Below are 43,458 nucleotides of genomic sequence, written 5' to 3' on the forward strand. Positions count from 1 at the left end.
CACATCATTGCAATGCCCAAATCTCTCCGCTTTTGTGACTCAGTAAGACTATTCGTGTGGCAGCTCAATTGGCTCCGCAGTCGAAGCTGATAAACTGTACTTTACTCAACACACCTTCGTTGCAGCACGCGCGGAATTGTGGGCAGCGTGGATGATTTTTGCCGACTGCAGATCACGTGCATCTCTACGCACTCCGGATAGTGACACCGATGGACTCCAGCGCCGGAATGAGGTCGGGATGCCGGATGAGGTTTACAGCAGGCGATGCTTGAAGCTTGGTGCCGACGGCGCGGTCATAAACCGCCAAACATTCAGCCGATGTTAGCCGGGACGAGTAAAGCAAACCATCGACGGCGAAAGAGCTGTAGAGAGTTTCGCTGAACTTCTGGCCTTCCCGATGTTCCTTGGCGCGCGCCGCATCTGTGCTAACGCCGAGCCTCAGCAACCCTGTGGAGCGCAAGTCGATCACCACCAGGGGCGTTGGAGCCGTCACCTCGGCAACCGCCCATTCCTCAATTTCCGTCTGGTCAAGAACCCGCTCGCTCGCGTCCTCAAAACGGTCCCTGACAATCGTTTCAGCGATGGCCGTCGCAACATCGTGTGCGATATAAACGAGTTGAAATGCCATGCTCGGGCTCGAAAATCGCGTCTGCCCAAAGCCCATACCGAGGGGAGTCGCCATGTGAGAAACGGCCATCACGCGGAGATAGGAGCGGGGCTGGAAATCAAGCGCGAGTTCCGAGAGTGTTTTTGAATCAAGCTTCACGATTCAGCCGAAGTCCCGGTAGGCTGCCGCGATAACCTCGTCAACGTTCCCGGCCTTGAGCTGATCAAGGGGAGCCCCGCCGATGCTCGACTTCGGCTGGATCAACCATTGCCATGCCGCACGCGGATTGCGTATGATCCGGGTCACATCCGACATGCCCTTGACGGGACGACCGTCCACGAACTGCGCCAACGGGAAGACATGCTTACGCTCCCCTTTCAACAGGCCGATAACCGCCCCGCGTGTCTGCCAGTCGTGCAGTGTCGATCTTTTCGTGCCGAACGTCTTCTCGATCTCGGCGGGACCAGCAACGGGACCCGCCCAATCCTCAATCCGCACCGGCGTCCCATAGGCCGTCAGTCGTCGTCGCCCTTCGTCCATGTCCAATAGGTTATTGAGTCCGGCTCCATTACTGACTTCGACCGGCTGCTCGACCTTTAGAAGGGTTAAGGGGCGCCCGTCTCTAGACGCGATGTCAGCGACCACGGCCCCCAGTGCTTCCGCTAGCTTGTCCTCATGGGATACGATCTTCCGTTGCTGCTCGGTCGTGAGCTGCGCCGTCGCCGCCGAAATGGCGGCCACAACCTTTCCCGTCGCCTTGAGCGCCGTCTTGGATAATCCAGGATTGTGGCGGGCGAGCACCTCTAGAATATCATGCATCGCAGCTGGCTTTAACGCAAACCCGCTGTCACTATCCGATTTTGGAGCAGTCAATGCCATAATCGCCTCCTTGTTCTTCGAAACAAAGATAGTGCGGATTGTCCGAGATGTCCAGATTGCTTGTCCGGATTCACAAATACAGTGCGCTCGCCCTCGGCATGGGGCCGAAAGCTATGGAATGCGAGCATGCCAAAACAAGACGTTTCCTCACGCCATTTTCAACCAAAAATCTCAGACTTCTGCGAACTGCGCATTGCGCCGATCGCATCGAAACGGGTTCTGGAGAACATCCGGCCTTACCTCATCAGCCTGATCATCTACCGCAAGTCACCACCGCGAACGGCCGCATCGACTGGACAACGATCGCCGAAGCCTGTGGGATCGCTGAGGACATGACTCCGGAGCTGAAAAACCACCTGCGCCCGGGTCTCGACGCCCCACGGCAGTTTTGGCGGCGTTGGTCTGATGAGTTCAAAGAGCGGGCAGTGGCTGAAGCGATGGAGCCCGGCGCAAGCGTGTCGGCGATTGCGCATCGCCTCGGGATACAACATCCGTCACAGCTATTTAGTTAGCGTCGTGATGCTCGGGACGGGCAACGCCGTTGGTCGCGAGATCCGGCTGGAACGCTGTAATGGTTGATAAGAGGTCGGTTGGCACAATTGAGGTGGTGGTTGGCGACGTTGTTATCCGTGCTGGTAGCGACTTCGATGCGGCCCATCTGCAGCGGGTGATCCGAGCGGTACGGTCGGCATGATCCCGTCGGGCGTGAAGGTCTTTCTCGCGAGCCATCCGATCGACTTCCGCAAGGGGCCAGACAGTTTGTTGTCGCTGGTGCGGGACGCCGGCAGTGACCCGTTCAACGGTGCGCTTTATGTCTTCCGAGCCAAGTGAGCTGACCGGATCAAGATTGTCTGGTGGGATGGCTCGGGAGTTTGCCTTTATGCCAACGATCGGCGTTCATACTACACCTCTTTCCTCGCCAGTTGATATTCTTGGCTCAGTTTGCGTTTGTCGGCGCGCAGCAGCGCGAGCACCCGCGGTCAGGGTCTCGGCAATGTCGTTGCGGCGCTCGACGTCGATGTGACCACCTTCGGTTCCTCCCGGGCCGGCCTCGGAGGATGTCCCTATGCACCGGGCGCCACCGGCAATATCGTGACGGAAGATCTCGTGATCATGCTCGAGGCCATGGGTCTCAAAACCGGCATCGACATCGACAAGCTAATTGCGGCGCGTCCGATCATCCTGTCCGGACTGCCGGGCGAGGCGCTGTATGGCCATGTCCAGGATGCGGGACTCCCAGAGGGCTTCCACCACGCCTGAGTGGTGCTTGCACTTTTGATCTGACAAAAAATCGATCCGACCGTTCGAGGCGATGGAGAAGGCTGGCTGGGTTCAGGCCAAGGCGGCTCATATCCTCGGCCTCACGGCGCGCCAGGTCGGCTATGCTCTGCGCCGGCATCGTATCGAGGTGAAGAAGCTGTAAGCGTGGTGGTGACATTTTGCCCTTCTGTAGGCGGCTCCTTTGCGGAAGTCGACCGGCTGGCATGACACATAGACCACCACACCCGAAGCGATCATGCCTTGCGAACCGCCCGCAGAACCTTCACCAGGTGATCAGGATCGAACGCGCCGCAGACGCGCACCACCATATCGGCAATGGCAATATCGACCGAGCCGCTGCTTACCGTTTCAACGCGCGCGAACTTCTGCGTTCCCGTTTCCTCCGTCAGGGGCGCAACAGCGCCCGATGCCAGTGCCGTGCGATGCCATCCATAAAGCTGTGACGGATCTAAGCCTTCAGACCGGGCAACCGCCGAGATGTTCGCCCCAGGCTGCAGCGCCATGGCCAGGATCCGCGCCTTTTCGTCGTCCGACCACTCACGCGACTTGCGTCTTCTTCGCACCGGCTCCGCGGTCAAAACCTCAAAGGTTCGAGGGTGATTCACACTGTCGCTCATAAGATTCTCCACATGACTCATGCAGAAAATCGCCATGGCCTACGCGCTTACGCCCTTCTTGCATTTTGTATGCTTGATGTCGCTGGCTTTCACGACCAATTCGCTTGTCCCTTGTCGAGAGCCTGACAAAGCTGTGTCCGAGCAAACGGACGGAATCGGACAAGAAAACCCAAAGATGTTGAAGTATACCGGCGGGCATTAACGCCGACTCGTTATGGTATTCGCAAATCAGCTGATTTCTGACTCATTGTGCCAAACGGTCGAGAACCTCTGGCAGTTCATGAGAGACAACTCGCTGTCGAACCGCGTCTTGACTAAGACGATATCGTCGATCACTGCTGCCGCGCTTGGAGCAGGCTCATTGATCAGCCGTTGAAGATCATGTCAATCGGAATGCGCGATTGGGGCGCATCGGTCATGATCAGCGCACGTTGGTAAAAAACCATTGTTTAAGTTGGCATCGCTTTTGCGATTTGAAATGCGACGTTACCTACCAACGGAGTCTTCAATGTCCACACCGATGATTTCGCTTGAGAGCCTGGCCAGCAGGACATCCTTGGATCAATTGCTGGCGACCTCGAAATCCGGTGGTTGCACATCCTCATCCTGCGGCGCCTCCACAAATCCGGACGACTTCGACCAGGCCATCTGGGCGAAGATCAAGAATCATCCCTGCTATTCGGAAGAAGCCCACCACTATTTCGCGCGCATGCACGTCGCGGTCGCACCAGCCTGCAATATTCAGTGCAACTACTGCAACCGTAAATATGATTGCGCCAACGAAAGCCGGCCTGGAGTGGTCTCGGAAAAGCTGACGCCAGACCAGGCGGTACGCAAAGTCATTGCCGTCGCCAACGAAGTGCCGCAGCTTTCCGTGCTCGGCATCGCCGGACCGGGCGATGCCTGTTACGACTGGACGAAGACAAAGGCAACGTTCGAACGAATTGCCATGGAGATCCACGACATCAAGCTGTGCATCTCCACCAACGGGCTTGCGCTGCCGGATCACGTCGCCGAGCTTGTCGAGATGAATATCGATCACGTGACAATCACTATCAATATGGTCGACCCGGAAATCGGCGCAAGGATCTATCCCTGGATCTATTACGACAACCGCCGCTACACCGGCATCGAAGCAGCCAGAATCCTGCACGAGCGGCAGATGTTGGGCCTGGAAATGCTGACCGCGCACGGCATCCTCACCAAGGTTAATTCGGTGATGATTCCAGGCGTCAACGACGAGCACCTGATAGAGGTGAACAAATGGGTCAAGGAGCGGGGCGCGTTTCTGCACAACGTTATGCCGCTGATTTCCGATCCGGCCCACGGCACCTTCTACGGCCTGACCGGGCAGCGTGGCCCACGGGCGCTGGAATTGAAGGCGCTTCAGGATCGCCTCGAAGGCGGCGCAAAGCTGATGCGCCATTGCCGGCAGTGCCGGGCCGATGCAGTCGGGCTGCTCGGCGATGATCGCGGCCAGGAATTCACCCTCGACCAGATCCCCGGCGAGATCACGTACGACGCCCGCAAGCGCGAGGCCTATCGGGAAGTGGTCGCGCGCGAACGAAGCGATCACGTGACGGCCAAGAACGGGGCAACCGAAATAGTCAAGGCAGCCCGCGGCGGGTCTCTCCAGGTCGCGGTCGCGACGAAGGGCGGCGGCCGCATCAACGAGCACTTCGGCCACGCGAAGGAATTCCAGGTATATGAAGCTTCGCCGAAAGGGATCACCTACGTCGCGCATCGCAAGGTCGAGCAGTATTGCCTTGGAGGCGAGGGCGAGGAAGCCACCCTCGACGGCATCATCGCCGCCCTCGAGGGCATTGACGTCGTGTTATGCGCCAAGATCGGGGAGTGCCCTAGGAATCAGCTCATGGAGGCTGGAGTCCGAGCAACGGACGCTTATGGCTATGACTACATCGAGACCGCCATCGGCGCCCTTTACGCCGCCGAGTTTGGGGTCGAACCGCTAGCGGGGACGGCGTGAGCGATCTTGTTCTAACATTCTCAGGAGTTGAAAACGGCCTTCAGGATCATCGTATCCCAATGCACCCAGTGCGGTGCTTGCGAGTTCGAATGCCCTCCGGCGCGATCAAGTTCAAGCGCGCGAGCTACGTGATCGATCCGGACAAGTGCACCGAATGCAAGGAAACCTTCGAAACCCAGCAATGCGCCGCGGTCTGTCCGGGGCGGCCGAAGACCTGCGGTGCCGGCGCACCCTCAATTTAATCGCCGGTATGGTCGAGGGCTCCTGCGGAGGAGACTTGAACGCCTTTATTGACATCCTGCAGCTCGCAAAAGGAGGAAGTGTGATGGGCCTTGGACGTGAACAGGAGGTCGAGATCCGCAAGCCTCCACAATTTATACCGGGCGAGCGGGTGCGGGCCATACTTCACGTCAAGAATGACGGGAGCTATGCTGGCAAAAATATCGGCGAAAATCTGGTGCGGAAGGGCGACGAAGGCTATGTGCGCGACATCGGCACCTTTCTGCAGCAGTTTTACATCTATGCCGTCGAATGGGTCGGTCGCGGCACTGTCGTCGGCATGCGCGCGCGCGAACTGATGAGCCTCGACAAAGCCGCGGCTTCTGGTGCCGCTGAAACCGCCGCCCCCAATGACAAAATAGCGACATACACGTAATGATCCGCAGAACGAGCGCCGGCCTGCGGCTTTCGCAAGGCTAGCCTCGGCAGCCTGCGACGGCGCGAGCGTTTGACAAAACTTCATCAGGGACCGACGCGCCGTAAAATGTCTTCATCGAAGGTCTGCAACCTTTCGATAATAGCCAACAGCAGACCCTTTGTCGTGCACCATCGAGCCGTCTCGATTCACGGGCAGCCTCTCTCCTTCTTGCGACGCAAAAGTGTCTGACTATTGTGTGCCGCGCCGCGGCGCTATCGAGGAGCGTTGCGCACTGCTCCATTACACGGGTCAAAGGCATCCAATGGCCGGCGTAATGGAGGCCCGAGTTCGCGGCGCAGCCTGATGACAGAGCGAACGGAGAGCGCCCGGCTTGATGATGTCGACTGTCCTCACATGGTGCAGGGCGATCACCTTCCGCTCCTTCAATTCGGTCATGGCACGCGATACGCTCTCGGTTGTCAGGGCGAGATAGTCCGCAATGTCCTGTCGCGACATCGGCAATCTTACCTGACGAACACCACCCAGACGGTTCGAGAGATCCATCAGGAATGCCGCGACGCGTTCAACCGCACACTGCCGCCCGATAACCAACAGATGTTCCTGAGCACGCTTCATGCCGCCCAATGCGAGTGCAAGAAGTTCCGGCGAATGCTCCTGGATAGGATGCCGTGCAGACACGATTATTCTAGTATCGGCGATAGCCTCGGCAAAAAAGCGATGCTTTGAGGCCGCTTCAAAGCCGAATGTCTCCCCTGCGAGATGGAAGGAAACAACCTGCCGCCGTCCGTCCGAGATGAGGCCGTATACACGGACAGCTCCGGCACAAACCTGATAGCATTTATCCACGCTATCACCTTCGGCATATATCACTCGGCCGCGTTTATATGTCACAACGAGGTGCGCCCCCGGAAATTGTGGCCGCGCAACGTTCTCCGGCATTATGATATTCTGCGCTGCGGGTTTGAAAGTGGCATACATCTCGTATTCCCCATGGCCGGGGAAGATTGGCAGTTCTTGCCACGCCGCAAAATTCGGTTAGCTCACTAAGGGAAATTACTTAGACGGGATCCCGTGCGGTTTGCGCCAGCGAGTCCCCAGGCCTGCGGCACGACGGGGATTGCGCGAGATCAACACCGCGAAACTAAGGCGCGAAACCAGCCGCGAGAGCCATGCGCACGAGATGTGGGAGGTTTTTTGCTTTCATTTTTGACATGGCGCTGGCGCGATGCACCTCCACCGTACGGGCACTGATATCGAGATCATGGGCGATCGATTTGTTCGGAAAACCGGCCACCACGGCAGAGAGCACCTGGCGCTCTCTCTCGCTCAGGGTTTGGAGGCGCGTTTGAATGTCGGTGATTTCGTCGGCGTTGGCCCCTGGAACGATTAGATGTTCTGACGCTCGTTCGATTGCCTCTATGATCACGTCGTCCTCGAAAGGCTTTTCGATGAAGTCGACTGCGCCCGCTTTCATGGCCTCGACGGCCATCGGTACATCGCCATGGCCGGTAATCACGATGGAAGGGATGGGGATCTTTTTCACACCGAGTTGCCTGATGAGATCAAGACCCGAGATCTCCGGCATCCTGAGGTCAGTGACCAGAATTCCGTTATGGATGCTCGGGGCGAAGGAAAGAAACGAGGCAGCCGATTGATGCAGCTTCACGGCATAGCCGTTGATGGCCAGCATGAAGGCAAACGATTTCCGCACCGGCTCTTCGTCATCGACGATATGAACTGTGTAGTCAGTTATCCCCACCCGTTCGTCCTTCCCCATAGCCGGGCAGCGTGAACCGGAACGTAGCTCCGCCAGCCGCATTTTTCGAGACTGTCATTTCACCACCGTGGGCTTCGACAATACGTTTCGAGATCGAAAGGCCGATGCCCATTCCACTTACCTTGGTCGAGACGAACGGCTTGAAGAGCTCCGCGGCAATTTCGTCCGGAATGCCTCGGCCGGTGTCTTCCACAATGACGGCGACTTCGCCCGCATTGGTGGGCATCGTGCGGATCGTGAGCTCGCGATAGTCGACATGGCGCATCGCCTCGATGGCGTTTCGCATCAGATTGATGAGGACCTGTTGGACCTGAACACGATCGACCATTACCATCTCAGCACCGGGAAGGTATTCGAACACAGTTATGACGCCGTTCGCGCGGGAACCGACTAGCGCCAGAGCGCCCGCTTCCTCCACCAGTTTGCGAATGTCTTCGAGTCCCTTTTCCGTTTCGCCTTTCGTGACGAACTCCCTAAGACGCTTGATGATCTGCCCCGCCCGCAAAGACTGGCTCGCAATCTCTTCCAAGGCACCTCGCACTCTCGTTGCGAGGGTGTTGTCCATATCGCGCAATAGCCTCGTACACCCCTGAGCGTAATTTGCGATGGCAGACAAGGGTTGGTTCAGCTCGTGCGCGAGCGTCGACGCCATTTCGCCCATTTCGCTCAGGCGGGCCAATCTCGCCAATTCAGCCTGAATTTGTTCGAAGCGAGCGGCCGATTCTTCTCGCTCCGTAAGGTCTCTGATGAAGCCTGTGAAAAACAGTTCACCGCTCGATTTCATCTCGCCCACGGTTAGCTTCATGGGAAACGTCGATCCATCCTTCCTGCGCCCGACGACACCGCGATCGATGCCGACGACGCGCTTCTCGCCGGTTCTGAGGTACCGTTGAATATAGCCGTCGTGTTCGCCTCGATAAGGTTCAGGCATTAATACTCGCAGGTTCTCCCCGATGACTTCCTGTTCCTCATACCCGAACTGCCGGACGGCGGCGGCATTGAAGGAAACAATCGTGCCGTCGGCCGCAATGACCACCGTCGCGTCGGGCAATGTGTCCAAGATCGATCTCAGATGCGCATCGCGGGCTGCCACGAGAGTTTCTATCCTGACGATGGCGTGTCTCGTCGCCTGGAGTGACTCTCCCAGACAAGCAATCAGAAACACCGACGCGCCAAAGAAGACCAATTCAACGCCACTCGGATCGACTGCATCATGCAATCGCTGAACAAAGATAGCTGCGGCAAGCGACGCCACCGCGGTAAACACGACTGGCTTCAAGCCGCCGACTATTGCGACGATCAGAATAGCAGGGATAAACGAAAACAGAATAAGCCGGTCGCCAACAAGCTCCGTAAGTGCCAATCTCAGTGCAAGAATGACCAATGGAGACGTGGTAATGATAATATAGGTCGCGATCGGCATGCCTCTCCACTTGACGATCATCCTGCCGAATCGCGTTATCCCACCAACGCTTTGTGAACGCATTCCGTGATCCACCATAGGATTAGTAACGTGGCTACGCCACTGGCAGAGCGCAATTGAGCCGCATGCTTTTTCATGACCATACAGCTGCCATCAAGCATTTCGCCATTTGCCTATGTGTCCGCGCTCGACCGCGGAGCATAAATCACTGGAAGTCCGAAGCATTAAGTACGCAGATAGGTGTTGCCGCGCTTGGATTTCCCAAGCAGCCGAGCTTTGCCGCCTGTGCTGTGTTGTATCGGAACCAACAAACCGCAGGAATGTACAAACCACTTCGCAGCAGCCGATATGACTCCGATCAAAACGGACGTGCTCTAGCCGCCCAGAACTTCACCGGATTAAAAACGGTAAGTAACCCCGGCGCCGATTAGCCATGGATCGAGCTTGGCCTTGCCGCTGACGCCGGCGCCGCCGACATTGGCATCGAAATCGGGTCTCAGTAAGATTTTCTTCGCGTCAAAGTTCACGCCCCAATGGTCGTCGAGCATATAGTCGAAACCGGCCTGTAAGGCGACGCCAAAGGTGTTCTTTACATCAAGGCTGCGGGCACTCTTGCCGGACTGGTTGTAGAACAGCGTATAGTTGACGCCGGCGCCGACATAGGGCCGAAAAGCGCCGAAATCGGTGAAATGGTATTGTATGGTCAGGGTTGGCGGCAGCAGCCATGTCTTGCCGACCTCGTCGAGCGCTGAAATGGAGCCACCCCCATAAACCTTGGCGTAAGTTGTGGCGAGGATGAGTTCCGCAGCGATATTTTCGCTGAAGAAATACGAGATGTCGAATTCCGGTATGACCGTATTCGAAAAGGAAAGGTCCGAACCCGGCAATCCGTCGACGCGGCCAGAGTCGTTGGTGATCACGTCAAGTGCCCGCAAGCGTATCTGCCACGGACTCGGCTCTGCCCCCGCAGCAGCGGCAGGCGCTGCAGCTCGAGCGGTCCTAATATCCGCCGCTTCCGCGGTACAGGCGGCAACCAAAGCTGTGACGGTCATGATGGCGCGGACGATATTGCTGGATATCATTTTCCTCTCCTTTGATCCGAATTTCGTAACGGTCGAGAGAGATAGCACCGTTTGGCGCGTGGTGATTTGAGCTGGATCACATAAGAAAACTAGTCTTAGCCAAGCCTCGGATATCTCTCAATTGCTCGCTAATCGACGATCATCACCAAGCGTGATGATCGTGACGACTCATTGGAACCGTCTGAACCGACCCTTCGCCCGCTTCGGAAACACCTTCTTCCTGTGCCGGCTGCTGGCCTTTTCGACGTCGAACGGTTCGACGTTATCGTCAGGTGGGCCGGGAGCAACGTCGAGGTTCATCGCTTACCATCCTATTGATGATCCTCATCTCGCATTCGACGAGCCGAGCGTTCTTGACGTAAATCAAGGAGAGACGAACAAGCCGTCGGCTCAAACCGAAAAAGAGCCACACTCCCTCCGGGAGCGTGGCTCGGAGGAACTACGGGGAGAAACCGCAGGGAACGTCCTCCAGCTGCGGACAATATCGTCTTGTGATGCTGCGGTCTTTAATCGAAATCAAATTCGCGATGAAACTTTCTAGAGCGCATCCATTTTAATCGAGCTTTGGCTGCCGAAAACTGGCGGCCATGCCGTGCGTTCGCGATCCAGGCAATCGCCGACGAAACCCGATCCCGGACCCCGTCGCCGCAGACGCGCCGACATTCCATCTTAAGCAGCAGTTAAACGCGGCTGCGAAGATCAGCACTCAGTGCTCGTGCCATCCATACCTCCCAATTTGAAGGCAGGGAATCATCAAGCACGCCAGATGTCATCAGAATCCCGATCCGCGTTCAACGGACGCGCTCTAGCTTTTCGCGGTGGCCTTGTTGCCGCGCCAAAGGCAACTGCGTTGCTTGATCACAAATACGTTTGCGATCAACCGCACGGCGTCAAACATAGGAGGTGTAGAGGATTGTGATATGGTTGGCTGTTCTTCTTTCTTCCTACTTTCCCCCGCCCAGCGAATGAACAAACACTGTGACTTCCTTAACTACGGTGTCGCCCAACCGGGCCGACCACGCCGGCATGACGCCGTGCTTTGGCGCAGTTACCTGGCGGATTATCGCCTCCTCCCCTCGCCCTTTGAGCCAGATTCCGTCGGCGAGATTCGGTGCACCCATCTCCTGCTTGCCCTTTTTATCTTCACCGTGACAGACGGCGCAATTGTCGATGAAAACCTGCTTTCCAGCTTCCGCCAATGCCGGATTGGAAGGTGTGTTAGTCAGGCCCCATACATAAGCGGCAACCTGTCGTATCTGCGTGCGTTCGAGCACGTCACCGAAAGCGGACATCTCCGACACGCGCGTCTCTGGATCTTCGTCAAAGCGGATGCCATGAGCGACAGTCTGTTGAATGGCCGTAAGATCGCCGCCCCAGAGCCAATCATCGTCGTTCAGGTTAGGAAAACCCAACCCACCTGTCGCACCCGAACCATGGCACGGGGCACAGTTGACTTTGAAGGCAGACGCACCGCCTGCAATGGCCAATTCCCGCAGGGACGGATCCCCGTCGATTTCCACTACGGTCTTTGCGTTGATCTGCTGCTCGAACTGCGTCTGAACAGCCTTAGCGAGTTGCACTTGCTGCTGCAGCTCCGCGCGGCTGGAGAAGCCGAGCAAACCCTTAGTAGTTTCTTTGATCATCGGTATCGACGGGTACGCGAATGCATAACCGATCGCCCACAGAACGGTGACATAAAATGTCCAGATCCACCAACGCGGCATGGGATTGTTGAGTTCTCGAATTCCGTCCCATTCGTGACCCGTCGTCTCGACGCCGCTGATCTCGTCAACGTGTTTTTCCGGCATCTCATTCATCCTTCAGCGGTATGATCGCGGTGTCGTCGGCGATCTGTTTGCTGCCGGGCCGGAGGGTGAAAGAGAGCGCGCCCACAAAGAACACCGCCATCGCCCGAAGTCCCCAACTGTCGGCGAAGTGTCGCATTGCGTTGTAAGTTTCCATAGTGACCCTCATCGATATCCCTTCGCGTCATCGTACGTCGAAAAATCAACCAGAGTGCCGAGCATCTGGAGGTACGAGACCAATGCATCCATCTCCGTAAGTCTTGAGGGATCGCCGTCGAAGTTACCCACCTTTGCTTCCGGGTAGCGCGCAAGCAAACCGGCCGTGTTGGCGTTTGGAACGGCCTGGGCGCGCATGTCGGCTTCGGCCTGCGCCAGCATGTCGTCGGTATAGGGCACACCCACGTTTTCGTTGGCCTTCAGATCCATGCCGATGTTGTTAACCGTCACCTCCCTTTCTTTGAGGAAGGCGTAACTTGGCATGATCGATTCCGGGACGACGCCGCGCGGATCGGCCAGATGCTGCACATGCCATTCATTGGAATAACGCCCTCCCACCCTGGCGAGGTCAGGCCCCGTGCGCTTCGAACCCCATTGGAATGGATGATCATACATCGATTCAGCCGCGAGGGAGTAGTGGCCGTACCGCTCAACCTCGTCGCGGAATGGCCTGATCATTTGGCTGTGGCACAAATAGCATCCTTCGCGGATATAGATGTTTCGTCCGGCGAGCTCGAGCGGCGTATAGGGGCGCATGCCCTCCACTTTCTCAATCGTGTTCTGGAGATAGAACAGCGGTGCAATCTCCACGATGCCGCCAATACTCACAACCAGGAGGGACCCTACGAGAAGCAGCGTGGCATTTTTCTCAAGGATCTGATGTTTTTCCAGGATGGACATCTTGTTTACCTCATTCGCCGGCGTGGGCCTTGAACGCTCCGGGGATGGCGGCTTCTTCGCGCTGGTTTCCGCGGATGGTCATGGCGACGTTGAAGGCCATGACCACGACGCCGGCCAGATAAAGGCCACCGCCGAGCGCACGCAGGAGGTAGTAAGGGAACATCGCTGCGACAGTTTCCGCGAACGAATAGACCAGGAACCCTTGGGTATTGTACTCGCGCCACATGAGACCCTGCTGGATACCGGCGACCCACAGAACGGCGGCGTAAATGGCGATGCCGAGGGTGGCGAGCCAGAAGTGCCAGTTGACCATGCGAAGGCTGTAAAGTCGCTCGCGACCCCAGAGCTTCGGCGTCAGATAGTAGATCGCACCGAAAGTGATCATGCCGACCCAGCCAAGCGCCCCGGAATGAACATGGCCAATCGTCCATTCCGTGTAGTGGCTGAGGGAATTGACTGTCTTAACCGCCATCATCGGACCCTCGAAGGTCGACATCCCATAAAAGGCGACTGCCATGATCATCATGCGGATGATCGGGTCTGTGCGGATCTTGTCCCATGCGCCCGATAAAGTCATTATACCGTTGATCATGCCGCCCCATGAGGGCATCCAGAGCATAACCGAAAACACCATGCCGAGCGTCTGAGCCCAATCCGGCAGCGCGGTAAAGTGCAGGTGATGCGGGCCGGCCCAGATATACATGAAGATCAGGGCCCAGAAGTGGATGATCGACAGGCGGTAGGAATAGATCGGACGGTTGGCCTGCTTCGGCACGAAATAATACATCATGCCCAGGAAGCCGGAAGTCAGGAAGAAGCCAACTGCGTTATGGCCGTACCACCACTGGGTTAGAGCGTCCTGCACGCCCGAAAAAAGCGAATAGCTCTTCGAACCGAGGAAAGAGACCGGCACGGCCAGATTGTTTACGACATGCAACATAGCGATCGTGACGATGAAGCTCAGATAGAACCAGTTCGCAACGTAGATATGCGGTTCCTTGCGCTTCAGGATCGTTCCGAGGAATGCAAGGAGATAGGCGACCCAGATGATCGTCAGCCAGATGTCGACATACCATTCGGGCTCCGCATATTCTCGTCCCTCAGTGATCCCAAGGAGGTACCCGGTCGCGGCCATGACAATGAAGAGCTGGTAGCCCCAAAATATGAACCAGCCGAGATTGCCGCCGAAGAGGCGGACCCGACAGGTACGCTGCACGCTGTAGAAGGAAGTCATTATTAAAGCATTGCCGCCAAACGCGAAAATGACGGCGGAGGTATGAACGGGGCGGAGCCGACCAAAGTTAAAATGTGGCGCGATATTCAAACCAGGAAAGGCCAGTTGGAGGGCGATGACGACACCTACCAGGAAGCCGATCACGCCCCAAAAGACGGTGGCGATCAATCCATACCGGACAACCTCGTCAAAATAGGCCCCCGATCGTGCCTTGGCGAGAGCCCCCCTTGGCGAATCAACCCGCACCAGCAGCACCGTGCCTGCCAGGAGGCAGAAGAACAGGACCCCCATGTGGGCCGCAAAAAGCTGATCACGAGCGGCCCCGGCACCAACCAGTGCCAAGAAAGCGCCGACCGCAACTAACACAGTTTCAGCAGGGTAATTCATGTCATGGCCTCCAAGCCGCAGATGACTGCGCCATGGACAGCCGTCTTTCTTGCCGCTTTGAGGAACGGTTCCCACGAGAGGGGAAACAAGTCCTTGATCTGTATCACAAACGCTATAGTTTTTCCCGTTTTGTTGGCTTGGTTCAAGACAGTTGCGCTTTTCAAGCCGATGGCTGTTGCGTGAGGGTCGCCATTCCGAGCGTGCTCATCCACTATCGAGCCGGTACAGGTGGATACGCAGGGAGACCGCGTTCGAGAGGAGAGAGTAGCCGCGAGCTCACTTGCTGTCCGCCCTCAAAAATATCAATCGGAATTTGCTCAATCTCAAAGATATCTGCTGATCTCCGCCTAAAGTCGGGGGCTGACGGCTATTCGGCGTCCAAACGGAGATAAGAAATGCGTTTTAAAATCGGTCCGATCATTGCAACGGCAGCCTTGGCCTTTTCGGCGATGCCACTCGTGGCGGCGGATTACCAGATCCGGATGCTCAACAAAGGCGCCGACGGCGCAATGGTCTTCGAACCGGGGTTCGTGAAGATTGCACCCGGCGACAACGTCACCTTCATTCCCGTTGACAAGGGCCACAATGTCGAAACATTCCATGACCTAATCCCCAAGGGGGCGGCCGAATTCAAGTCTAAAGCAAACGAAGAATATCGGGCAAAATTCGACATTCCGGGCGCCTACGTCGTGAAATGCACGCCGCATGCAGGTATGGGAATGGTGGCCCTCATTGAGGTTGGCGATAACCCGGCCAATCTCGACGCCATTAAGACTGCTAAACTTCCAAATCTGGTGCGTAAGCGCCTTGATGCCCTCCTCATGCGTGCAGATAAGAAAGCGCCGAGCGAATGATAGATTGCTGGCAACAAACCTTGTAAAGCCATTAGCAATGGGCAGCTTGAGACGTATGTATATAGCTGACACGGCACTGCCTCGCTGCACTCGCGCGCGGCCGGTTGAGCTAAAAACCGGAGGCACCAGAGTTAGAGCTTGCAGCTTCCGCTGACAAGAGATCGGTCTGAAGTCGCTGAACCCTCTCGAAAACAGCTGCCCCCTCTGTCGGGGAACTTGACGGCTGTTTTCTAGTGTCGTTTTTTCGCTGGCACCGCAAGGTTGTAGCGGCACTTGCGCTTCTGCCGGGGAGCTTGGTCGCGGGTGCGCTGGGCGTATTAGGCGTTTCCTTGTTCCTGGATCTTCCCATCCCGTCTTCTCCAACCTCGCGGCAGCTTTCACGCACAAGCCCGGCGAGGAAGCCGCGATCGCCGGGGTGGACCCTAGGGGTTGCTGCCATCCACCCTCGGATACTGGGCTTACGAGGGATCACTAACCACAGCCGCCCTGCAGCGAAGTCGTCGATTGGATGGTGACCTTCGTTCTCGCGACGATCAGAGGGCGTTCGAATTACGAAAGAGCGGCAAAGATCGCGAACACTAGCCGGCCGTTGGCGGTCGTGGTGTCGATCGACGCGTCTTCACCGGCGAGCACCTTGATACCGATCTTCCGCTTGCTCAGGTCATCGATAAGATTGAGGCAGATCACGCCCGAGACGGTCGGGTTTTCAGAGCACTACCGCATCGCCGCCACGCAAAGCTTTGAGGCAGGCTTCGGGGCCGGGCCGATTATCTCGGCGGCAACGGCCTGGGTCATCGCATGAGGAGAGGCAAAGCCGGCAGTCGGCTCCAGCGGCACAATCACGCTAGGGCGTATAGAAAGCATTGCTGTAGCTATTGATCGCCGGCCCCCCGCCAAGATGTACGAACAGCACCTTTGATCGGTCGGGAAAGTATCCCGTCTGTACGAGATCTATTAGCCCCTGCATCGACTTGCCCTCATATACGGGATCCGTCACAATACCTTCCAGCTGCGCGCAAAGGCGGATCGCCCTGACCGTATCGGCTGACGGCACCCCATAGTGGGGATAGGCATAGTCATCGAACAAGACAACATCGCCAGCTTGAATGCTGATGCTGGGATCGACCAACCTCTGCGTACGCTTGGCGATCTTTAAGACTTCTGCCCGGGCTTTCTCTGGGATGCCGGAAGCGTCGATCCCGATCACATTGCGCTGCCGCCCATCCTTTGAAAGGCCGACCACCATACCGGCTTGTGTCGATCCGGTAACAGTACACACGACGATGAAATCAAAAACGAAGCCCAGCTGCCTCTCCTGGTCGCGAAGTTCCGAGGCAAAGCCAACATAACCGAGGCCACCGAAGCGGTGTTCGGAAGCTCCCGCTGGAATTTTGTATGGCCTCCCGCCCTGTTGCTTAACATCCTCTACCGCCCTCTCAAGGCTCTCTGATGCTCCCATGTCGAATCCAGCGTCAACGAGACGCACCTCCGCGCCCATCAGTCGGCTTATGAGAATGTTACCGACACGATCATAATTGGCATCCACGCCCGGTACCCAACTTTCTTGGATGAGCAAGCATTTCATACCGATCTTTGCAGCAACTGCGGCTACCATTCGCGTGTGGTTCGACTGCACTCCACCAACCGACACCAGAGTGTCTGCACCGGAAGCAATGGCATCGGGGATAATGTATTCCAGTTTACGAAGCTTATTGCCGCCGAAAGAAAGGCCCGAATTACAATCCTCCCTTTTAACGTAGATTTCGACCCTATCTCCGAGATGCTCGGTCAGTCGATCAAGCTTCTCAATTGGGGTTGGACCAAAGGTTAGTGGATATCTGGGAAAATTTTTCAGCATGTTTCGCTCGAGAAAAAAGTGTAGACGACGCCCGTAGCGAGGGCGTCACGTGATAGCCCACCCTTAGAGACACTTAGGGATGGCGATGAAAGGCGCACGGCTCAATAGTTTGCGTTCGAGAGTACGTGATGTGGACAGCCCCTGCTGAACAACAGGACCGCGACTGAATGGCCGTCGCGAACCCTCTTAAGTCTGCAAGGAACCGAGAATCAGACCTGAAGCACCTTAGGGTTCCCGATTTTGGCGGAGGTGGAGAATGTTGGAAGCGTTGATACCTTCATGACCTCTTATTCGCAGCTTTTCAGCAGCCTTCACGTTTGCCGGATAAACCGGTCGCGGCTGGCAAAAATCAGCGTTGCGGGAACGATATACAGCATACACAAGGCTGATGAAGTAGGCGACCTGTGCGACCAAATATACTGGAAGCAGAACGAAAATGGTCCGAGTAATTGACAGTGAGGCAGCGTATGCTGAACCACCACTCACGATAACGATCAGCAGCAGGATTGGAATAAATATCCGGAAGGACACGATAAACTCTCCTAATCTCGCGTATTATCAATGATCGACATCTGAAGCGTCGACATGGTTTGACAGTTCTTTGGGCAAACACGCGCACAGATGCACCGCCGGTCGACGACCATGACCATACGATTTAGCCGATCATCTAATTCATCACCTTCGGACACCTCGAAGACCTCCCCCAGCTCATAGACGCCGTGAAGACGCACCCCTTGTCGCTAGCAGACCTTGAAGCAGCGGCCGCACCCGAATGCAGCTAATCGCATCGATGCTAGTTATTAAGGTTCCCAGCTTGAACCATCGTGCGTGTAAAATGGCCCAATCATCGCCCCTTCCCCGAGATTGACAGCTTCTTGCGAGCGGCGTCCAATTCTGCAAAAGCATCAAATGTCTTCTCGGCCACAAGTTTGATGTCGGTCCAGCGAACCGGGAGATCCTCAGCCAAATCATGCAGCTCCAGCTTCGCCGACGCGGCCCGGAACTGCAACTTGCGTACGATTTTGAGCTGTTCATCTAGGTTCAGCATGGTTCCCTCTTTTACGTCGAACGTTATGCCCGCGCCACATCCCGAAAGGTAAAGATGATCTTCATGGCATGGTCGAGTAACGTTTCACCACATCCAGATAACTCCTGCAGGAGCCAAAACTAAGCGATGGACATCCCGTAGTGTTTTCGACAAAGTCACGAGGCGCGCGGTCATTAAAAACGACACGCCCAACCCCTCGTGGTTGATTGTCATCAGCGAGGATGTTTGAAGGCCCGTACGTTCCTCCACTCCGAGCCCTATGCATGTGTAGAACAGCTGGATCCTGGAAAGCAGTTCGAGTCAGGATCGCCAATGATCGCCATTGAACGGCGCTGTTCCTTCGTAACAATATAGTCGGAAAGAAGCTCCTGTCGTTTTTTCCTTTTTCGACGACGAAGACTGAAGGGAGATCGCCATGACCTCCGACGCAGCCTTCAGGTCGCAACCGACGATGAGAATTTTCTGCCCAAGATCGACGAGGGCCGCTAGCGTGTTCTGGGAGGTCGTGCATTAGCCGATACCTCCTTTGCCGTAGAATGCGATTTGACGCGAATCTGCCATCTTGCCTTACTTCCCCTTCATTGGTTTTCGGCGTCCGGCTGGCACTCAGCCGCGCCGCTTGCAGTGTTTCAAAACCCGTGCCACGTGCAACATCAGCTTCAAGAGCGACCAACACGGTATTTCGGGGCGTTGAAGAGACAACTTCAGCCGTATTGCGAACAACCGATTGTCACAGGACGGACAAATTGATCATGGCCGTCCGGAGCAGGCCGGCCGATCAAAGCAGCCGCCTCGAGAGGTCGACCAGCGGGACCAAGGCTCTCTACTTTGCCGCTGGCCGCCAAGTCACGAAGTCAGCCAGAGCGACTGCCCGTTCGTGGTCGAGTTTACGCATCTCACACAGAAGCTGTTTCTGTCGTAAGCGAACGCACAGCGCCGCCTTCCAAAGCTGGTCGGGCGGCTGTGGTTTCTAGGGACACGAATTGGCGTGCCAGTGCCGGATACACCTGTTCAGAAGGCGCCATCCTTGCGGCCTCTTCAAGAAGCGTTTGGCGCATCCAAAGGCTGGCAGGATCGTTATCGTGAAGCATAGGCCACTGAACTGCCTCGGTCAGCTTCGGAATTGGCAGCGGTAAATCCAGAATGCGCAGTGGCGTACTCTGTGCACAATGCTGAGCAAGTCTCAAAGGCATCGTGCCAATACGACGCGTTCCAGAGAGCATCGCCGGTATCATGCTGAAAGACTGAACCACGATCTCTACGCGCCTCGAGTAACCGCGTTCGCGCAAATACAAGTCATCAACAGCAGGTTTCAAGGAACAGCCGAATTTGACGGCGACATGCCCCATCGACATGTACTGATCGAAGGAGAAGGATTCGCCGATGCAGTCGTTTCCTTCACAAGCCACGCATACGAAGACATCATCGAAAAGCCCCGTGTAAGGGTGCTTCGACATGAATGACCTCAGGCATGATCAGAAAGTCGACGTCGCCGCGCTGTAGGAGCTCGTCGAAATCTTCGGCGATCGGCATGAATTCAAAACTTACCCCTGGAGCCTCTCGCGCTACCCGCTCGACTACATTCTCGATAAATACCAGCGTGACGTAGTCGGACAGGATCACTCTGAAGCGACGTTCGCTTTGAGCGGAATCGAAAGGCTGCCACGAAATAACCGATAGCTGGATGTGCAACAACGCTTCACGCACCGATGCAGCGAGTCCTTCGGCTCGGGGCGTCGGGACGAGCTCGCGGCCCACCATCATAAACAGCTCGTCTCGAAAATATGTTCGCAGCCTGGCAACCGCCGCGCTCATCGCAGGCTGGCTAAGGTTGATGCTACGTGCAGCCGCGGTAAGATTTCGTTCCGTCATCAGCGCGTCAAGCGCGACGAGAAGGTTAAGATCTAGACCCTTAAATCTCATAGGTTTGTCTCTGCTTGGAACACTAGAACGCCTGCTGCTCAGCCCCCAATTAAAGTAATATAAATGGCAGAAATAAGTACAATGAGTTTCAAGTATTAGTAGACTTTTCCTCTTGTGGCAGTCACACAGTTGTATAAAACGTATTCGGCCAACCGGCTGGCAATCATGGCATTATTGTTCTTTCCCGCCTTCCCTAGGGCTTTCACGCCGACTTCAACCCAGTTCTGCGCACCCTTTCGGTTAGCAGAAGCTGCTTAGGGGCCGTATCGGCAGCTAGATATTCTCCGGGTAAGGTTGAACAAACCAAAAAACAGACATGTGGTTGCGTATCTCGAGGCATGCAGATGAGGATGAAGATTCCACATAAGACCACCGTCAGCGCTTGCCCGCCTGTGGACTACACTGGATTGTTCAAGAAGGATGGAAGGGTGTAGCTTTCTACCGGGATACCCACGTTGGGAATTGTTCCGGGTCTGGATAGCTGCAGACAACAGGTGAAATTCCTATCGCGGATGTGCCTGCCCCACAGAACCAAGGACGCAGATGCGTCGCGCTCGCCCTGAAGAATAGTAGGTCCTGGTCGAGCTTTCACTTGGACAACCGAAGCGGCCCCGGGCAACATTCTCTACCAATCTCTATCAGCCTCTATCAGCCTCTATCATCTCGCAGCAAGTCAGCCCCGACAGGCCGGTGCATCGATTCCGAAAAAACATTTGCTTCGATCGGGTTCTCTTCCGCCCGAGATAAGTCGATGTCGGGGAGCTGCTATCACTCCGCCGACATTCCGACTTTTTGCAAGGAACCTAACACTGCGGCGACTGTGGTGAGCTTTTAGGTCCTTGTGGATTCAACCCGGCATGCGATTTGCATTTGTCAGGTCAGCGAAAACCGATCGCAGTGCTACGGTCTTCGGGGCCGAAATAGCGTAAGTGTTCGCCTCTGACTCTGGCCTGTGCGCGGATCATTTTAGGCTGGCAATATGCGGAGAATGTTCGAATGAAGTCGAAAGTTTGCATTCCGCTCGCAGGGATTTTCGCGACGCTGTCGGGCGGCGCGACCAGGGCGGGAGGCCTTGAGGCTGAAGTAAGGCTCCCGTCAACGGTGTTGGAGCGGTGGGCAAGCTATAACAATGAATACATCGACGTTTCCGTAGTGACGAGCCGGCGCAAGTCCGCTCAGCGGACCTTGGTCGCTCTGTACTGCGGCAGCTAAGTTAGGATCATCAGGTGCTTCTCCCGCAGCATTCATGCGACGGAGAGGCACTCGGTCATTGCGAGAGGGACACGACGTCACCCGTGCAAAACAGGGATTGATTTTTAAAGAAAAGCCATCGCTTGGAAAGCGAAATACCATCATGCCAGAACACTCTCTGCCGACGCTACCGATGTGGCGCGTCGACCACATCGAGCCCTCGCCCGAAATGTTGGCGCTACGGGGAGAGGGACCAATCCATCGCGTCCGTTTCCCGTCCGGGCACGAAGGCTGGTGGGTGACAGGCTATGACGAAGCCAAAGCGGTGTTGTCCGACGCGGCTTTTCGACCTGCGGGGACGCCGACGGCGTTCACGCCAGATTCCGTGATGCTTGGTTCTCCCGGGTGGCTGGTTTCCCACGAGGGAGACGAGCATTCCCGCCTGCGCGCGATTATAGCGCCGGCCTTCAGCGACTTGCGGACAGACTTGCTTGCACAGCAGGTCGAGTCGATAGCCGAACAGTTATTCGCAACGCTTTCGATCCAACCGCAGCCGGCTGACCTGCGCAAGTACCTTTCCTTTCCGCTTCCGGCCATGGTCATCAGCGCACTAATGGGCGTGAGGTACGAGGACCATGCGTTTTTCGCGGGACTGTCCGATGAGGTGATGACCCATCAACACGAAACCGGCCCGCGCAGTGCGTCCCGCTTGGCCTGGGAAGAACTGCGGGTCTACATCCGCGACAGGATGCGAGAGAAGCGCCGAGATCCGGGCGATAATCTCCTGACAGATCTCCTGCTGGCGGTGGATCAGGGTAAGGCCAGTGAGGAAGAGGCAATCGGCCTAGCAGCGGGCATGCTGGTAGCGGGGCACGAGAGCACCGCCGCGCAAATCGAGTGCGGCCTACTGGCTATGTTTCGCCATTCGCAACAGCGCGAGCGATTGATCGCCGATCCATCGCTGTTGGACAAGGCGGTGGAGGAAATTCTGCGCATGTACCCGCCGGGGGCGGGCTGGGATGGCATCATGCGCTATCCAAGATGCGATGTGACCATAGCAGGCGTGCATATCCCAGCGGAGAGCAAGGTGCTTGTCGGTCTTCCGGCGACGTCCTTTGATTTGCGCCATTTCGACAAACCAGAAGTCTTTGACATCGCACGCGAGGGAAACCCGCACCTGGCGTTCTCCTACGGGCCGCACTACTGCATCGGCGGGGCGCTAGCCAGGCTGGAGCTGAAGGCAGTGTTCGGTTCGATCTTCCAGCGCTTCCCGGGGCTGCGCCTTGCCGTGGAGCCTGAAGAACTGGAGTTGCGCAAGGAGATCATCACTGGCGGCTTCGAAGAGATGCCGGTGCTCTGGTGATGCGGGGACGGGCTAGCGGCAGAGTTTCTGCACTTTGCGGCCGAGCTTCCATGGCGCCGGCGGATCAGCCAACCAAACGGGTAACGAAGATGGACGTGAAAGAAACAGTGGCGGTATGCCGGGATGCCTTCGCCGAACTGGCGTCGCCAGCGTGTATCCACGACCCGTATCCGTTCATGCGTTGGTTGCGCCAGCACGATCCGGTCCATCGCGCCACGTCCGGGCTCTTTCTGTTGAGCCGCCACGCCGACATCTACTGGGCGCTTAAGGCCACGGGGGATGCGTTTCGAGGACCGGCACCGGGCGATTTGGCGCGCTATTTCCCTCGTGCAGCGACCAGCCTGTCGCTGAGTTTGCTGGCTTCTACCTTAGCGATGCAGGATCCTCCGACACATACGCGCTTGCGCCGACTGGTCTCCCGTGATTTCACCAAACGCGAGATCGACAATATACGGCCGAACATCGCGCGAATAGTCGAAGAGCGCCTGGACGCTATTGCGCCGGCCTTGGGACGCCGGGAGATAGTGGATCTTCATCGCGAATTTGCGCTTGCCCTGCCAATGCTAGTCTTTGCAGAACTGTTCGGCATGCCCCAAGATGACATGTCCGGGCTCGCCGCCATCATTGGCGCCCTCCTGGAGGGGCTGAGCCCGCACGCCAACGATGCCCAACTCGCAGCGGCGGACGCAGCTAGCGCCAAAATTATGGCCTACTACGGCGACCTGATCCAGCGCAAGCGCACCGATCCCCGCCAGGACATCGTCTCGATGCTGGTGGGCGCTCACAGCGACGACGCCGACAAGCTGTCGGATGCAGAATTGATCAGCATGCTTTGGGGCATGCTGCTCGGCGGCTTCGCCACTACAGCTGCGACGATCGGCCATGCGGTCCTGGCGATGCTGGCATATCCGGAGCAGCGACACTGGCTACAGGAAGACGCCGGGGTCGAGGCATTCGTAGAAGAAGTATTGCGCTGCGACGCCCCCGCCATGTTCAGCTCCATTCCGCGGATCGCCCAGCGTGACATTGAGCTGTGTGGCGTGATGATACCCAAAGGTGCAGACGTGCGCGTGCTACTCGCGGCCGGCAATCGTGACCCGGACGCGTTTCCCGATCCTGACCGCTTCGATCCCGCACGATTCTACGGCAGCACCAGCCCCGGCATGTCGAACGACGGGAAAATCATGCTGAGTTTCGGGCACGGTATCCACTTCTGCCTCGGCGCGCAACTTGCCCGGGTGCAACTGGCTGAGAGCCTTCCCCGCATTGAGGCGCGCTTCCCGACGCTCGCACTGGCCGAGACGCCGATACGGGAGCCATCTGCGTTCCTCAGAACGTTTCGCACTTTACCCGTACGGATTCATGCCGGTGGAGAGGCGTGAGATGCGCGTCGTGATCGACCAAGAACTGTGCGGAACCACCTGGCAGTGCGTGCTGACCCTGCCTGGCATCTTTCGGCAGCGCGAAGCGGATGGCGTGGCCGAAGTTTACGTGGCGACCGTCGCTAAGGCGCAGCACGCCGCGGTTCGGCTTGCGGCCAGTCAGTGCCCGGTGGGCGCCATTCGGGTCATCGAAAGCGACGATTGCGGTGGCGAGCCAGGGAATGTCGGCCCCCTGCCCTCTCCGGCCGAGCTCGGGCGGCATGCCACGAGAGATGAACACAAACCGGGACGACACGATGGGACGGTTTGAGGGAAAGGTGGCCGTGGTGACCGGCGCTGGCGCTGGCATCGGCAAGGCATGCGCCCTCGCCATCGCGCGCGAGGGCGGCAGAGTGGTGGTGGCCGACATTGACGACTCAGCGGCAACCGCCTGCACGGCGCAGATCGCGGCCGAAACTGGTCACGCGCTGACCCTGGCCGTCGACATCGCCGACGCGCAAGCGGTGGCAGCGCTGTTCGAAACGGCGGAGCGCCACTTCGGCGGGATCGACCTGCTGGTGAACAACGCGAGCGCCATGCATCTGACCCCGCGCGACCGCGCGATCCTCGACCTGGACCTAGCGGTTTGGGATCAGACGATGGCGACTAATCTGCGCGGCACGCTGCTCTGCTGCCGGCAGGCCATCCCGCGAATGATCGCCCGTGGCGGTGGCGCGATCGTCAACATGTCCTCGTGCCAGGGGCTCAGCGGTGACACCGCGCTGACTTCCTACGCCGCGTCGAAGGCCGCAATGAACATGCTATCAACCTCCCTTGCCACGCAATACGGTCGCGCGCAGATACGCTGCAACGCCGTCGCGCCGGGTCTCATCATGACGGAACGTCTCCTCGCCAAGCTCGACGAGCGATTGCAACGGCAATTGCACCGGCACCAACTCCTGGCGCACGTTGGCCGCCCCGAGGACGTGGCCGCGCTGGTGGTTTTTCTGCTTTCCGACGACGCTGCGTTCATCACCGGGCAAGTTGTGTGCATCGACGGCGGCATGCTGGCGCACCTGCCGACATACGCAGATGGCGGCAATAATCCGGCCGAGCGCCCCGTCGATAGCGTGGACGAAGCGCCCTTTGCCCAGGAGAGGTAAGAGACATGCTGCTCAACCCGCTGAACCGCCGGCGCACGCTGCAATACAACATCCCGATCATGCCCGGCGCGTTCCCGATAGTGGGGCATCTTCCCGCCATCGTGAGCGACCTTCCCCGCCTGCTACGGCGCGCAAAAGGAATGCTAGGGAACCACTTCTGGCTGGATTTTGGCCCGGGGGGCAGCTGATGATTTGCCTCGATCCTGATACGCTCGCGGCGCTCCGGCACAAAAACGTCTCTTCGTCACTAATCGGCGAAATGGCGCCCGAGATTCTCGGTGGAACATTGGTCAGTTTGGACGGTAGCGCGCACCGCCGGGCGCGAGACGGCATCAAGGAGGCTTTTCTTCCCAAGGGGCTCACTGCGGCTGGCATTGGTGATCTATTTGCACCCATCATCCGGGCGCGGGTGCAGGCGTGGCGCGAGCGTGGGGGCGTCTCTATCTTACCTGAAACCGGCGACCTGATGCTCAAGCTTACCTTCTATCTCATGGGGATCCCGCCGCAAGATCTGCCCGTGTGGCATCGCAAGTACCGGCAACTATTACAGTTGATCGTCGCTCCCCCCGTGGACTTGCCTGGAACACCGCTGCGGCGCGGTCGCGCCGCCCGCGACTGGATCGACGCCCAGTCGCGACAATTCATCCGCGACGCCCGCGCGCGCTCCACTCGAACCGGCTTGATAAACGACATGGTGAGCGCCTTCGATTGCAGTGAAGATGCGCTGTCAGATGACGTCCTTGTTGCTAACGTCCGTTTGCTACTGCTAGCCGGTCACGAAACAACTGCCTCGACGATGGCCTGGATGGTAATCGAGTTGGCGCGCCAGCCCGATCTTTGGCACGCCCTGGTCGAGGAAGCGCGACACGCAGGGACGGTGCCTACACAGCACGAGCACCTGGCGCAGTTTCCTGTTGCCGAGGCCCTGTTTCGGGAAACCTTACGCCTGCATCCGGCATCATCGCTCGTACCGCGTCGCACGACGCGGGAATTGCATCTTGGCGGGCGCCACCTTCCTGCAGGCACCAGGCTTGGTATCCCGCTGCTGCACTTCTCGACCTCATCGTTACTGCACGACGCGCCAGATCAGTTCCGCATTGAGCGTTGGCTGGGACGCGTAGAGCCCGTAGGACCCCTTGATATGTTGCAGTTCGGTACCGGGCCGCACGTGTGCATCGGTTACCATCTGGTATGGCTTGAACTGGTCCAATTTGCCGTGGCGTTGGCGCTGACCATGCAAAAAACCGGCGTGAAGCCGCAGTTGCTTAACGACGCTGAGAAGGGACGACGTTTCTTCCCGACGGCGCAGCCGTCCATGAAGGTCCGAATCGGGTTCTCATGAACAAGCCTTGCCCAGTGGCCAGCTTGGCTACGGCACCAGCAACATTGCTCGTCGACGCAGTTCCGGGTGAGACATAGGACATGCACAATATGCAGACTGATCCCACGCTACACCAGCGCCGAATTCCCGAGCTTGGTCAACCCTCCGATCAGACTGGCGCAAAATCCGTCGGGCTGCACTCGGAGGCTTGGATGCAGGACGGAGTGAAACGGGTCGAACAGGCGCTGACGCGGCTTCTTGAGGCAGGAGACGACGGTGAGACCGAACTCACGGCGGCAATGCGCTACGCCACCTTGAATGGCGGGAAGCGCACCCGCGCTTTGCTGTGTATGGCCGCCGGTGCACTAGCCGAGGCCTCGGCGGCTACTCTCGACGACGTCGGAGCCGCCATAGAGATGATGCATGCCTGTACCCTTGTTCACGATGACCTACCTGCGATGGATGACGACGTGCTTCGCCGCGGCCATCCAACGGTGCACGTCAAGTTCAGCGAAGCCACTGCGATCCTGGTTGGAGACGCATTGCAAGCACACGCTTTTCTCACCCTTGCTGGCTTGGACGCTCCGGCCGACAGGCGCTCCGCACTCGTGCGCGAACTTGCCCAGGCAGTATCTACCGGGGGTGCCGCTGGAGGCCAGGCTATGGACTTGGCGCTCGTTGGAAAGACCGCCGAACTCGACACGATCCTGAAGATGCACCGAATGAAGACTGGTGCGCTTGTGCGTGCCTCCGTTCGAATGGGCGCGTTGTGTACGATCGCGGAAAATGACGAGCACGATGAGTTATACGAGGCGCTGGATCGCTATAGCGATTGTTTCGGGATGGCATTGCAGGTGGTCGACGATATTCTTGACGCAACAGCCGATAAGGCCACGCTCGGCAAAACCCCTGGAAAGGACGCGGCGGCGCAGAAGCCGACCTGCGCGTCGATCATGGGACTGAAGGCCGCCCGGCAGTTCGTGCTGGATCTTTTTGGCGAGGCCAGTGAGGCGATCGTGCCGCTAGGCCCGGATGCGCAGCGCCTGGGGCAGATGTTACAGCAGGCCTACGTGTATCTGGCTAAGGACGCATCATGTATATGAACCCGCACGTGCGCATAGTGTCTACCGGCACCGACCGCGTATGGCCCGCGTCGACAATATCTCCTGTTCTTTATCAGAGTCCGCGCCAGAGACAGGGCCGCCCGGTGATGGATTGGCACCACGTGCTCGGGCGTGGACAGCGGAGATGGCGGAGCAACAGTGGCGCGCCTAGCGGCCGGTTAAACACGGGTGTCATCACTTACGGAAGAAGGCAGCAGCGTGACCGCACCGTCTGACCAGATCCTCTCGGAGTTGCGCCACCTCCTCAGCAAGATGAGCGATGGTGGCTGCGTCGGCCCGTCAGTCTATGATACCGCACGGGCCCTCCATTTCAGTGGCGTCGTCGCTGGCAATCATGAGGCATGCGACTGGCTTATCGCGCAACAACAGCCCGACGGCGGTTGGGGAAGCTCGGACTTCCCGTTGTTCCGCCACGCGCCCACTTGGGCAGCCTTTTTAGCATTGCAGCGCGCCGGTTCTTTTCCCGGTGCTGCTGACGCGGTACAAGCCGCAGAACAGTTCCTCCGGCACCAACCCGATCCATATGAGCATGCGGTACCGGAAGACGCGCCTATCGGAGCAGAGCTGATCCTGCCGCAGCTTCTGGGCGAGGCGACGCGATCGAAAGGATTGAACCTTCCGCGCCACCGCGCGTTGGTACGGCTGCGGCAGTCTCGCCTCGCCAAAGTCCACACGTTAGCGGCTTTGCCGAGCGGGCATCCTCTGCTTCACTCGTGGGAGGCTTGGGGATCATCGCCGGCTATGGCTTCCCCAGATGAGCACGGCAGCATCGGTATTAGCCCAGCCGCAACCGCGGCGTGGCGTGCCCAAGCAAGTGCACAAGCGAGTTCACCAGAGCTGCTCAGGCGCGCCGACGCATACCTGCATGCTGCATCGCTGGCGACGGCCAGCGGCCTCGACAATATCCTTCCCAACGTGTGGCCAATCGATATATTCGAGCCGTGTTGGTCGCTGTTCAGCTTGCATTTGGGTGGCCTTTTAGCGCATCCCGCCCTCGCTCAGGCGGTGCGCCGGATCGTCGCGCGACTAGAGGCTTGCATGAGCACGAATGGCCTAGGCCCGGCATCACATTTTGCAGCCGATGCGGACGACACTGCTGTAGCGCTATGCGTCTTGAACCTCGTGGGTCGGGTGCCTGGGGCCCACGCGCTACGCCAATTCAAGATCGGTGAGGTTTTCGTCACCTTTCCGGGCGAGCGCAATGCTTCGGTGTCCACAAACATCCACGCTCTTCATGCCTTGCGATTGGCCGGCCAGACCGCCGCTGCCACAAGCGCTTTCGTCGACGCCAATCGAAATCCACAAGGTGTATGGGACAATGAAAAATGGCACGCCTCCTGGCTGTACCCGACTTCGCATGCGGTCGCTGCTTTGGCGCAAGGCGCTCCGAAGTGGCGGGACGAGCGGGTCTTGGTGGCGCTGCTAAAGGCGCAGCGCGACGATGGCGGCTGGGGCGCAGGGAGCGGATCCACATTCGAGGAGACCGCCTATGCGCTCTTTGCCTTGCGCGTGCTGGACGAGAGAGAGACGCCAACAGCCCGCGCGCGTGCTGGCCAAGCGGTGGCACGTGCTTTGGAATGGATGCTGGCCCATTATGTAGCGAACACTTCGCCTTACACTGCACTTTGGATCGGCAAAGAACTCTATTGCCCCACACGTGTCGTCCGCGTGGCAGAGCTCGTAGGCTTGTGGCTAGCGCTTTCCTGGGGGAGTAAGCCGGAGCACCGTAATGAAGACTGAGTTTGCCCTGAAACTGGTATTGGATTGGGGCCGAAGCCTGAGCGGGTTCGCCGCGGATCATGCCGTGGAAGCAGTCAGAGGCGGCCAGTACATCTTGGAGAGTATTCAACCTTGGTTGGACGAACTTAGCGCGCGCACGTTCCGCGATCCGCGGGACGAAACCCTGATACTGGCCTTCTATCGCGAACTGGCACTCCTGTTCTGGCTCGACGATTGCTACGATCACGACTTGATCGCGCCTGAGCAGCTTGCCGCAGTGGAACTCGCGCTAGCGCAAGAGGCACCCCGTGCTCCCAGCGGATTCGAGTCGTGTGCTGCGCAGCGCGCTTTACTCGCCCAGCTCGCCTACGATCGGCGCGACTATATCCAGCTTCTGGACGATACCCGTCGCTACTGCGGGGCGCTACGCGCCGGTCACACGCAAGCGGCAACGGGGAAGCAGTGGTCATACGCTGAATACCTTGACAACGGGGTAGCCTCGATCGCCTACACCAACGTGTTTTGCTGTCTCTCGTTACTTTGGGGATTGGACATGGCATGCTTGCGCCGCTGTCCAGCTTTCCGCCAGGCGATCTGGCTTATCTCAGCGATAGGCCGCTTGCAGAACGATCTGCATGGGTGCGATAGAGATAGTTCGATGGGCGAAACTGACAACTCAGTGATCCTTCTACTGCGGCGCTATCCGGCAATGCCTGCAGCGAAGTTTTTAAGCGACGAGCTGGCTGGACTTACGCGCATGCTGCGCCGGCTTTTAGTAGAAGAGCACCTTCCCCCCGCGTGGGATGCCCTCATAGACGCTATGACCGGCATCCGCACGCATTTTTATGAGACCTCTCGCAGTCGCTACCGTAGCGACGGCACGGGGAGCACAGCAAGGACTGAGCCTCAAGCGTAAGCCGGCCGGAGGCAGTTGCAGCGACGCTGCCCCGAGCGGATGCAAGCACCGGATTTGCTTGAAGGCCGCCCTCGGCTGAAGCAGCAGGCCAATCCGTCGCCCGAGCAGGGAGAGATCCCGCTATCTCGCAAGACAAAGGGCTGACTTGTCCAATATTCACGATCTTAATCGCTCTCATCCAAACAAATGATTTGTCAGACCCAAGGCGATTTGGAGTAACAATGGCGCCACGATCGGATTTCACGAAGAAGATGATGCGCAATAGCGAAGGGTGAAATGTGTCCAGTGTCCTTTACCGGGACAATCGGTATCCCGACAGGTACGAACTTTCACATGGGATTAGGAGGTTAGTCGCAGCGGTTGAAAGTTGATCAAAGCTTCGAAAGCGACGCGTGCGGGTCAACATGCCAAGCGACCCGTGCAACGTCCGAACAACACCACGGCAAAATTAGTCAGCACTGCGAGACGGGGTGTCGAGAAAACCGCCGCGACGCAAACGTTAGAAAGGCCGCTAAATGCAACGTTCATCGACTCCCGCGGGTCAGGACCTGGAAGCTATCTCGCGCAACGGCGGAGTGTTCCGCCGCATGGCGTCCCGAATCCCAACATACATGACGGATCTTCGAGAGAACCCCGCTTGGCTGCCGATGTTCCTTTTGGCACGCACCATCCCTTTTCGCAAAGCCCATTGGCTTACCGCCAAACCGGCTGCAATTGTGTCACGCACGCGTGACTCGATGTTCGGTGACCTAAAGGCAGACGCTATCGCGACAGAGCTAAAACGCTCAGGCATTTACCCAGGATTGAAGCTGCCAAATGCGATCATAGAAGGAATTGCTCGTTTTGCTCGTGAGACACCATGCTTCGGCAATTTCGACCGGAAGCTCGAATTTTTGCCGCAAGATCATCAAGAGGCCGAGCGCCTCTTCCGCCGGGCGATACTTAGCGGTCACCACTACGAAAGGGTATTGAAGTGCGATGCCGCCATCGCTGTCCAGCAAGATCCGCTGCTCCTCGAGGTTGCCCGCCACTACCTGGGCGACGGTGCGAAATTGATCACGACGAGGACTTGGTGGAGCTTTCCGACCAGCAGCCCATCAGATGCTGAACTGAGCAGGGCGTCGTTCAAGTTTCATTTTGATTTAGACGACTGGCGAATGCTGAAATTCTTCTTTTATCTTTCTGATGTTGATGAAGAGGCGGGTCCGCATGTTTATGTCCGCGGAAGTCACAACCGCCGACGCCTAAAGCATCAACTGACTCTCCTCGTAGGCCACCCGGCGCACGAAGTGGTGGGTTTCTATGGACAACAAAATGTGATGACCCTTACTGGAGGGGCGGGAACGGGCTTTGTAGAGGACCCATTTGGTTTCCACATGGGCACACCAGCTAAAACCAAGCCGAGACTAATGATGGAGGTAGGCTTCGGGGTTTCGAAGCCCTCAAGGCGGCGCTTCCATGGCGAACCAGTTGTGCGGTAGGAGCACGCCAGTGCTTGTCATGGAGCTCTAGTACAAGCCGACCAAGGACCGGGATGGAACCACGCGCGACGCCACTCATACTGCTGAACATTTTCCGTTAGCAGAGTGGCGCCATTGCCGATGCGATATGCCAAGGGCGTCGAGTTCGCTACCCTCGAATGGTCGATTCGTTCAAACACCGACGGATCTTGGAGCTCTTAATGACCGCGGCCGAAGTCGCGTGAAAAGGCTGCACTTGACCTCAACTGATCACATGCGGGATGTTGTCAAGCGAAGTGAAGATTTGACCCCGCATATTGCCTCACCGGGAGATGTTACCGAACGTAGCAAGCGTCAGGAAGCGGCGAAGCGCTGGAGATCGACAACAACGGGCTCCTCAAGTTTCTGATTCACACCACGTCGATCAACTCGTCTTCCAAGCTCTTCTTGTGCAGCACGCAGGCTGGCAAACAACAGAACGGGGTCGCTATTTTCCAGCATTGCCTGTAGCTGCTTCTTGTCAGCTTCGGCCACGCTAGAACGAGCGGCGGGTGGAGCCGGCGGATGATAGCGCTTGATCACGCGCGCCCCGATCCGCGTCTTATCCTGCAGCTTGAATGACGGCTGGCATAGATTGCCGTAAAGGCGAACAACCGCATAAAGTTGACTAAGGGTAACCGGTGTTCCGTCCCCACGTTGTCCTCGCCGCCCTGATCTGTGATCGCCTATCCATGGACGAGCAATGGGAGTTTCTCCATGGAGAGTACATTGGAGGTTCTCACGACCAGGAAGTCTGGTCGTGAGGTTAACCGGCACTGGCCGGACGAGGTAAAGGCGCAGATCGTTTACGAAAGTCTTCGGCCCGGAGCGATGGTGAATGAGGTTGCCGAGCGACATGGCTTGAAGCCGAACCACCTATCCACGTGGCGGACGATGGCACGGCAAGGCAAGTTGGTTCTGCCTGCACCCGAGGATGCGGTCGAGTTCGCAGCGGTCATCGTCGAACCACCTGTTTCGGAACCGCCGATCAAAAAGACCAGCCGTCCGGAGATCATCGTCGGGTCCGTCACCATTCGACTGGAAGAAGGCGCGTCTGCAGCCCGGATCGCCGCTGTTGCGCGTGCCTGCGCGGTTCCAGCATGATCTTTCCATCGAACCGTGTCCGGATCATGGTGGCGACCAAGCCCGTCGATTTTCGCAAGGGCCACGCTAGCTACGCCCTTCAATTCTCGTGCCGAGCAATGTTTATGTCGCGTGGAGCTGTCCCCTCCTGGCCGCATAGGCTCATTACCGCATCATTCGCAGCACTGATTAGCACTTCATCGATCCTTCGGGCGGGCGTTGGCATGACTTTCGCATAGCCCTTACGGCAGACTGGCGGGAATGATTTAAGGACACTGCTACGATGAATACTGAGGCCCACAAACAAGCACTTAACTGCGCCGGCAGACAAACCGATGGCCGATCCAACATCACGTGGATCGACGACGCGGATCACAGATCGTCGCTCACGTCGGACATCAAGACGGCGGCGTAACGCGCAGCGCGTTTTCCCTTAGCAAAAAAGTCTCTGCAACAGAAACATAGAAAGCGACTGGCACCACATGTCCAGCACGGGCTTTACACCATACGGGTTCTCACTAGTAGTTAAGTTCGGCGGCAGCCTAATGCGCGACATTCCGACATGCAGAGATGCGATAGCTGAGTTGGAGCGGCTCGTCGAGTTCGGGTACCGGATTTTGCTGGTGCCCGGTGGCGGCCTGCCGGATAAGGCGATAGAGGCGGTTGACGCGAGCTATCCGCTAGCGGCGTTCACAAGCCATCACGCCTGCGCCCTCGCTCAGGATCAAACCGGCTATTTGCTGACGGACCGGGCATTCTCGTCAAAACTCGTCGCAACCGCCGCTTTAGGCGAATGCCGCAAGATATCAGCGGCAGGCATGGTCCCAGTTCTGCTTCCCTCGCGTATTCTCTTCGCGATGGATCCAGTGGACTGGAGTTGGGACGTCACCTCGGACGCCGTTGCAACATGGGTCGCTTGGGTAACTGGCGCTGCTTCCGTCGCGTTTCTAACGGATGTTGACGGCGTGTACCGCAGCGGAGGCGCTAGCGAGCCCCCAGAGCTCATAGAGCATATAGATGCTGCTGACCTCGCCCGGCTTGGTCACACCTGCATCGATGCCTGCGCCGCCAAATTTATGGCCGCTCGGGGCCTCACGGGCGTCGTTGTCAACGGGTCGCACGCGAACCTCTTGAGGGACTGGCTAGATGGTAAGCAGGTTAAAGCAACCTGTATCACCGTATCGGGTAATCGGGATTAGAGGCATCATGACAGGCGCGGAAAGCGGGATGACAGCTTCTGTGGGCTTGACGGTTTACGGACCGGAGGTAGCGAGATCAGGGCTCACAGCCTCTCTCGACAATTTCATCCGACTCAAGAGCGGGCTGAAAATTGATGAACGATCCTTTTCCATTCACGGGCGAAACTCAATCGAACAATTTTATCGCCTAACAAAGTCTACATCTGGAGCCCATTGGCCAATCGTGGTCGATCTGTTCGATATGAGGCCGGTTTGCGTCACCATCTGGAAAGGTCACGACGCACTTCATCTTCTCCAGGATCTTAAGGGGAACTCCCATCCCGCGAAGGCAGCGGCCGGAACGGTTCGTAGTTTGTTTTACTGCGATAACGCCGCGAGTAATCTCATCCACGTTAGCGATAGTGCCGAGATAATGGAAGCGGAGTTGGCGATCCTTCGCAGCCGCTCCTCCCGCGAAATGGATACGGTGTGGAGTTCTCTCGATTGCGGTCGCGTGACCCACTCCTCGTTACGCATCCTACTTGAGATCCTCGGTGAACAACTACTCCCGACTCTCTTCAATGGTGACGCTTTAGCGAATGCCCGCTTCTGCGCTAACCGTGCGCAGCTGTTGGCGGCGAGGTCAACACTATTAGGGAGCGTGCAACAGTATCTGGCTGGGCAGTCCGAAGGGCTGGACGAGCTCCTTGAACACGCGGGGATGCTCTCTGGATGGGATCGGCTGATCCTGTCGGCTGGACTGCTTGCAATGCCGGCCTGGCAATATCACCTGGCCCCGCAGCCGCCTATTCATCAGATGGATCACTACGGTCCTTACCGCGTCTAGCCCAGCGGCTCTAAGGAGGACGGAATGGATACCCTCAATGAAGTACGAGCCAAACTGGCCCGCAGTCAGCAACAGTCATTTCCCATTCACATGGAAGAGTTCGGCCTGAACCTAGTCGTGAACGAGGGCGTCTTTCCGCCAGCGGAATTCCAAAGTTGGCGATGGCTTGGTGAAAATTTTCCTCCATTTCAAGGCAAGGCAATCCTAGAGATTGGCTGCGGCTTCGGACTTCCTGGACTTCACCTTGCGAAGAGTGGAGCAAAGTCAATCTTGACATGCGATATAAACCCGGCGGCAGTCGCTAACACGATCGAAAACGCGAGGCGCAATCGTATTAACAACATCCGCGTTGTCCAAAGCGACATCTTCAGTAATATTCAAACCGACCAGCTTTTTGATCTAATTTATTGGAATTATCCATCCTACTATGCCCCGGATCAGTACCAGTTTCGTGATCATCTCGAGCGGGGTGCGGTCGATCCCGGATATCGGTTGCTAGAGCGCTTCCTTTCAGAAGGGCCGTCGCGTTTGAATGGAGCCGGAAGAATCCTTCTCGGCTTCGGGAGCAACGCGAGGGACGATCTTTTCGAGGCTATTGCTAAGAGGAATTCGCTCAGTGCCACCCTTCTTAGATCATCCCCTTCATCCGATGTCGGAGTCACGTATAGGCTCTTCTCTATCCAAAAGACGGCTCCAGCGTTATGATGAACGCTACGACAAGATTGGCCATGTTGGCAATTTCAGGCAACCGTTCCAGTGATAGCTGGATTGCTGGAAGCATGATCCTCGCAGATTTCCTCGATCGTGTCCCGAACGACATCGATATTCATCACGCGAGCGGCAATGCTCTGTCGGACGCGTTCGACAGAGATCTTAGGTCGCTAATCCGAGCAGGCTTTAAAGTGTCGAGCTTCCGTCAGCTTGAAAATGAGCTAGAGGTAAAATTCAAGAAGCTTGGAACCGCGGTTGTATTAAATTGGGTCATCGGATGCGGAGAAACTCCACAACTCGTTGCCGATAGGGAGCTTGGCATGCGCCTAACGTTGGCGGAGGTCCTTGCCTATAAAGTGGCAAGGTTCAAGGAAGACCCTCTAAGCAAGCATGGGGAAGACCTTCGAGCGCTCTTTCCCCTCCGTCGGAAGAAGATCCCAGAATTCATGTCACTAGGCATTCTTGGTAGTAAGCCGGTTGAGCGCGAGCAGGAACCCTCCGAAACTAGCATTTCTCGGCCTGCACGTGAAGAACCGTCAGCCGACGCCAACGTGAAACTACTGCCGGATCGAACATGAGAGGCACAGTGCATCTCGATCCTCTTCTGCTCGATAGGATTCGCGCAGCTATTAGCGCATATCCTCCGGCGCTCGCACGTGTGGCCGCATCAATAATTGAGGATCCAGAGTTCGTCATAAATTCATCCATCGACGATTTCGCTCACCATGTAGACAGCGGGTCTGCGTCGATAGTGCGATTTTGCCGCAGATTGGGATACTCCGGCTTCCGCGAGTTCAAAATCGCTCTTAATGGAGAACTAGAAAAAGCGAAGTTTATCGGTTCACGCGGTGAGTGCTCGACAGAGAACCTGTATATCCCTAAGGAGCTCGCTCTTCTGAGCGAGACTCTGCAAAGCGCTGTCGCCGCCTCTGCTCGCTTGATCGATGAGCAACAGGTCATCAAGCTGGCCGGTCGCTTGCGATCTGCGAAGAGGATCGTCGTGCTCGGAGCCGGCGCGTCTTCCGTCTGCGCTGACATCCTCGCGTCCCGCCTTGCCTGGACCGGTCTCCCCATTGTCTGCGCGAGCTCACCTGAACTTGCTCGAACGCTCAATAAGTCTTGCGTCGCCGTCGGACTACTCTGGCCAGAGGCAACGAAAGAATTATGGCAATTCCTTTCATCGGCGAGCACTGCCGGCGCGCACTCCATTGCGATAACAGCCGACGAGGCGTGTCTTGTCGCAAAAACCGCCAATGAGATCATTACCATTGCGTCGGATCCCGCCATACGAAAACCCGGATCCTGCCTCCACATTTCGTCGATCCTCCTCCTGAGTGAATACATCTATCTTTGTCTACAGAGCCAATGAGCGCGTGCACGACACTGCTGCAATCGCGCCCACGCGCCAGGCTGGCTCATTTGTCCAAAAACTGTTGGGTTCCCGACAGACCGATGGCCGAAATCGTTCACTTGGCGGCAATCACCGTCGCACCAAGATACCAGCGCTTGTCTGCAATCGCCGCCAGTTGGCATAGTGTTTGCTTTGCTATGATTAGCAACGCCGAATGACAGACCGACGAGGATGCAGCGTGGCCGCTAGAATGAAAGTACCGTCCGTCGTATTCCACACTCGTGTACGCGATGAAGCTATGGACGGCTCAAATCCCTACCGATGGGAGAAAAAGTCATCTTCGGATTTCTTCGACCATAAGCGGGTATTACTTTTCGCCCTTCCCGGCGCGTTCACGCCAACATGTTCAACGTTTCAAGTCCCGGATTTCGAGAAATTCTATGACCGATTTCGGGAGATAGGCATCGACGAGATCTACTGTTTAGCCGTCAACGATGCCTTCGTGATGAATGCTTGGGGTAAGTCGTTGGGTTTGGAGAAAGTGAAGCTTATCCCAGATGGCTCTGGCGAATTCACCCGCAAGATGGGCATGCTGGTGGCAAAGGATAACATAGGATTTGGCATGCGCTCTTGGCGCTATGCGGCAGTGATCGATGACGGCACTATCGAGCAATTGTTCGAGGAAGAAGGGTGTTCCGACAACTGCGAAGAAGATCCATATGGGGCTTCCTCGCCGCAAAATATCTTCGAGCGGTTGAAGCGGGCCGCCGAAGCTTAATGTAGGAAATAGTCTACCTGCCCTAAGTCAATCAGGAGTCACTCTTAGGATGCAGTATTCAGCAAGCCTCACACAGCGGCAGTCCCAATCGCTGGTTTTCACGCCCCAGCTCATACAGTCGATCCGTCTCCTACAGTTTGCCCATGGTGAGTTACGCCAGTTCATCGAACAGGAACTGGAGAAAAATCCTTTCTTGGAACTTGCGCCCGACAGTGGGTCGTGTCGCCTGCCGCAGGGCAGCGCGGAGCCTGGCTCTCTTGAGAGCCAAGGTGCTATGTCGGCGAGTTCCGACGGATCGACGTCCCAAAGCGAATGGAAATCCACCCGTAGCAGCCCCGACGCATCGGCGGGCAATTCAATGCCGAGCTTTGAGGAGTATGCTGCCGCGCCCGAAACTCTTCACGAAAACGTAGACCGCCAGATCGCCCTTACCCCGTTTAGGTGCGATGAAAGACTGATCGCGCGTGCACTTGCAGATCATCTGGATGATACGGGCTATCTTCATGCCGACCTTCGCGAGATCGCTGCGGTGACCAACTTTCCGGAGAGCGAGCTAGAGCGAATACTCAGAATTTTGCAAGGCTTTGACCCAATCGGCATTTTCGCGAGAGATCTCAGAGAATGCCTTGAGATACAATTGCGTCAGCGAGACAGGTTAGATCCTGCCATGGAAGCGTTGGTTGCAAACCTGCCGCTGCTTGCGCAGCGAAACTTTCGTGCCTTGAAGCATCGTTGCGACGTCGATGAGGAAGATCTCCTGGAGATGCTGCAAGAGATAAGGTCCCTTGATCCCAAACCCGGCAACCGGTACCACTCGGGCGCACCTGAGGCAATCATCGCTGATGTCCGAGTACTGCCATCCCCTGCCGGCGGATGGCAGATCGAGCTCACGCCTGAGCTTTTACCGAGGGTGCTGCTGAACCAGAGTTATTTTGCGGAAGTCTCGCGATCTCGACACAATTCAAGTGAGCAAGCGTTCCTCAGCGAGTGTTTTCAAAGTGCGAACTGGCTTGTTCGCAGTCTAGATCAGCGTGCAAAAACCATCCTCAAGGTGGCGAGCGAAATCGTGCGCCAGCAGGGTGCCTTCTTGGAGCATGGCGTTGCTCACCTTCGCCCGCTAAACCTTAGAACGGTCGCTGAAGCTATTGAGATGCACGAGTCGACTGTTAGCCGTGTGACTGCGAATAAGTACATGCTCACGCCACGCGGTGTGTTCGAGCTGAAATATTTCTTCACATCGTCGATCGCGTCCTCAGAAGGAGGCGAGGCTCATTCTGCGGAGGCCATTCGCCACCGGATCAAGGCGATGATCGCGGCAGAGGATGAGAATAGCGTTCTTTCCGACGACGAAATGGTAGCCGAATTAAGACGCGTCGGAATCGATATCGCACGGCGGACGGTCGCGAAATACCGAGAGACGATGAATATACCCTCTTCCTTTCGCCGACTCCGGGAGTTCAAAACGCGATCGACCGTGTGATCAGGCCTATGCGGGAGGATCAGCTGGGATCATCAGGCTCAAAGCATGCTTCACGGTCCGCGCAGTCGCTGCAGCTTGGGGACTTGCACAAAGCAAAACCCTCTGACTCGCAAAGGGTTCGGTAGAGGTACTTTTTCCACCTCATGTTATCTTTATTGCCAGCAGCAAGGCGGGGGAAATGCGTAGCCATCAATCGATGGAGTTCGCCCCGCTCGGCGAGTCCAAGCTCTTGCCAAAGATGACCGTCTCTCATACAGCGTCTAGCGACTATTTTGGCGAAGCGCACGCTCGCTTGGCTATCGGGGCAGGCATGAGCCAGAAGAATGTCGCGAAGTAGTCCCTCCTCTACGCCGGGCTCCGAGTCCTTTATTTGGTCGATCGCGAGGGAGCCGATCAGCTTTAGAGGAAAGCAGCAGTATACGATGTTTTTGACTTCCTCTCGGGAAAGACCCGTCGCTTCTGTCACGGAAGCCTCTCCCGCTTCGACTTCCTCGAGTGCTCTCGAGAAGATCCTAGCGAGTACATAATCGTCAAAGTCCATCTCCACGTCCATTCTCGGCCAACCCCACGTGTCCGCGAGGCGGAATTTTCTGCGAGAACTGCGCTCTGTGATCGTCCGAACACCCCTGTTTCGAAATCGGGCGGTCACCACCGTATTCTCGCTGCCATCCGACATAGAAATGATACTCCTCAGGGTAAGTCGACCACAAATAGCCGGCTATCGGGAGGCATCAAAAACCGTGCCATTCCGTTCCGCGATCGCCAAACTTTTTGTCGACGCTCCGGCAACAGCCTTGAAATACACAAGACGCAATATCCCCTCACCCGCTTCCCTTGCGACCGCCGCTCCAGTTTCGCGCCTATTTCTCAACGGGGAGCCGGCGAGCAAGGTTGGCACGACAAATGCAGCAAACACAAAGACGAAGAAAGGAAGGACCCATGATCACTCTCACTGATAGCGCTATTGCGGCAATGAAAGCCGCCATTGAACAGAATGTGGAGCCTGCTAAAGGCCTGCGCATCAAAATTGAGGAAGGGGGCTGCGCGGGATTCAAGTATGTGATGGCGGTAGAGACCAGCCGAGCGCCGGGCGACGCCGTTGTGGAGACAGGAGGTTTGTGTTTGTTTATCGACAAAGGCTCGCAAGCATTTGTCAATGGCCTAAGAGTCGACTTCGTAACCACCTTGGAAGATTCCGGTTTCGTATTCCACAACCCGAACGCCACGGCCCCCTGCGACTGTGGCAAGTCATTTGCCTAGCGACCACGGTATCTGAATCTGCACTGTCGCCGGGCGTGCCAGGGTCATCGCGGTCTCCTAGGGCCCGACCAGATAGGGTGGAAGCGACTGCCTGGACACAGCAGGCTGTCGGGCGCCGCCTGGAGATCAGAATCAGTTCGACCAAGTCACGTTCTTTCAGCCGGGGCGTTAAAGAAGCCTCCGCAAGTGGGGCCATCCGCTTCTCCCTTCCGCGGGACAACTCTGATGAGGATATCGACCACGTGGTCGGCGTTTTACCAGAGATTGTGGCGCGTCTCCGGTCCATTGCTTGACACCTTGAGAATAAATTCAGCCTCTAGATGGTGAGGGTAGGCTCCAGCAATCCCACGAGCGAGAAGAATTTTCGCCGGCAGAAGAATACAATCGGAGAAAGCAATGAAAACTAATCCCGATAACAGCAGGCCCATAAGCGTTGTGGAAGTCCTTTCGCAGCTGAGAAATCTTTCGGCAGCGGAAGATTTCTTCGAAACACTCGGTGTCGCATATGAGCGCAGGGTGCTTGAGACGTCCCGTCTGCATATCATGAAGCGCATGGGCCAGTATCTTGCAGACGAGGATCTCGAAGATGCTCCTCAAGAACTTGTCGCCGCGCGCGCGCGCGCCACTCTCAAACGAGCCTACGAAGACTTCGTGACTTCGGCGCCGCTGCACCACCGCGTTTTTAAAGTCTTGCAGGATCATGACCCTCTTTCTGCTACTGAACACAAAATTGGCCGCAATTCCACGTTTGTGCCCTTCGAGAGCGTCCTCAAGCGCTTCGGCGAGGCACCGAGGTCGTAGCGGAACATCCTATTGTCGGAACGCCTACAAGGGTCCCGCCATATCCCACTGGCGTTCAAATCCCATCTAAGTCTTTGTGAGGCGTTTTGGGGTGCTGTCCGAGTTTGGATAGAAATTAGATGACGCGAGTCTGCCACATCCGCTCGTTGAGTCCTATTTGTCAAAGAAGCTTGTAATTTAAGGAATGGCCACTAAATTACATAACGCTGCTTATATACACATACATTGGTTGTATTTAATGCAGCAATCAACCTGAGGAGTAAGAGCGACCGCGTCTCGTGCTCGCATTGATGAAGTTGGTCCTTTGCGAAGATTTTCGAGCGAAACGCCAGAAGCGACGAAGGGCAGCGAGCTCCACGAAGTATCGAGGCTACTCGCTGCCCCTATGCGTCTGGATAGAAGATTGGCCAGTGTCGCTAAGGTGCTTCCATCTCTTCTACCGTTGCGCCGCGGGGCAATCACAGTAAGTGCTGGAAAAGAAGACCCTGCCCTCTCGGTGATGATCGAAACTTCGAACAATGCCGCCGATCGCGGCCTTCCGGAAGGTCTACTTGAGCATATCGTCAAGAGCGCTCGGCCCCTTATCGTAAAAGACATTGGAACGTCAGCGCTATTTCTACATGAACCTTCTAAGGCTCCGCGTGGAGAGACGGCGGCAGTGACGTTCATCGGCTTGCCATTGCAAGCTGAGCAGGAAACGCTAGGAGCACTTTGGATCGATCGCTACCTTCATGATTCAGGCGCAGGTTGCTTTGACGATGACGTGCGTTTTCTGACAATGGTGGCAACTCTCCTCGGTAAGGCAATTAAGTCGGATCGTGAGCTTAGGGGATCGGATCGTCAGGTCGTCGCGGTCGGCTCAAAGCCGGATGAGGCGGTTCGAAAGTCGCAATTGGAGCAGCGAAGCAAGGTTGACTGGATCGTCGGTGACAGCCCAGCGTTAAAGCAGGTCCTCGATATCGCTTCGGCCGCAGCTATGACGAACACCACCGTACTTCTGCGCGGTGAAAGCGGGACCGGAAAGGAATTCTTCGCGAAGGCGATCCATGCGCTTTCTCCACGCGCAAAAAAGCCATTCGTCAAGCTGAATTGCGCCGCGCTGCCGGAAACACTCTTAGAGTCGGAGCTTTTCGGACATGAGAAGGGTGCATTCACAGGAGCTACTGGGCAGCGCGCGGGCCGGTTTGAGCTGGCGAATGGAGGAACCCTGCTACTCGACGAGATTGGAGAAATCTCGGCGGCCTTTCAAGCTAAACTTCTGCGCGTCTTACAGGAGGGTGAGCTAGAGCGCCTTGGCGGAATGAAGACGTTAAAGGTTGATGTCCGTCTTATCTGCGCTACGAACAAAGATCTAGAGATGGCGGTCGCCAGAGGAGAATTCAGGGCAGACTTGTACTACCGAATCAGCGTCGTTCCAATTCTTTTGCCGCCTCTTCGGGCAAGATCGGGTGACATACCGCGCCTCGCGCAAGTATTCCTCGACCGGTTCAACGAGGAGAACGGTCGGAGCATGGAGTTTGCGGCTTCAGCGATCGATCTAATCTCCCGATGCTACTTTCCGGGTAATGTTCGGGAGCTCGAAAATTGCGTCCGGAGGACCGCCACCCTTGCCCGCTCGACAACGATTGTCTCGTGTGACTTTGCGTGCCAAAACGGCCAATGCTTTTCCGCGCGCCTCTGGAGGGGGGATGCAGATCCAAGCACCATTAGAGCAGTCGATGAGCTTGCTAAAGGTGGTCAATCGCCCGAAGGCGCTCACGTCCTTGGCGCAGAGGCTGGACGCGAACCGCGACCAATCGCAGCTCCCGTGAAGATCTGTGATCCCGCTGACCCGTCTTGTCCGGCAACCTCACCTCGTCTAACCGAGCGAGACCGCTTGATCGATGCTATGGAAAGAGCAGGCTGGGTGCAGGCAAAAGCGGCCCGCCTGCTTGGCATCACACCTCGGCAAGTCGGTTACGCCCTCCGCCGGCACCGCGTCGATGTGAAGAAATT

Annotated in this window: 43 protein-coding genes and 9 pseudogenes; 32 read left to right on the forward strand and 20 right to left on the reverse strand. The window is 57.0% G+C overall.

What is annotated here, in order from left to right; translation table 11 throughout:
• Positions 1-184: 184 nt before the first annotated feature.
• Together BN77_RS29130 and BN77_RS29135 are read right to left on the reverse strand one after the other, a co-directional pair.
• A complete protein-coding gene (locus tag BN77_RS29130) occupies positions 185-697 on the reverse strand; it encodes an RES family NAD+ phosphorylase (RefSeq protein ID WP_328285787.1) in 513 nt (170 codons plus the stop codon).
• A gap of 72 nt (positions 698-769) precedes the next feature.
• Positions 770-1,486, reverse strand: coding sequence for an antitoxin Xre/MbcA/ParS-like domain-containing protein (locus BN77_RS29135; protein ID WP_007539099.1), 717 nt, complete (start codon positions 1,484-1,486; stop codon positions 770-772).
• A gap of 126 nt (positions 1,487-1,612) precedes the next feature.
• Here BN77_RS29135 and BN77_RS35345 point away from each other — a divergent pair.
• From BN77_RS35345 to BN77_RS32930, 5 genes and pseudogenes are all read left to right on the forward strand, one after another.
• A pseudogene (locus tag BN77_RS35345) lies at positions 1,613-1,947 on the forward strand (transposase); the annotation flags it as partial.
• 110 nt (positions 1,948-2,057) lie between these two features.
• Complete coding sequence (locus BN77_RS35610; RefSeq protein ID WP_100248176.1) at positions 2,058-2,180, forward strand: hypothetical protein; 123 nt, start codon at positions 2,058-2,060, stop codon at positions 2,178-2,180.
• The gene (gene tnpB, locus BN77_RS29145; RefSeq protein ID WP_081593633.1) at positions 2,177-2,317 is read left to right on the forward strand and encodes an IS66 family insertion sequence element accessory protein TnpB; all 141 of its coding nucleotides are present in this window, start codon (positions 2,177-2,179) and stop codon (positions 2,315-2,317) included. Before BN77_RS35610 ends, tnpB begins: the two co-directional genes overlap by 4 nt.
• A 117-nt stretch (positions 2,318-2,434) precedes the next feature.
• A complete protein-coding gene (locus tag BN77_RS29150) occupies positions 2,435-2,746 on the forward strand; it encodes a beta/alpha barrel domain-containing protein (protein ID WP_007539103.1) in 312 nt (103 codons plus the stop codon).
• Between the two features lie 37 nt (positions 2,747-2,783).
• Positions 2,784-2,909 (forward strand): annotated as a pseudogene (locus BN77_RS32930) (helix-turn-helix domain-containing protein); the annotation flags it as partial.
• Between the two features lie 91 nt (positions 2,910-3,000).
• Here BN77_RS32930 and BN77_RS29155 read toward each other — a convergent pair.
• Positions 3,001-3,384, reverse strand: a complete 384-nt coding sequence (locus BN77_RS29155) for a transposase (protein WP_007539105.1) — start codon at positions 3,382-3,384, stop codon at positions 3,001-3,003.
• Positions 3,385-3,892: 508 nt separating this feature from the next.
• Here BN77_RS29155 and nifB point away from each other — a divergent pair.
• The 3 genes and pseudogenes from nifB (at position 3,893) to BN77_RS29165 (ending at position 6,026) form a co-directional block, all read left to right on the forward strand.
• Entirely contained in the window at positions 3,893-5,371 is a 1,479-nt protein-coding gene (gene nifB / locus BN77_RS29160; protein WP_007539107.1) for a nitrogenase cofactor biosynthesis protein NifB, read from the forward strand.
• A 27-nt stretch (positions 5,372-5,398) separates the two neighbouring features.
• Positions 5,399-5,613 (forward strand): annotated as a pseudogene (locus BN77_RS32935) (4Fe-4S binding protein).
• Between the two features lie 83 nt (positions 5,614-5,696).
• Entirely contained in the window at positions 5,697-6,026 is a 330-nt protein-coding gene (locus BN77_RS29165; RefSeq protein ID WP_028748896.1) for a nitrogen fixation protein NifZ, read from the forward strand.
• A 291-nt stretch (positions 6,027-6,317) separates the two neighbouring features.
• Here the strand turns inward: BN77_RS29165 and BN77_RS29170 are convergent, their stop codons facing one another.
• The 9 genes from BN77_RS29170 to ccoN form a co-directional block, all read right to left on the reverse strand.
• Positions 6,318-7,007: a helix-turn-helix domain-containing protein gene (locus tag BN77_RS29170; protein WP_007539111.1), complete on the reverse strand. Its 690-nt coding sequence runs from the start codon at positions 7,005-7,007 to the stop codon at positions 6,318-6,320.
• Positions 7,008-7,170: 163 nt separating this feature from the next.
• Positions 7,171-7,782 carry a response regulator FixJ gene (gene fixJ, locus BN77_RS29175; RefSeq protein WP_028748897.1) on the reverse strand — a complete coding sequence of 204 codons (612 nt, stop codon included), beginning with the start codon at positions 7,780-7,782 and terminating at the stop codon, positions 7,171-7,173.
• Complete coding sequence (gene fixL / locus BN77_RS29180) at positions 7,775-9,292, reverse strand: PAS domain-containing sensor histidine kinase (RefSeq protein ID WP_007539115.1); 1,518 nt, start codon at positions 9,290-9,292, stop codon at positions 7,775-7,777. Before fixL ends, fixJ begins: the two co-directional genes overlap by 8 nt.
• A 335-nt stretch (positions 9,293-9,627) precedes the next feature.
• Entirely contained in the window at positions 9,628-10,311 is a 684-nt protein-coding gene (locus BN77_RS29185; protein ID WP_007539120.1) for an OmpW/AlkL family protein, read from the reverse strand.
• 168 nt (positions 10,312-10,479) lie between these two features.
• Positions 10,480-10,611: a hypothetical protein gene (locus BN77_RS35615; RefSeq protein WP_268871452.1), complete on the reverse strand. Its 132-nt coding sequence runs from the start codon at positions 10,609-10,611 to the stop codon at positions 10,480-10,482.
• A 644-nt stretch (positions 10,612-11,255) separates the two neighbouring features.
• On the reverse strand, positions 11,256-12,119 hold the full coding sequence (ccoP, locus tag BN77_RS29190; protein WP_007539122.1) for a cytochrome-c oxidase, cbb3-type subunit III: 864 nt from the start codon (positions 12,117-12,119) through the stop codon (positions 11,256-11,258).
• Position 12,120: 1 nt separating this feature from the next.
• Positions 12,121-12,273, reverse strand: a complete 153-nt coding sequence (locus BN77_RS29195) for a CcoQ/FixQ family Cbb3-type cytochrome c oxidase assembly chaperone (RefSeq protein WP_028748898.1) — start codon at positions 12,271-12,273, stop codon at positions 12,121-12,123.
• 8 nt (positions 12,274-12,281) lie between these two features.
• Positions 12,282-13,013 carry a cytochrome-c oxidase, cbb3-type subunit II gene (gene ccoO, locus BN77_RS29200; RefSeq protein WP_007539124.1) on the reverse strand — a complete coding sequence of 244 codons (732 nt, stop codon included), beginning with the start codon at positions 13,011-13,013 and terminating at the stop codon, positions 12,282-12,284.
• A gap of 10 nt (positions 13,014-13,023) precedes the next feature.
• On the reverse strand, positions 13,024-14,634 hold the full coding sequence (gene ccoN / locus BN77_RS29205) for a cytochrome-c oxidase, cbb3-type subunit I (RefSeq protein WP_007539126.1): 1,611 nt from the start codon (positions 14,632-14,634) through the stop codon (positions 13,024-13,026).
• 395 nt (positions 14,635-15,029) lie between these two features.
• On the opposite strand from ccoN, the gene BN77_RS29210 reads away from it, so the two are divergent.
• The 3 genes and pseudogenes from BN77_RS29210 (at position 15,030) to BN77_RS36070 (ending at position 16,290) form a co-directional block, all read left to right on the forward strand.
• The gene (locus BN77_RS29210) at positions 15,030-15,488 is read left to right on the forward strand and encodes a pseudoazurin (RefSeq protein WP_007539130.1); all 459 of its coding nucleotides are present in this window, start codon (positions 15,030-15,032) and stop codon (positions 15,486-15,488) included.
• A gap of 302 nt (positions 15,489-15,790) precedes the next feature.
• A pseudogene (locus BN77_RS32940) lies at positions 15,791-16,002 on the forward strand (carbonic anhydrase family protein); the annotation flags it as partial.
• A complete protein-coding gene (locus BN77_RS36070) occupies positions 15,997-16,290 on the forward strand; it encodes a hypothetical protein (RefSeq protein ID WP_202902627.1) in 294 nt (97 codons plus the stop codon). The pseudogene BN77_RS32940 and the gene BN77_RS36070, both read left to right, overlap by 6 nt.
• A 42-nt stretch (positions 16,291-16,332) precedes the next feature.
• Here BN77_RS36070 and BN77_RS29220 read toward each other — a convergent pair whose 3' ends face one another.
• The 6 genes and pseudogenes from BN77_RS29220 to BN77_RS29235 all read right to left on the reverse strand — a co-directional run bounded on the left by BN77_RS29220 (position 16,333) and on the right by BN77_RS29235 (position 20,317).
• On the reverse strand, positions 16,333-17,346 hold the full coding sequence (locus tag BN77_RS29220; RefSeq protein ID WP_007539135.1) for a 1-aminocyclopropane-1-carboxylate deaminase: 1,014 nt from the start codon (positions 17,344-17,346) through the stop codon (positions 16,333-16,335).
• Between the two features lie 542 nt (positions 17,347-17,888).
• A pseudogene (locus BN77_RS35365) lies at positions 17,889-18,194 on the reverse strand (ferredoxin family protein).
• Positions 18,191-18,394 (reverse strand): CCE_0567 family metalloprotein, encoded by a 204-nt coding sequence (locus BN77_RS29230; RefSeq protein WP_007539142.1) that lies wholly within the window; start codon positions 18,392-18,394, stop codon positions 18,191-18,193. Before BN77_RS29230 ends, BN77_RS35365 begins: the two are co-directional and overlap by 4 nt.
• An 84-nt stretch (positions 18,395-18,478) precedes the next feature.
• Positions 18,479-18,717 (reverse strand): annotated as a pseudogene (locus tag BN77_RS36075) (DUF269 domain-containing protein).
• Between the two features lie 64 nt (positions 18,718-18,781).
• Positions 18,782-18,955: pseudogene (gene nifH, locus BN77_RS33895) on the reverse strand (nitrogenase reductase); the annotation flags it as partial.
• Positions 18,956-19,290: 335 nt separating this feature from the next.
• A pseudogene (locus BN77_RS29235) lies at positions 19,291-20,317 on the reverse strand (LysR family transcriptional regulator).
• Between the two features lie 996 nt (positions 20,318-21,313).
• Here BN77_RS29235 and BN77_RS29240 point away from each other — a divergent pair.
• From BN77_RS29240 to BN77_RS29285, 10 genes and pseudogenes are all read left to right on the forward strand, one after another.
• Positions 21,314-21,529 (forward strand): hypothetical protein, encoded by a 216-nt coding sequence (locus BN77_RS29240; RefSeq protein WP_007539145.1) that lies wholly within the window; start codon positions 21,314-21,316, stop codon positions 21,527-21,529.
• Positions 21,530-21,671: 142 nt separating this feature from the next.
• A complete protein-coding gene (locus BN77_RS29245) occupies positions 21,672-22,871 on the forward strand; it encodes a cytochrome P450 (RefSeq protein ID WP_028748902.1) in 1,200 nt (399 codons plus the stop codon).
• 89 nt (positions 22,872-22,960) lie between these two features.
• The gene (locus BN77_RS29250) at positions 22,961-24,253 is read left to right on the forward strand and encodes a cytochrome P450 (protein ID WP_040679146.1); all 1,293 of its coding nucleotides are present in this window, start codon (positions 22,961-22,963) and stop codon (positions 24,251-24,253) included.
• Position 24,254: 1 nt separating this feature from the next.
• A complete protein-coding gene (locus tag BN77_RS29255) occupies positions 24,255-24,563 on the forward strand; it encodes a ferredoxin (protein ID WP_007539152.1) in 309 nt (102 codons plus the stop codon).
• A complete protein-coding gene (locus BN77_RS29260; RefSeq protein ID WP_040679089.1) occupies positions 24,550-25,395 on the forward strand; it encodes an SDR family oxidoreductase in 846 nt (281 codons plus the stop codon). The genes BN77_RS29255 and BN77_RS29260 overlap by 14 nt, the downstream gene beginning before the upstream one ends.
• Before the next feature lie 5 nt (positions 25,396-25,400).
• Positions 25,401-26,737 (forward strand): annotated as a pseudogene (locus BN77_RS29265) (cytochrome P450).
• Positions 26,738-26,826: 89 nt separating this feature from the next.
• Positions 26,827-27,819: a polyprenyl synthetase family protein gene (locus tag BN77_RS29270; RefSeq protein WP_007539158.1), complete on the forward strand. Its 993-nt coding sequence runs from the start codon at positions 26,827-26,829 to the stop codon at positions 27,817-27,819.
• Between the two features lie 219 nt (positions 27,820-28,038).
• Positions 28,039-29,580: a prenyltransferase/squalene oxidase repeat-containing protein gene (locus BN77_RS29275; protein ID WP_007539159.1), complete on the forward strand. Its 1,542-nt coding sequence runs from the start codon at positions 28,039-28,041 to the stop codon at positions 29,578-29,580.
• Complete coding sequence (locus BN77_RS29280; protein ID WP_007539161.1) at positions 29,570-30,475, forward strand: terpene synthase family protein; 906 nt, start codon at positions 29,570-29,572, stop codon at positions 30,473-30,475. The genes BN77_RS29275 and BN77_RS29280 overlap by 11 nt, the downstream gene beginning before the upstream one ends.
• A gap of 515 nt (positions 30,476-30,990) precedes the next feature.
• Complete coding sequence (locus tag BN77_RS29285) at positions 30,991-31,956, forward strand: phytanoyl-CoA dioxygenase family protein (RefSeq protein ID WP_007539163.1); 966 nt, start codon at positions 30,991-30,993, stop codon at positions 31,954-31,956.
• Between the two features lie 333 nt (positions 31,957-32,289).
• Here the strand turns inward: BN77_RS29285 and BN77_RS34525 are convergent, their stop codons facing one another.
• Complete coding sequence (locus BN77_RS34525; protein ID WP_081593635.1) at positions 32,290-32,517, reverse strand: hypothetical protein; 228 nt, start codon at positions 32,515-32,517, stop codon at positions 32,290-32,292.
• Positions 32,518-32,691: 174 nt separating this feature from the next.
• Here BN77_RS34525 and tnpA point away from each other — a divergent pair, with 174 nt between their 5' ends.
• The 8 genes from tnpA (at position 32,692) to rpoN (ending at position 39,402) form a co-directional block, all read left to right on the forward strand.
• Complete coding sequence (gene tnpA, locus BN77_RS29295) at positions 32,692-33,078, forward strand: IS66-like element accessory protein TnpA (protein ID WP_007539166.1); 387 nt, start codon at positions 32,692-32,694, stop codon at positions 33,076-33,078.
• Positions 33,079-33,539: 461 nt separating this feature from the next.
• A complete protein-coding gene (locus BN77_RS29300) occupies positions 33,540-34,256 on the forward strand; it encodes an amino acid kinase family protein (protein ID WP_007539168.1) in 717 nt (238 codons plus the stop codon).
• A gap of 7 nt (positions 34,257-34,263) precedes the next feature.
• Positions 34,264-35,082, forward strand: coding sequence for a nucleoside-diphosphate kinase (locus BN77_RS29305; RefSeq protein WP_007539170.1), 819 nt, complete (start codon positions 34,264-34,266; stop codon positions 35,080-35,082).
• A 24-nt stretch (positions 35,083-35,106) separates the two neighbouring features.
• Positions 35,107-35,787 carry a methyltransferase gene (locus BN77_RS29310; protein ID WP_007539172.1) on the forward strand — a complete coding sequence of 227 codons (681 nt, stop codon included), beginning with the start codon at positions 35,107-35,109 and terminating at the stop codon, positions 35,785-35,787.
• Entirely contained in the window at positions 35,784-36,371 is a 588-nt protein-coding gene (locus BN77_RS29315) for a hypothetical protein (protein ID WP_100248175.1), read from the forward strand. Before BN77_RS29310 ends, BN77_RS29315 begins: the two co-directional genes overlap by 4 nt.
• A gap of 8 nt (positions 36,372-36,379) precedes the next feature.
• The gene (locus BN77_RS29320; protein WP_100248177.1) at positions 36,380-37,162 is read left to right on the forward strand and encodes a MurR/RpiR family transcriptional regulator; all 783 of its coding nucleotides are present in this window, start codon (positions 36,380-36,382) and stop codon (positions 37,160-37,162) included.
• Between the two features lie 232 nt (positions 37,163-37,394).
• On the forward strand, positions 37,395-37,922 hold the full coding sequence (locus BN77_RS29325) for a peroxiredoxin (RefSeq protein ID WP_037076030.1): 528 nt from the start codon (positions 37,395-37,397) through the stop codon (positions 37,920-37,922).
• A 49-nt stretch (positions 37,923-37,971) separates the two neighbouring features.
• The gene (gene rpoN, locus BN77_RS29330) at positions 37,972-39,402 is read left to right on the forward strand and encodes an RNA polymerase factor sigma-54 (RefSeq protein ID WP_007539180.1); all 1,431 of its coding nucleotides are present in this window, start codon (positions 37,972-37,974) and stop codon (positions 39,400-39,402) included.
• Between the two features lie 19 nt (positions 39,403-39,421).
• Here the strand turns inward: rpoN and BN77_RS29335 are convergent, their stop codons facing one another.
• Positions 39,422-40,078: a nitrogen fixation protein NifQ gene (locus tag BN77_RS29335; protein WP_007539182.1), complete on the reverse strand. Its 657-nt coding sequence runs from the start codon at positions 40,076-40,078 to the stop codon at positions 39,422-39,424.
• 263 nt (positions 40,079-40,341) lie between these two features.
• Here BN77_RS29335 and BN77_RS29340 point away from each other — a divergent pair, with 263 nt between their 5' ends.
• The 3 genes from BN77_RS29340 to nifA all read left to right on the forward strand — a co-directional run.
• A complete protein-coding gene (locus tag BN77_RS29340; protein ID WP_028748905.1) occupies positions 40,342-40,662 on the forward strand; it encodes a HesB/IscA family protein in 321 nt (106 codons plus the stop codon).
• Between the two features lie 396 nt (positions 40,663-41,058).
• Positions 41,059-41,463, forward strand: a complete 405-nt coding sequence (gene nifW, locus BN77_RS29345; RefSeq protein WP_007539184.1) for a nitrogenase stabilizing/protective protein NifW — start codon at positions 41,059-41,061, stop codon at positions 41,461-41,463.
• 385 nt (positions 41,464-41,848) lie between these two features.
• The coding region (gene nifA, locus BN77_RS29350) for a nif-specific transcriptional activator NifA (protein ID WP_425280271.1) at positions 41,849-43,458 on the forward strand (1,610 nt) is incomplete at its 3' end.

Origin of the sequence: Rhizobium mesoamericanum STM3625, from assembly GCF_000312665.1 — a bacterium.
GTDB lineage: Bacteria > Pseudomonadota > Alphaproteobacteria > Rhizobiales > Rhizobiaceae > Rhizobium > Rhizobium mesoamericanum.

Coding starts and splice junctions, on each gene's coding strand:
- BN77_RS29130 (WP_328285787.1), bottom strand. CDS start 697: ATGGCCGTTTCTCACATGGCGACTCCCCTCGGTATGGGCTTTGGGCAG.
- BN77_RS29135 (WP_007539099.1), bottom strand. CDS start 1,486: ATGGCATTGACTGCTCCAAAATCGGATAGTGACAGCGGGTTTGCGTTA.
- BN77_RS35610 (WP_100248176.1), top strand. CDS start 2,058: ATGGTTGATAAGAGGTCGGTTGGCACAATTGAGGTGGTGGTTGGCGAC.
- tnpB (WP_081593633.1), top strand. CDS start 2,177: ATGATCCCGTCGGGCGTGAAGGTCTTTCTCGCGAGCCATCCGATCGAC.
- BN77_RS29155 (WP_007539105.1), bottom strand. CDS start 3,384: ATGAGCGACAGTGTGAATCACCCTCGAACCTTTGAGGTTTTGACCGCG.
- nifB (WP_007539107.1), top strand. CDS start 3,893: ATGTCCACACCGATGATTTCGCTTGAGAGCCTGGCCAGCAGGACATCC.
- BN77_RS29165 (WP_028748896.1), top strand. CDS start 5,697: ATGGGCCTTGGACGTGAACAGGAGGTCGAGATCCGCAAGCCTCCACAA.
- BN77_RS29170 (WP_007539111.1), bottom strand. CDS start 7,007: ATGTATGCCACTTTCAAACCCGCAGCGCAGAATATCATAATGCCGGAG.
- fixL (WP_007539115.1), bottom strand. CDS start 9,292: ATGCGTTCACAAAGCGTTGGTGGGATAACGCGATTCGGCAGGATGATC.
- BN77_RS29185 (WP_007539120.1), bottom strand. CDS start 10,311: ATGATATCCAGCAATATCGTCCGCGCCATCATGACCGTCACAGCTTTG.
- BN77_RS35615 (WP_268871452.1), bottom strand. CDS start 10,611: ATGAACCTCGACGTTGCTCCCGGCCCACCTGACGATAACGTCGAACCG.
- ccoP (WP_007539122.1), bottom strand. CDS start 12,119: ATGCCGGAAAAACACGTTGACGAGATCAGCGGCGTCGAGACGACGGGT.
- BN77_RS29195 (WP_028748898.1), bottom strand. CDS start 12,273: ATGGAAACTTACAACGCAATGCGACACTTCGCCGACAGTTGGGGACTT.
- ccoO (WP_007539124.1), bottom strand. CDS start 13,013: ATGTCCATCCTGGAAAAACATCAGATCCTTGAGAAAAATGCCACGCTG.
- ccoN (WP_007539126.1), bottom strand. CDS start 14,634: ATGAATTACCCTGCTGAAACTGTGTTAGTTGCGGTCGGCGCTTTCTTG.
- BN77_RS29210 (WP_007539130.1), top strand. CDS start 15,030: ATGCGTTTTAAAATCGGTCCGATCATTGCAACGGCAGCCTTGGCCTTT.
- BN77_RS36070 (WP_202902627.1), top strand. CDS start 15,997: ATGGTGACCTTCGTTCTCGCGACGATCAGAGGGCGTTCGAATTACGAA.
- BN77_RS29220 (WP_007539135.1), bottom strand. CDS start 17,346: ATGCTGAAAAATTTTCCCAGATATCCACTAACCTTTGGTCCAACCCCA.
- BN77_RS29230 (WP_007539142.1), bottom strand. CDS start 18,394: ATGCTGAACCTAGATGAACAGCTCAAAATCGTACGCAAGTTGCAGTTC.
- BN77_RS29240 (WP_007539145.1), top strand. CDS start 21,314: ATGAAGTCGAAAGTTTGCATTCCGCTCGCAGGGATTTTCGCGACGCTG.
- BN77_RS29245 (WP_028748902.1), top strand. CDS start 21,672: ATGCCAGAACACTCTCTGCCGACGCTACCGATGTGGCGCGTCGACCAC.
- BN77_RS29250 (WP_040679146.1), top strand. CDS start 22,961: ATGGACGTGAAAGAAACAGTGGCGGTATGCCGGGATGCCTTCGCCGAA.
- BN77_RS29255 (WP_007539152.1), top strand. CDS start 24,255: ATGCGCGTCGTGATCGACCAAGAACTGTGCGGAACCACCTGGCAGTGC.
- BN77_RS29260 (WP_040679089.1), top strand. CDS start 24,550: ATGGGACGGTTTGAGGGAAAGGTGGCCGTGGTGACCGGCGCTGGCGCT.
- BN77_RS29270 (WP_007539158.1), top strand. CDS start 26,827: ATGCAGACTGATCCCACGCTACACCAGCGCCGAATTCCCGAGCTTGGT.
- BN77_RS29280 (WP_007539161.1), top strand. CDS start 29,570: ATGAAGACTGAGTTTGCCCTGAAACTGGTATTGGATTGGGGCCGAAGC.
- BN77_RS29285 (WP_007539163.1), top strand. CDS start 30,991: ATGCAACGTTCATCGACTCCCGCGGGTCAGGACCTGGAAGCTATCTCG.
- tnpA (WP_007539166.1), top strand. CDS start 32,692: ATGGAGAGTACATTGGAGGTTCTCACGACCAGGAAGTCTGGTCGTGAG.
- BN77_RS29300 (WP_007539168.1), top strand. CDS start 33,540: ATGTCCAGCACGGGCTTTACACCATACGGGTTCTCACTAGTAGTTAAG.
- BN77_RS29305 (WP_007539170.1), top strand. CDS start 34,264: ATGACAGGCGCGGAAAGCGGGATGACAGCTTCTGTGGGCTTGACGGTT.
- BN77_RS29310 (WP_007539172.1), top strand. CDS start 35,107: ATGGATACCCTCAATGAAGTACGAGCCAAACTGGCCCGCAGTCAGCAA.
- BN77_RS29315 (WP_100248175.1), top strand. CDS start 35,784: ATGATGAACGCTACGACAAGATTGGCCATGTTGGCAATTTCAGGCAAC.
- BN77_RS29325 (WP_037076030.1), top strand. CDS start 37,395: ATGAAAGTACCGTCCGTCGTATTCCACACTCGTGTACGCGATGAAGCT.
- rpoN (WP_007539180.1), top strand. CDS start 37,972: ATGCAGTATTCAGCAAGCCTCACACAGCGGCAGTCCCAATCGCTGGTT.
- BN77_RS29335 (WP_007539182.1), bottom strand. CDS start 40,078: ATGTCGGATGGCAGCGAGAATACGGTGGTGACCGCCCGATTTCGAAAC.
- BN77_RS29340 (WP_028748905.1), top strand. CDS start 40,342: ATGATCACTCTCACTGATAGCGCTATTGCGGCAATGAAAGCCGCCATT.
- nifW (WP_007539184.1), top strand. CDS start 41,059: ATGAAAACTAATCCCGATAACAGCAGGCCCATAAGCGTTGTGGAAGTC.